General features: G+C 67.3%; 55 protein-coding genes, 4 tRNA genes and 1 riboswitch (1 of these 60 cut by a window edge). Of the genes, 15 read left to right on the top strand and 44 right to left on the bottom strand.

From position 1 onward, the window contains the following. The 19 genes from ACIQ1T_RS06960 to ACIQ1T_RS07050 form a co-directional block, all read right to left on the bottom strand. Window positions 1–978: Ig-like domain-containing protein (locus ACIQ1T_RS06960; RefSeq protein ID WP_395943810.1), on the bottom strand; the 978-nt coding region annotated here is incomplete at its 3' end. Between the two features lie 212 nt (window positions 979–1,190). Continuing rightward, window positions 1,191–2,207: an amidohydrolase family protein gene (locus ACIQ1T_RS06965; protein WP_395943811.1), complete on the bottom strand. Its 1,017-nt coding sequence runs from the start codon at window positions 2,205–2,207 to the stop codon at window positions 1,191–1,193. 59 nt (window positions 2,208–2,266) lie between these two features. Next, complete coding sequence (locus ACIQ1T_RS06970; protein ID WP_395943812.1) at window positions 2,267–4,219, bottom strand: prolyl oligopeptidase family serine peptidase; 1,953 nt, start codon at window positions 4,217–4,219, stop codon at window positions 2,267–2,269. A gap of 93 nt (window positions 4,220–4,312) precedes the next feature. Next, window positions 4,313–7,012, bottom strand: a complete 2,700-nt coding sequence (locus ACIQ1T_RS06975; protein WP_395943813.1) for a TonB-dependent receptor domain-containing protein — start codon at window positions 7,010–7,012, stop codon at window positions 4,313–4,315. Window positions 7,013–7,187: 175 nt separating this feature from the next. After that, a riboswitch (glycine riboswitch) is annotated at window positions 7,188–7,279 on the bottom strand. 207 nt (window positions 7,280–7,486) lie between these two features. Beyond that, window positions 7,487–8,575, bottom strand: a complete 1,089-nt coding sequence (locus ACIQ1T_RS06980) for an ABC transporter substrate-binding protein (protein ID WP_395943814.1) — start codon at window positions 8,573–8,575, stop codon at window positions 7,487–7,489. A 199-nt stretch (window positions 8,576–8,774) separates the two neighbouring features. Then, window positions 8,775–9,269: a type II secretion system protein GspM gene (gene gspM / locus ACIQ1T_RS06985; RefSeq protein ID WP_395943815.1), complete on the bottom strand. Its 495-nt coding sequence runs from the start codon at window positions 9,267–9,269 to the stop codon at window positions 8,775–8,777. After that, window positions 9,266–10,366, bottom strand: coding sequence for a type II secretion system protein GspL (gene gspL, locus ACIQ1T_RS06990; RefSeq protein ID WP_395943816.1), 1,101 nt, complete (start codon window positions 10,364–10,366; stop codon window positions 9,266–9,268). The genes gspM and gspL overlap by 4 nt, the downstream gene beginning before the upstream one ends. Then, window positions 10,363–11,346: a type II secretion system minor pseudopilin GspK gene (gspK, locus tag ACIQ1T_RS06995; protein WP_395943817.1), complete on the bottom strand. Its 984-nt coding sequence runs from the start codon at window positions 11,344–11,346 to the stop codon at window positions 10,363–10,365. The genes gspL and gspK overlap by 4 nt, the downstream gene beginning before the upstream one ends. After that, on the bottom strand, window positions 11,343–11,957 hold the full coding sequence (gene gspJ, locus ACIQ1T_RS07000; protein ID WP_395943818.1) for a type II secretion system minor pseudopilin GspJ: 615 nt from the start codon (window positions 11,955–11,957) through the stop codon (window positions 11,343–11,345). The genes gspK and gspJ overlap by 4 nt, the downstream gene beginning before the upstream one ends. Further along, window positions 11,954–12,358 (bottom strand): type II secretion system minor pseudopilin GspI, encoded by a 405-nt coding sequence (gene gspI / locus ACIQ1T_RS07005; protein WP_395943819.1) that lies wholly within the window; start codon window positions 12,356–12,358, stop codon window positions 11,954–11,956. The genes gspJ and gspI overlap by 4 nt, the downstream gene beginning before the upstream one ends. Next, entirely contained in the window at window positions 12,351–12,851 is a 501-nt protein-coding gene (locus ACIQ1T_RS07010; RefSeq protein ID WP_395943820.1) for a GspH/FimT family pseudopilin, read from the bottom strand. The genes gspI and ACIQ1T_RS07010 overlap by 8 nt, the downstream gene beginning before the upstream one ends. Continuing rightward, entirely contained in the window at window positions 12,820–13,272 is a 453-nt protein-coding gene (gspG, locus tag ACIQ1T_RS07015) for a type II secretion system major pseudopilin GspG (RefSeq protein WP_395943821.1), read from the bottom strand. Before gspG ends, ACIQ1T_RS07010 begins: the two co-directional genes overlap by 32 nt. Window positions 13,273–13,283: 11 nt before the next feature. Further along, complete coding sequence (gene gspF / locus ACIQ1T_RS07020) at window positions 13,284–14,495, bottom strand: type II secretion system inner membrane protein GspF (protein ID WP_395943822.1); 1,212 nt, start codon at window positions 14,493–14,495, stop codon at window positions 13,284–13,286. Then, entirely contained in the window at window positions 14,495–15,991 is a 1,497-nt protein-coding gene (gene gspE / locus ACIQ1T_RS07025) for a type II secretion system ATPase GspE (RefSeq protein WP_395943823.1), read from the bottom strand. Before gspE ends, gspF begins: the two co-directional genes overlap by 1 nt. Before the next feature lie 4 nt (window positions 15,992–15,995). Then, window positions 15,996–18,146 carry a type II secretion system secretin GspD gene (gspD, locus tag ACIQ1T_RS07030; RefSeq protein WP_395943824.1) on the bottom strand — a complete coding sequence of 717 codons (2,151 nt, stop codon included), beginning with the start codon at window positions 18,144–18,146 and terminating at the stop codon, window positions 15,996–15,998. Continuing rightward, window positions 18,143–19,018: a type II secretion system protein N gene (locus tag ACIQ1T_RS07035; RefSeq protein ID WP_395943825.1), complete on the bottom strand. Its 876-nt coding sequence runs from the start codon at window positions 19,016–19,018 to the stop codon at window positions 18,143–18,145. Before ACIQ1T_RS07035 ends, gspD begins: the two co-directional genes overlap by 4 nt. A 192-nt stretch (window positions 19,019–19,210) precedes the next feature. Next, complete coding sequence (locus ACIQ1T_RS07040; RefSeq protein ID WP_395943826.1) at window positions 19,211–21,859, bottom strand: TonB-dependent receptor domain-containing protein; 2,649 nt, start codon at window positions 21,857–21,859, stop codon at window positions 19,211–19,213. A gap of 75 nt (window positions 21,860–21,934) precedes the next feature. After that, window positions 21,935–23,455, bottom strand: a complete 1,521-nt coding sequence (locus ACIQ1T_RS07045; RefSeq protein WP_395943827.1) for a hypothetical protein — start codon at window positions 23,453–23,455, stop codon at window positions 21,935–21,937. A 222-nt stretch (window positions 23,456–23,677) separates the two neighbouring features. Further along, entirely contained in the window at window positions 23,678–24,340 is a 663-nt protein-coding gene (locus tag ACIQ1T_RS07050; protein WP_395943828.1) for a sugar transferase, read from the bottom strand. A 129-nt stretch (window positions 24,341–24,469) separates the two neighbouring features. Between ACIQ1T_RS07050 and ACIQ1T_RS07055 the strand changes: the two genes are divergently transcribed. Continuing rightward, the gene (locus tag ACIQ1T_RS07055; RefSeq protein WP_395943829.1) at window positions 24,470–24,649 is read left to right on the top strand and encodes a hypothetical protein; all 180 of its coding nucleotides are present in this window, start codon (window positions 24,470–24,472) and stop codon (window positions 24,647–24,649) included. On the opposite strand, the gene ACIQ1T_RS07060 is transcribed toward ACIQ1T_RS07055, so the two are convergent. Both ACIQ1T_RS07060 and ACIQ1T_RS07065 read right to left on the bottom strand, forming a co-directional pair. Next, complete coding sequence (locus ACIQ1T_RS07060; RefSeq protein ID WP_395943830.1) at window positions 24,650–25,162, bottom strand: hypothetical protein; 513 nt, start codon at window positions 25,160–25,162, stop codon at window positions 24,650–24,652. Beyond that, window positions 25,162–26,133, bottom strand: coding sequence for a M28 family peptidase (locus ACIQ1T_RS07065; protein ID WP_395943831.1), 972 nt, complete (start codon window positions 26,131–26,133; stop codon window positions 25,162–25,164). The genes ACIQ1T_RS07060 and ACIQ1T_RS07065 overlap by 1 nt, the downstream gene beginning before the upstream one ends. Before the next feature lie 144 nt (window positions 26,134–26,277). Between ACIQ1T_RS07065 and ligA the strand changes: the two genes are divergently transcribed. Further along, the gene (gene ligA / locus ACIQ1T_RS07070; RefSeq protein WP_395943832.1) at window positions 26,278–28,608 is read left to right on the top strand and encodes an NAD-dependent DNA ligase LigA; all 2,331 of its coding nucleotides are present in this window, start codon (window positions 26,278–26,280) and stop codon (window positions 28,606–28,608) included. Between the two features lie 136 nt (window positions 28,609–28,744). On the opposite strand, the gene ACIQ1T_RS07075 is transcribed toward ligA, so the two are convergent. Both ACIQ1T_RS07075 and ACIQ1T_RS07080 read right to left on the bottom strand, forming a co-directional pair. Then, complete coding sequence (locus tag ACIQ1T_RS07075) at window positions 28,745–30,262, bottom strand: aldehyde dehydrogenase family protein (protein WP_395943833.1); 1,518 nt, start codon at window positions 30,260–30,262, stop codon at window positions 28,745–28,747. A gap of 135 nt (window positions 30,263–30,397) precedes the next feature. Further along, window positions 30,398–31,372 (bottom strand): GAF domain-containing protein, encoded by a 975-nt coding sequence (locus tag ACIQ1T_RS07080; protein WP_395943834.1) that lies wholly within the window; start codon window positions 31,370–31,372, stop codon window positions 30,398–30,400. Window positions 31,373–31,577: 205 nt separating this feature from the next. Between ACIQ1T_RS07080 and ACIQ1T_RS07085 the strand changes: the two genes are divergently transcribed. Next, a complete protein-coding gene (locus ACIQ1T_RS07085; RefSeq protein ID WP_395943835.1) occupies window positions 31,578–32,000 on the top strand; it encodes a DUF2147 domain-containing protein in 423 nt (140 codons plus the stop codon). Window positions 32,001–32,082: 82 nt separating this feature from the next. Here ACIQ1T_RS07085 and ACIQ1T_RS07090 read toward each other — a convergent pair whose 3' ends face one another. The 14 genes from ACIQ1T_RS07090 to ACIQ1T_RS07155 form a co-directional block, all read right to left on the bottom strand. Continuing rightward, a complete protein-coding gene (locus ACIQ1T_RS07090) occupies window positions 32,083–33,069 on the bottom strand; it encodes an aldo/keto reductase (protein ID WP_395943836.1) in 987 nt (328 codons plus the stop codon). 99 nt (window positions 33,070–33,168) lie between these two features. Further along, window positions 33,169–33,245: transfer RNA gene (locus tag ACIQ1T_RS07095), tRNA-His, on the bottom strand. A 126-nt stretch (window positions 33,246–33,371) separates the two neighbouring features. Beyond that, on the bottom strand, window positions 33,372–34,085 hold the full coding sequence (locus ACIQ1T_RS07100; RefSeq protein WP_395943837.1) for an energy transducer TonB: 714 nt from the start codon (window positions 34,083–34,085) through the stop codon (window positions 33,372–33,374). Between the two features lie 14 nt (window positions 34,086–34,099). Continuing rightward, complete coding sequence (locus ACIQ1T_RS07105) at window positions 34,100–34,534, bottom strand: biopolymer transporter ExbD (RefSeq protein ID WP_395943838.1); 435 nt, start codon at window positions 34,532–34,534, stop codon at window positions 34,100–34,102. 5 nt (window positions 34,535–34,539) lie between these two features. Beyond that, window positions 34,540–35,424, bottom strand: coding sequence for a MotA/TolQ/ExbB proton channel family protein (locus ACIQ1T_RS07110; protein WP_395943839.1), 885 nt, complete (start codon window positions 35,422–35,424; stop codon window positions 34,540–34,542). 548 nt (window positions 35,425–35,972) lie between these two features. After that, window positions 35,973–36,048, bottom strand: a tRNA-Phe gene (locus ACIQ1T_RS07115). Between the two features lie 63 nt (window positions 36,049–36,111). After that, on the bottom strand, window positions 36,112–36,276 hold the full coding sequence (locus ACIQ1T_RS07120) for a DNA gyrase inhibitor YacG (protein WP_395943840.1): 165 nt from the start codon (window positions 36,274–36,276) through the stop codon (window positions 36,112–36,114). A gap of 3 nt (window positions 36,277–36,279) precedes the next feature. Then, a complete protein-coding gene (locus tag ACIQ1T_RS07125) occupies window positions 36,280–37,314 on the bottom strand; it encodes a ribonuclease E/G (RefSeq protein WP_395943841.1) in 1,035 nt (344 codons plus the stop codon). Continuing rightward, window positions 37,311–37,892, bottom strand: a complete 582-nt coding sequence (locus ACIQ1T_RS07130) for a Maf family protein (protein ID WP_395943842.1) — start codon at window positions 37,890–37,892, stop codon at window positions 37,311–37,313. Before ACIQ1T_RS07130 ends, ACIQ1T_RS07125 begins: the two co-directional genes overlap by 4 nt. Then, window positions 37,893–38,111 carry a translation initiation factor IF-1 gene (gene infA / locus ACIQ1T_RS07135; RefSeq protein WP_008261544.1) on the bottom strand — a complete coding sequence of 73 codons (219 nt, stop codon included), beginning with the start codon at window positions 38,109–38,111 and terminating at the stop codon, window positions 37,893–37,895. A 103-nt stretch (window positions 38,112–38,214) separates the two neighbouring features. Beyond that, window positions 38,215–38,682 carry a UPF0262 family protein gene (locus ACIQ1T_RS07140; protein WP_395943843.1) on the bottom strand — a complete coding sequence of 156 codons (468 nt, stop codon included), beginning with the start codon at window positions 38,680–38,682 and terminating at the stop codon, window positions 38,215–38,217. Then, window positions 38,679–39,161: a DUF2948 family protein gene (locus ACIQ1T_RS07145; protein WP_395943844.1), complete on the bottom strand. Its 483-nt coding sequence runs from the start codon at window positions 39,159–39,161 to the stop codon at window positions 38,679–38,681. Before ACIQ1T_RS07145 ends, ACIQ1T_RS07140 begins: the two co-directional genes overlap by 4 nt. Further along, a complete protein-coding gene (gene murA, locus ACIQ1T_RS07150; protein WP_395943845.1) occupies window positions 39,151–40,440 on the bottom strand; it encodes a UDP-N-acetylglucosamine 1-carboxyvinyltransferase in 1,290 nt (429 codons plus the stop codon). Before murA ends, ACIQ1T_RS07145 begins: the two co-directional genes overlap by 11 nt. A 116-nt stretch (window positions 40,441–40,556) precedes the next feature. Next, window positions 40,557–40,754: a hypothetical protein gene (locus ACIQ1T_RS07155; RefSeq protein ID WP_395943846.1), complete on the bottom strand. Its 198-nt coding sequence runs from the start codon at window positions 40,752–40,754 to the stop codon at window positions 40,557–40,559. A gap of 110 nt (window positions 40,755–40,864) precedes the next feature. On the opposite strand from ACIQ1T_RS07155, the gene ACIQ1T_RS07160 reads away from it, so the two are divergent. Together ACIQ1T_RS07160 and ACIQ1T_RS07165 are read left to right on the top strand one after the other, a co-directional pair. Next, window positions 40,865–40,939: transfer RNA gene (locus ACIQ1T_RS07160), tRNA-Thr, on the top strand. Between the two features lie 66 nt (window positions 40,940–41,005). After that, the gene (locus tag ACIQ1T_RS07165; protein WP_395943847.1) at window positions 41,006–42,304 is read left to right on the top strand and encodes an amino acid permease; all 1,299 of its coding nucleotides are present in this window, start codon (window positions 41,006–41,008) and stop codon (window positions 42,302–42,304) included. A 534-nt stretch (window positions 42,305–42,838) separates the two neighbouring features. Here ACIQ1T_RS07165 and ACIQ1T_RS07170 read toward each other — a convergent pair. From ACIQ1T_RS07170 to lipB, 5 genes are all read right to left on the bottom strand, one after another. Further along, window positions 42,839–43,459 (bottom strand): DJ-1/PfpI family protein, encoded by a 621-nt coding sequence (locus tag ACIQ1T_RS07170; protein ID WP_395943848.1) that lies wholly within the window; start codon window positions 43,457–43,459, stop codon window positions 42,839–42,841. A 136-nt stretch (window positions 43,460–43,595) separates the two neighbouring features. Continuing rightward, complete coding sequence (locus ACIQ1T_RS07175; RefSeq protein ID WP_395943849.1) at window positions 43,596–44,195, bottom strand: hypothetical protein; 600 nt, start codon at window positions 44,193–44,195, stop codon at window positions 43,596–43,598. Between the two features lie 48 nt (window positions 44,196–44,243). Next, a complete protein-coding gene (msrB, locus tag ACIQ1T_RS07180) occupies window positions 44,244–44,738 on the bottom strand; it encodes a peptide-methionine (R)-S-oxide reductase MsrB (protein WP_395943850.1) in 495 nt (164 codons plus the stop codon). 74 nt (window positions 44,739–44,812) lie between these two features. Then, a complete protein-coding gene (locus ACIQ1T_RS07185; protein WP_395943851.1) occupies window positions 44,813–46,297 on the bottom strand; it encodes a hypothetical protein in 1,485 nt (494 codons plus the stop codon). Window positions 46,298–46,424: 127 nt separating this feature from the next. Further along, window positions 46,425–47,141 carry a lipoyl(octanoyl) transferase LipB gene (gene lipB / locus ACIQ1T_RS07190; protein ID WP_395943852.1) on the bottom strand — a complete coding sequence of 239 codons (717 nt, stop codon included), beginning with the start codon at window positions 47,139–47,141 and terminating at the stop codon, window positions 46,425–46,427. Between the two features lie 9 nt (window positions 47,142–47,150). Between lipB and ACIQ1T_RS07195 the strand changes: the two genes are divergently transcribed. The 7 genes from ACIQ1T_RS07195 (at window position 47,151) to ACIQ1T_RS07225 (ending at window position 52,981) form a co-directional block, all read left to right on the top strand. Next, entirely contained in the window at window positions 47,151–47,456 is a 306-nt protein-coding gene (locus ACIQ1T_RS07195) for a FliM/FliN family flagellar motor switch protein (RefSeq protein WP_395943853.1), read from the top strand. A gap of 97 nt (window positions 47,457–47,553) precedes the next feature. Next, window positions 47,554–47,638 (top strand) — tRNA-Leu (locus ACIQ1T_RS07200). A gap of 62 nt (window positions 47,639–47,700) precedes the next feature. Beyond that, entirely contained in the window at window positions 47,701–49,119 is a 1,419-nt protein-coding gene (gene mgtE, locus ACIQ1T_RS07205) for a magnesium transporter (protein ID WP_395943854.1), read from the top strand. Between the two features lie 90 nt (window positions 49,120–49,209). Further along, complete coding sequence (locus ACIQ1T_RS07210; protein WP_395943855.1) at window positions 49,210–50,817, top strand: glycoside hydrolase family protein; 1,608 nt, start codon at window positions 49,210–49,212, stop codon at window positions 50,815–50,817. Window positions 50,818–50,860: 43 nt separating this feature from the next. Next, window positions 50,861–52,024, top strand: a complete 1,164-nt coding sequence (locus ACIQ1T_RS07215; RefSeq protein WP_395943856.1) for an isovaleryl-CoA dehydrogenase — start codon at window positions 50,861–50,863, stop codon at window positions 52,022–52,024. 30 nt (window positions 52,025–52,054) lie between these two features. Continuing rightward, window positions 52,055–52,243 (top strand): DUF3008 family protein, encoded by a 189-nt coding sequence (locus tag ACIQ1T_RS07220; RefSeq protein WP_395943857.1) that lies wholly within the window; start codon window positions 52,055–52,057, stop codon window positions 52,241–52,243. Between the two features lie 102 nt (window positions 52,244–52,345). Beyond that, window positions 52,346–52,981: an exopolysaccharide biosynthesis protein gene (locus ACIQ1T_RS07225; protein WP_395944045.1), complete on the top strand. Its 636-nt coding sequence runs from the start codon at window positions 52,346–52,348 to the stop codon at window positions 52,979–52,981. A 266-nt stretch (window positions 52,982–53,247) separates the two neighbouring features. Here ACIQ1T_RS07225 and flaF read toward each other — a convergent pair whose 3' ends face one another. Together flaF and flbT are read right to left on the bottom strand one after the other, a co-directional pair. Next, entirely contained in the window at window positions 53,248–53,613 is a 366-nt protein-coding gene (gene flaF / locus ACIQ1T_RS07230; protein ID WP_395943858.1) for a flagellar biosynthesis regulator FlaF, read from the bottom strand. After that, entirely contained in the window at window positions 53,573–53,995 is a 423-nt protein-coding gene (gene flbT, locus ACIQ1T_RS07235; RefSeq protein WP_395943859.1) for a flagellar biosynthesis repressor FlbT, read from the bottom strand. The genes flaF and flbT overlap by 41 nt, the downstream gene beginning before the upstream one ends. A gap of 156 nt (window positions 53,996–54,151) precedes the next feature. Between flbT and ACIQ1T_RS07240 the strand changes: the two genes are divergently transcribed. From ACIQ1T_RS07240 to ACIQ1T_RS07250, 3 genes are all read left to right on the top strand, one after another. Then, window positions 54,152–54,592 carry a hypothetical protein gene (locus ACIQ1T_RS07240; RefSeq protein WP_395943860.1) on the top strand — a complete coding sequence of 147 codons (441 nt, stop codon included), beginning with the start codon at window positions 54,152–54,154 and terminating at the stop codon, window positions 54,590–54,592. A 9-nt stretch (window positions 54,593–54,601) separates the two neighbouring features. Further along, window positions 54,602–54,796, top strand: coding sequence for a hypothetical protein (locus ACIQ1T_RS07245; RefSeq protein WP_395943861.1), 195 nt, complete (start codon window positions 54,602–54,604; stop codon window positions 54,794–54,796). Window positions 54,797–54,860: 64 nt separating this feature from the next. Beyond that, window positions 54,861–54,883: the 5' portion of an AAA family ATPase gene (locus tag ACIQ1T_RS07250; protein WP_395943862.1), read on the top strand. Its footprint extends 838 nt past the window's final position; 23 of the gene's 861 nt are visible here — the first part of the coding sequence; the start codon lies at window positions 54,861–54,863; the stop codon falls past the right edge of the window.

Raw genomic sequence — 54,883 nt, forward strand, 5'->3', positions numbered from 1 at the left:
CAGGGTCTCGCCATTGGTGGGGGCGGGCGACAGAGGAATGGAGAAGGTGCCGTCCGGATTCACTGTTCCGGTCCCCAGGACCGCGCCGTCAGGCCCCTTGACCGTGACCGTGGCCCCCGGTTCGCCGCTGCCGCTCGCCGATCCGCCGTCCACGACGATATTGGTCGGCGCCGTCGGCGCGGTGCTGTCCGGCGCAGTCACGGTGGTGACCGGCGACGTGTTTCCGGCCGCGTCGGTCAGCGTGACATTGACCCCTTCGCCATTGGTCAGCGGCGTCTGCAGGGTGACGGTGAAGCTTCCGTCGGCCTGGACCGTTCCGGTTCCGACCACCGCGCCGGCGGCGTTGCGGATGGTCACTGTCGCCCCGGGTTCGCCGGTCCCGGACACGGTCGTGCCCGCCGCGTTGAATCTCAGGCCGGCCGCAGCGGCGGGCGGCGTCGTGTCTGCAGGCGGAGGGGGATTGTCGCCGCCTCCCCCGTTGCCGCCGCCACCGCCGCCGCCGCCCGCCGCAGCCGCAGCCGCCGCGCCGCCGCCGCCGAGCCCCAGCAATTGGCCCAGGCCCAGCGGCGCTGCTCCGACCACGCCGGAAGACCCGGCTTCCGTCAGGCTGATGAAGGGCGAAAGGCCGGCTTGAGGCACGGCGGCGACCGCCACCGGGCCGTCCGATAGGGCGCCGGCCGTTTCCAGTTGCATCAGGCTGTCATTGTCGCCTTCGAGAAACAGCTTGCGAGGCTCAGCTCCGTCGAAGAACCCTTCGAGGCGCAGCACTTGGCCATTGGCGTCGACCAGGACCAGATCGGCCCCCTGACGGGTCAGACTGGCGACTTCGGAAGATTGAAGGTTCAGATAGACGTCCTGCGCACCCCGAACATCCAAGGCGCCCTGCGCATCCACGGTCGGCGCATTTCTCGCGACCTCGTCGCGGGCAGTCAGTTTGGCCTCGGTCCTCAGCGGTTCGGTGGCGACGACGTCTTGCATTTTCGTTTCTCTCCCAAGCAGTCAGGGAGCTCCGCCCCGGGCCTTGGAATCGGCTCGGGGCAAAGTCCCAGCCTGCATCTGGGCTGGGGAAACGCGGGTCGTCTTCGGTAGAACTACTGAGGGTCGCTACGGGTATAGTTGTTAAGTTTTCAGTATCTTAACAGAAGGTTAACGCCAAGAATGCTTAACTCGCCAAAGTCACGGAACCAAGTCTAATCGTGATTGGTTGAACCACGAATCGGCTCTACAGTATTCAGCCGCAGACGAGCGAACTCGTCTTGCGTGAGAGGCAGGCGCAACATTGCGCCGTTCAGATAACCCTGCAGATCGCCGGAGAACGGCCAGTCCGATCCCGCAACGAAGCGATCGACGCCGATCCGCCGCATCACGGCCGCCAGTCGCGCAAGATCCTCGGCGGAGGTGTCGGCGTCAAAGACCTGCGCGAGATCGAAATGCAGATCGCCTCCCAGTTCCGGATTCGCCTCCAGCGCCTCGGCGAAGGCCGTCATCGCATCCCAGGTATTGGCGTCCAGGCCGCCCCAGCCGCCAGAGTGGGCGATGGTGACGGGAACGCCCCTCGCCTGAGGCAGGACCTTGTCGATGAAGACCCGGACGTCCTGCGCGCCATAGTCCTCGGCGCGGGTGCGCATGTGGATCATGATCGCCATGTGGTTTCGCGCGGCGGCGCGGAACACGGCCGCCAGATGCTCGACCTGATCCGGATCCCGCAGATCGACGCCCGAGTTGGTCAGATGCAGCTTCACCCCGGCGGCGAAGGGCTCATCCTTCCAGCTTTCTATTTCCGGCAGCGCCGTCGCGGTAATCGGATTGACCCCGATGAAGGCGACCAGCCGGTCCGGGTGCGCACGTGCCTGGGCCACGGTGAAGGCGTTGGCGGCGTGCAGCAGTTGCGCCGCGTCCGGGCGGGCGGGAACCATCATCGGACTTTCCGCCAGATAGCCGGTCGACATCATATAGGCGCGCCGCACCCCGGCCTCGTCCATATCCGCCAGCAGGTCCTCGACGGTGAGAGGTTTGATGAAAGCCTCGTCACAGGCGCCGATCCGCCCGGGGCTGGAACAATAGCCGGGCAGGAACGCCAGGATTTCCGGCGAATGGACGTGGACATGATGGTCCGTCGCCACGGGCGGCAGGATCTCGGCGACGGCCGAAATCGGCGCACACGACAGGGCGGCCGCGGCCATGAGGGCGGCTAGGGAGAAATGCATGCGGATACTGTCTTTCGGGAAGCGGCGGGGCCGGATCACCGGTCCCGCCCGTTCACGTCCTACCGGGCGTCCTGCGGGGGCGTTTCGCCGAGCAGGGTCTGTTTCCAGAACAGCAGGCTGGTCCAGAAATAATAGTCCTCGTTTTCCTTCTTGTGGAAGCCGTGTCCCTCGTTCTGCGCCAGCAGATGCCAGGCCGTGCCGCCGTTACCGCGCACGGCGCTGATGATCTGGTCGGCTTCTGACGCCGGCACGCGGGGATCGTTGCCGCCGGTGGCCACCAGCAACGGGATGGTGATCCTGTCGACGCTGGTCAGGGGCGAGATCGCCTGCAACTGGGCGCGTTGGGCCGGATCACGCTCGTCGCCATACTCGACGCGACGCAGGTCCCGGCGATAGGACTGGGTGTTCTCCAGGAAGGTGACGAAGTTGGAGATGGCGACGTAGCAGTTCGCCCCCTTCAGCCGCTCGCTGTAGTGAACGGCCGTGGCGTAGCACATGTAGCCGCCGTACGAGACGCCGGTGACGGCGAAGCGCGAGGCGTCCAGATCGGGATTGACCTCCAGGGCGTCCAGGAAGGCGCCGATGTCCTTGACCGAATTCTCGCGTTGGAACGGACCATTGTCGAGATTGACGAACCGCGCGCCATAACCTGAAGATCCGCGCACATTCGGGAAGAACAGCGCCACCCCCAGCTCGTTCAGCAGATAGTTCTGCGAACCCAGGAAGTCGGGACGGGTTTGGCCCTCGGGACCGCCGTGGATATCGACGATCAGGGGGCGCTTGCCCGGGAATTTGGCCGGATCGGGCTGGTACAGGAAGCCCGAGACCGTCTCGCCGTCGAAACTCTTCACCTCGACCAGCTTGGGTTCGACGTTGATCCCCGCATCCAGGCCGCCCGTCTCGCTGTGGGTCCACTGGGTGACCGCCAGACTGGTCGGATCGATCGAGAAGGCGTCGCCCGACACGCGCGCCGAGGACAGGCTCAGGCCGATCGCGCCCCAGGGGGCGATGTCGATGGCCGGGCCGATGCTGTAAGGGATCACCCCGCTCGGCAGGCCGGTCACCGCGCGCACGGCGCCGGTGGCCACGTCCATGACCTTGACCTTGGACACCCCGGCCTCATTGACCGCATAGGCGACGAACGAACCGTCCGGCGCCAGGGCGTAGTCGCTGACGTCCCACCTTTGTTCGGTGGTGACCGGGGTGAAGCCCCGCTGCCCCATCCGGCCCAGACGCAGGAAGTCGGAGTCCTTGTCCGACGTGACCCAGATGGTCCCGTCCGGGCCATATTTCGGATCGACGTAGGAGACTTGGGCCGCCGTGTCGTTCAGCGGCGACATCCGACCGCTGGCCAGATCCATCTCATAGACGTCGGCCTTGTTGATCGACATCCGGTTGACCACCAGGGCCTTGGCGCCGTCCTTCGAGAAGTCGGCGATGTTCCAGCCGCCGCCCGAGACCTGGGCCACAAGCCGGTCGGTCGAGGGATCGGACGGATCGATCACATACAGATCCATGTCGGCGCCGTTGCGACGCGAGGAGGCGTAGCCGACCCGTTTGCCGTCGGGGCTCCAGGCGCCGAACCAGTTGCGGCTCTTGCCGTCCGTGATCCGGGTCAGGCGGCCGTCGGCCAGGGTGTAGAGCTGATAGAATTCGTCCCCGCCATTGTCCTTCTGGACCAGCAGGGTCTCGCCCGAGGGCGAAAGGGCGCCGGCCAGTATGGGCTCGGCCTCGAAGCTGATCTGGGTCCGGTCGCCGTTCGCCGCAGCGACGGTGTGCAACTGATCCGTGGCGCCGAACCGGGTCTTGATCAGCATCGAATGATCGGCGGCGTTCCAGCCCAGGAAGGCGGCGCGTCTGGCCTGCAGATAGGGCTGGGTCGCGGCGACCAGATCGTCCGGCACGGCCGGCAGGCCGTCGGCGACGATGGCGGCGGGTTTGGGCGCCTCCGCGAAAGCGGCTGGCACAGTCGACAGGGCGAGCGCCAAGGTCAAGGCAAGGCGAGAAATCATCGTACAGACCCTTCGAAAGGGAGAAAGAAGGGGTCGCCGGCCCCTATAGGAGGGAGAGGGGCGGAGCCGGCGACCAGGAACGCGTTACCTGAACTAGAAGCGGTAACGGGCTCCAACCGTGACGTACCGACCGATCACGTCGTAGTACGGGGAGTAGAGCGAACCGTTGGGCGGATCCTTGTCGAACAGGTTGGTCGCGTTCGCGTACAGTTCCACACCGTCTGCGCCGTAGTGCGCCAGATCGGCCGTCAGCCCGAGATCGACATAGGTGTAGGCGTCGATGTCGTTGTTCACGATATTGACGGAGGTGTTGTAGACGCCGGCCGAAATATACCGAGCGCGCAAGTTCGCGCCGAACACTTCGCCCTTCCAGCCGAGGCTAGCGTTCAGGCGCAGCTCCGGCACACCGACACCGAAGGAATACCCCTGAGACTTGACGTACTGGGTTCCGTCGCCGGTCGACAGATTGTTTACCCAGGTCGCGGCCAGATGCATGTTCAGACGGCCTGTCGCCCCTGGGATCCACAGATCCGCAGGCGAGGTGTACGAGGCCTCCGCGTCGACGCCATCCGTCTGGTACTCGCTCAGGTTCAGATAGGTGGACCGTGTGCGGATGAGATTGCCATCGGCGTCACGATCAATCTGGGCGCACAAAGCGGTGTTGCCGTTGAAGCAGGAGGTCACAAGGATCTGCGGCGCGATCGTCGTAATGATGTCGGTGATGTCGATGTTGTAATAGTCAAGCGACAGATTAAGCCCGCGAACGGACGGCGGCGCATAGGTAAAGCCAACTGTAAGCGTATCAGCCGTTTCCGGCGACAGGTTCGGATTTCCGCCGCCATTGTTCAGCGTGTATACGGTCTGCCCCTTAACCGGGTCGTTGATGTTGTTGTAACCCGTCGTCGTCGTCGTATAGAGCTCGCTCAGATTGGGCGAACGGATATCGCGCGACTGGGTGATGCGCCCCCGGAAGCCCGGGAAGAACTCGTTCGTTGCGCCGACCTTCCAGGACCAGATCGAACCGGTCGTGTCGTAGTCGGAGATGCGGGCCGCAGCGTTGAACTCCAGATTGTTCAGAACCGGCAGGTCCTTCACGATCGGGATCAGCACCTCAGCGAAGGCTTCCTTGACCGAAAACTCGCCCGACATGGCCGAGAAGCTGAAGGTCTGGAACGCTTGGGCGGCGTCCAGTTCGCCGACACGTTGGTCGGTCTGCTCCTTGCGCGCTTCAAAGCCCACAGCGATGGAGACATCACCCGCCGGCAGACTAAAGGGCTCGCCGCGGAGGCTGACGCCGGCGACATCCAGCTTGGTGTTGGTGCGTTGCTGCGGCGTACCCGTGACGTAGTCGATCGCTTCCTGCGAAGGCGCGCCCAGGCCGAACAGGTTGATCGGGACACAGCCCGAGTTCGCATTGGTCAGGGTCACGCGGCAGACGGCCTGCCCGGTAGCGGGATTAATCACCGAATCCACAGCTTGCGCATATTCGGTACGCAACAGGAAGCCCGGCGTGTCGGTGTTGGTGTCGGCTTCGCCGTGGCTGTAGTAGGCGCTCCAACGCCAGTTATCGCCGAACTCACCATCCAGCGCGATGGTCGCCTGGGTGTTGATGCGTTCGAAATCGATGGTCGAATAGGACAGATCTGAGTTGAACCGCCCCATGGTGAAGGAGGTCTGGCCTGCCGCCGCCATCTGTTGCTTTATCGTGTCGGACAGGAAGGCGTTGTCGTTCCTGATCGTCAGGTTTCCGCGGTTGTGATCACCGAACCAGATGTAGTTGTTCCACATCCGCGAATGGCGGACGTCGGCAGTCAGTCGCAACTTGTCGGTGATGTCATAGGTGGCGCTGGCCAAGGCGGCGTAACGTCTCTGCGGCGTGACCAGCGGGCTCAGATTGTCGTTCGAGGGACCTTCACCGCCTACCGTATTGGCGCCGATCACCGTCCCGTAGTTGAACGGACGCAGGGTGCCGTCGGGATTGAACACCATGCCCGCATTGACGCCGGACATGATCAGGCCGCCGTAGGCCGCATTGGAGAAGCCGACATTCGGCACGGTCACGAAACGTCCGGTGCCGTCGTTGGTGGACACCTGCCCCCAACTGCCGACATTCGGGCGAGAATCCTTAGGGGTGACACCTTCGTTATCGAGATATTCGCCACCGATCACGAAATGACCGCGACCGCCGGCGAACGCCGTGCCCCAGGCGCCTTCGAAGCGTTCCTGCTCGGCGTCGTCATAGGACGAGATGCCGTATTCGGCGCCCAGCTTGCCGCCGGTGAAATTCCGGTCGATGGCGATATTCACGACACCGGCGACGGCGCCCGACCCCCAGGCAGCCGAGGCGCCGCCGGTGACGACGTCCACGCTCTTCACCAAGACGGTCGGAATGCTGTTGAGGTCATTGTCGCTGGAGGCCCGACGAGTGTCGATCAGCACCAGGGTATGGCTGGCGCCCAGGCCGCGCAGATCGACTGGCGCAGAACCGGCGGCGGTGTTCGTGCCGCTGGTCTGGGGCGAACTGGAGGCCTTGAATTGCGGTATGTCGTTCAGGGCGGCGGCGATGTTTTGGCGCGCGCCGACCGACAGATCCTCGGCGGTCAGGCGGACGGTCGGGGTCGGCGCCTGGAAGCCGGCGCGGTCGATCCGCGACGCGGTGACGACGATCTCGCCCAGAGAGTCGGACTCGTCTGCGGCGGTGGAGGTTTGAGCCTGGGCCATGGCGGCCCCGGCGGTGGCGAGCAGCGCGACGGCGCTGCAGCAACTGGTCAGGCGGTACGAGAACTTGGACAAGACGAAATCCTTATGGACGACGACGTCCCCCCCCGGGGAAATCGGATGCAGACGGCGCTCTGACGGCGCCCTTTACCTTCGCCCCCGCTGTCATCGGGCCTGAGAGTTTCGGGCCGCAGCCCTTTCTCCTTCGGCGAGGACGCCCCTTTCGGGCCGCCCTTCTCTCCAGCGTTCCTCGTGCGACACGGTCCGTTTGCCTGAGCGTTTCCGGGGCGGTTGCGCCTTCGGCGTCGATCCAATGAGATCGAACTCTCCCGCGTTGCAACACCAGTAAGATTGCGCCGCGATACCGTGTCAAATCCCGCTTTAACGCGTCTTTCCACCTCATTTTCGTGACATTGGGGTATAATTTTCCCACGCTGCGCTCGATAAGCGGCTTAATGCCAATATGGGCGGCAACCCGGCCCCTTGGTGACGGCTTGGTGACAGAAACAACAGATCCGGACAGTCGAAACTTATCCACAGGATACGGTCTCAGGGGGCGTTCGGATCCAGCGGCGCGCGTGGCGAGCCCGCCATCGCCTGGTTCCAGCGTGTCAACAGATGGTCGCGACGCATCCGGTCGAGATTGGCCAGCAGGGCGGGGCCGACGCGGACTACATGAACCCCGGCGACGACGGGACGTTCCGTCGCCTCCACGTCGTCGCGCACCGGGCGTACGCCGATACGGGCGATCGCGCGCTGCCCTTCCCTCGACAGCAGGAAGTCGAGGAACAGCCGGGCGGCGTTCGGATGGGCCGCGTTTCGAGGAATGAAGGCCACCCGCGACACCGACAGATGATAGTCGGTCGGCGTGACCAGACCGATGTCGGGATCCCGGGCGGCCCAGGTCTCTCCATAGGATTGGTTCATATTGTAGGCGAACAGCACCCGACCGTCCGCGAGTTGCCCCATCATCCTCTGGCCCGAGGTGTCCAGCCGTGGGCGCGTCCGGCCCAGCGCCTCCACCAGCCGCCAGGCGTCAGGATAGATCTGCACATCCGATGAGAGTTGCATCAGGGCGACGCCGCTGCGCTCCGCGTCATAAATGGTGGTGCGCCCCCGGAAGACCTCGCCGTGCTTTTCGAACAGGTCGATCAGTTCAGCGTGGCTGCGAGGCGTCAGTTCGGGCGGCAACAGGCGGCGGTTGTAGGCGAAGACCACGGGCTCCGCCGTCAGACCGAAACCCTGGTCGCGCCAGATCGAACCATCCGGCAGCGCCGCCCGGTGGGGCGAACGGTAGGTCTGGGCGTAGCCGTCGTTGATCAGCTTGATCTGGACGTCCATCGCCGAACTCCAGACCAGATCCGCGCCCGGCCCGCCGGCCTCGGCCACCACCCGGTCGGCCATCCGGGTGGAGTTCATGTCCTCAAGCCGGATGTGGATTTCCGGATAGCGGCGATTGAAGGCCTCGAGCACCGGCCCCATCAGACTGGTGTTCGTATAGATGGTCAGGGCCCCTTCGCGACCCGCAGCCCAGCGGGTGCGCGGCGCCGTTGCAGGCCCGTCGGGCTCTTCGCCACAGCCCGCCAGAACGAGGCTCGTCACCACGCCCAGAAGGGCGAGCCAAAACGCGCCCGACATCGAACGAATCCACCGACCGCACCCGAAGAAATCGCCCGCTGCGGCGCCCGTCGCTCTCATGCCGGCACATGAGGGCGCCCCCGCCCCGAAAACAAGGCCTCTGCGGGTGCTCGGCCTGCTCGCAAGGCCCCTTTCGGGGGCGACGCCCGCAGGATGACGCCCCTCCGCTCGGCCATGGATCTGTGACCGATCGAGGCTATCAGGTCGCGGGCGCCGCGGACGCTGAACCCGAAGCCCGGAGCGCGCCTTCGACGCTGATGGTCGCATCCGCGTTCTCGATCACGTTCAGCGTCGTCGTCTCGACCTTGCGCTCATGCAGCGCGCCCAGCCAGCCGAAGGCCGCCGTGCTGGAGACATTGGTCAGGCTGAAGCCCAGGCCGCCGTCAGCCGACATGCCCATGACCGGCGTCAAGGCCGAGGCGGCGGACACTTCGGCCACCACAGCCGACACATCGACCTCCGCGTCTGTCTCACCGCCGGACAGACGCCCCGTCGCCGTCCGGACCAGGGCCAGATCGGCCTCGGCGACGGCGCGCGCCTCTGCGGCGTCTGCGCGCCAGGCCCAGGCCGGGCGCACGACCAGCAGCCAGACCAGGACGGCGGCGACGGCCAGCCCCATCACCATCAGCATCCGACGCTCACGCAGGGTGCGGCCGTCCCACCAGGCAGCGGCTTGCGATATCAGGCCGTTCATGCGGCAGCTCCCACGATGACTTCGCTGACCACCCGGCCGCCGTCCTCGACGGTGGAGGCGTCGGACAGGCTCAGACCCGAGGCGGCCAGGGCGTTGCGGATGGTGTCCAGGTCCGAGAAGGCCGGATAGCTGAGGGTGGCGCGGACACCCTTCGCCGGGTCGGCGCCGAGACTGTCCAGTTCGGCGCCCTCGACCTGTTCCACGGCGGCGAACAGGGCGGCCGAGGCCGTCGCCAGTCCGCCCGGAGGCGGGGCGACGGCCAGCAGGCGGCGCGCCTCCTCAACCGGATCGGCCGTGCGGGCGGCGTCCGGCAGGGCCTGTTCGATCAGGGCCAGGGTCTGGCGTTCGGCCCGGTCGGCGGCGATCTGGTCGCGCGCGCCGGCCGCCAGCGTCAGGATCAGGGGCGAGACGACCAGGGCCGCCGCCAGGGCCGCGACCCGTCGCCAGCCGCCGGTCCTGAGCTCGCGTCGACGTTCCAGGCCGGACAGCAGGTCGACAGCGGGAGCGACGGCGGCGGACGCCAGCAGTCGCTCAAGGGTCTCGGCGTCGTCCAGTCGGATCAGGGGGCGACCGGCGGCGATGGGCTCGACCAGATCCGGCTGGAGGGTCGCGGCGAAGGTCGCGCCGCGCAGGGCCATGTCCGCGCCGAAGACGGCCGCATTCAACCCATCCCCGTCCGGCGTCGGCAGGACCAGGCAGTCCGGAACCACGGCTGAGGGCGTGACGCCCAGGGCGGCGAGATAGTCGATCCAGGCTTCCAGCAGGCTGGCGCTGACGGCGACCGCCAGGCGGGGCGCGTCGCCCATCACAGGTCCCAGCGCGACGACGGTGCGTTCGGGATCGCCAGCCAAATCGTCCTTCAGCGCCCAACGGGCGGCCGCGCGCACCTGGGCCACGCCGCCGACCGGCAGGGTCAGCCAGCGCGCAAGCACATCGGCGCCCGGGGCTACGGCGACCGTGCGGACATCGGGCGTCGTCGCCGGATCATTGAGCAGCAAGGAACCGCGCTGCAGCACCCGTCCCCCGGCGTCGAACGTCAGGAAGGGCGCCGGCATCGAGGCCGCCGGGGGGATGATGACGATACGGGTCTGGCTCATTCTTCGGGGGTCCAGCGGCGGATGACGGTGCGCACGCCGCCGTCCGGCGCGGCGTGGATCAGGACGGAGCGGACGGCATGGGCGCCGCCGTAATCGATATCGACCCGAAGATCGAAATAGCGCGTCAGCAGGGAGACCTGCCCGCGCATCTCGTCATCGGGGGTGAAGTCCTTCAGTACGGGCTGCGCCCAGAAGGCGTCGACCGTGGCCCACCCCAGGGCCGGGCGGGCGGCGATGGCGGCGCGCGCGCGCTGCAGACCTACCGCTCCGCGCGTCAGCATGACCAGCAACGGCGCCTCGGCGGGCGACAGGGTGTTGACGTTCAAGGCCGCCGGCGCGGTGGACGGCAGGACGCACAGATAGGGACGCAGGCGGCGATACAGGTCAGCATCGACATTGGCCACGGCGCGCATCTCGCTGACGTCGGCCAGCATGACCCCGCCGGTGCGATAGGGCGTCGACAGCCCGGCGTAGCGCGCGTCCTCGGCGCCGTTGGGCTGTGTCTCGGCGTCGGCGTCCATCCAGTCTGTCAGGGCGGCGGCGGCGGCCGCCATCCGGGCGCGCGACAGGCCGAGGGCCGCCCCCAGGGCGACGAACTGGGCCGTCCCTTCGGCCCGGGCGAACAGATCCTCGCCCTGGCCGTAGACCAACGAGTTCAGATTGAAACAGGCCTGGCCATCGGTCACCACGGCGCGGATCGATCCGTCCTCGACCGGAAACTCCAGCACCCGCCCGTTCCAGCGCGGCTCCAGCGGGGTGCGAACGGGATCGGCCTTCGTCAGGTCGGCGATCTGGCGTCGCGCCAGGCTCTCGGCCCCGGCGGCGTACCACTGGGCCTGGGCCTGAGTCTCGGCATTGGTGGTGCGGCGCACCGAGAAGCGGACGTCGTCCAGGATGGCGACCGCCACGACCGACATCACCGCCACCAGCAGCAGGACGGTCAGCAGGGCCATGCCCTCACGCGACGTCGGGCGCCTCATGCCGACGCCACCAGGAACAGTTGATCCACCGGCCCGATCCCCTCCAGCGTCATGACGATCCGCACGGCATCCGGCAGAGGGCGGTCGCTGGAGGCGATAAAGGCCGGGGCTTCTGCTCCGTCCTGTATGAAGGTGACGGCGACGTCCGCGACCCCGCGATACAGGATCTGAGGCGGACCGGAGCGGGCGCCGTCCAGATAGGGGGAGACACGCCGCTCCAGCCGTCCCTCGACGACGCGGTATTCGACCCGCTGCAACGACGGGCGAGGCGCCCCCTCGGGATTGGACCAGCCGTTGCGAGCCAGGACTAGGATCGGATCCCCCGGCGTCTGCTGCCCCATCAGGGCCCGCGGCAGGGGGCGGCCCGTCGGCGCGCGGGTCCGGCGCGGCGCAGCCTGGGCCAGATCGGCCTTCAGCAGGGCGCGCATCCGCTGCAGGTCGCCGGTGCGGTCGGTCTCGGCGCGAACGGCGAAACGCGTGTCGATAGTCTGGCTCAGCACCAGGCCGCCGGCGGCGGCCAGCAGGGCGAAGATGCCCAGGGACACCATCACCTCGACCAGGGTGAAGCCGCGCCTGGCCCCACGGCCTGACCTGTCGCGCCGACCGCTCATGCCCCGGCCGCCCGGAACAGGACCCGATCCGCCACCTGGCCCTCGTCGGTGAAGACCCGCACGTCGATCCGGCCCACGCCCGGCGCCTCGGCGCCGCTGACGACGCGACGCCAGCGCCAGACACGATTGGCCATACGGGTTTCGCCTTCGACCTGGCCCACGGGCAGGCTGGGGGCGATCATGGCTTCGGCGGCGATATTCTCGGCGACGACCCCGCCCAGGGTGCGCGCCTCGACCCGCACGGCGGACCGGGTGCTCTCCCCAGACAAATTCAGAAGGGCCATGGCCGCCAAAGAGAAGACAGCCAGAGCCACCAGCATTTCGATCAGCGTGAAGCCTGGGCGCTCGTGTGCGCTACTTCTCGCCCTGCAGGGACGTGCCGCCTGGGTGCGATCAACCATGGATCGACACCTCGCCCGCGCCGTCGATCACCACCGTGCGGGACTGGTTGTCGCGATTCAGCCGCACCTCGGCGGGATCGGCCACGCCGGTCGGGTCGAAGACGATGCGGACCGGACCGCGCGGGGTGACGACGCCCTCGCTCCACGCGCGGGCGACGAAGACGCCACCCAGGGGCGCCCACTCCACGCCGTCGAAGCTGGAAAACCCGTAGCCGGCCGCGTCCGCCTGCACCGCCACCGGACGGTTGGTCATTATGGCCTCTTCACGCGCTCGCGACAGGCGGGCGGCGAACTGTTCCGCCTCAAGCCCCACAGCCGGGCGCGGATCGGGCATCGACAGCACCACAGCCCCCGCCGCCAGTCCGATGACGGCGACGGTGACCATCAGTTCGACGAGGGTGAACCCCGCCCTTTTCCTTGCGCCGGCCCTCGTCGGGCGGCGGCCCGCCGCTTGAGCGCGATCAGCCCTGCCAGTTGCCGAGGTCCGCGTCATTGTCCTCGCCCCCTTCCTTGCCGTCCGCCCCGAGGGAGTAGACGTCGAACTGCTGGCCGTGCGCGCTCTGGCGACGATAGCGGTAGGGATTGCCCCAGGGATCCTCCGGCAGGCGGCGCACATAGCCGCCCTGGCGATAGCGTTCGGGCTGGGCCAGGCCAGCGGGCGCCGTGACCAGAGCCTGCAGACCCTGCTGGTCGGTCGGGAAGTTCAGATTGTCCAGCCGATAGGTCTCGACCGCCTGCTCCAGAACGGAGATGTCTGCCTTGGCCTTACCGACCATGGCGCGATCCTGGCTGGGCAGGACATTGATGGCGACCACGGTGGCCAGAAGCCCGATGATGACGATCACCACCATCAGCTCTACAAGCGTAAACCCTTGACGTTTCAGACGTTTGTCGCGGTTTTCTACGGTTTTCATCACACTACTCCTCACCCCATCGCCAGGGTGTTGATCTGAAGGATGGGCAGCAGGATCGACAGGACGATCAGGGCCACGACCCCGCCCATGACGACGATGATGGCCGGCTCCAGCAGGCTCAGCATCACGGCGGTGAAGGTCGAGAATTCGCGCTCCAGATAGTCGGCGGCGCGTTCCAGCATCGGCTCCAGCCGGCCGCTGCTCTCGCCCGAGGCGGTCATATAGACCAGCAGCGGCGGGAAGACGTCGGCGCGCCGCATGGCGGCCGACAGCCCTCCGCCCTCGCGAACGGCCTCGCCCATGGATTCGGTGGCGCGGCGCAGGGCCATGTTGGACACGGTGCGGGCAGTGATGGTCAGGCCTTCCAGCACCGGCAGGCCCGCCGCGATCATGGTCGACAGGGTGCGGGCCATCCTGGCGCCGTGCAGGTCACGCGTCAGCCGGCCGACCACCGGCAGTTTCAGCATCGTCTGGTCGAGCCGCAGCCGGACCGTCGGATAACGCCGCGCCACAACGCCGCCGATCGCCGCCCCCGCCAGCAGGATCAGCCCCAGCCAGCCCCAGTTCCGCATCAGGTCCGACAGGCCGATCACCAGCCGGGTCAACAGAGGCAGGGTCTGGTTCATGCTCTCGAACTGGTCGACCACCTTGGGCACGACGAAGGTCATCAGGGCCCCGATGACGCCCAGGGCCACGACAGCGAGGACGCAGGGATAGACCACGGCGGTGATCACCTTGCCCCGCACCTGCTGATCCCGCTCCAGCCCGTCGGCCAGGCGTTCCAGGATCGGCTGCAGCGCGCCCGACTGCTCCCCCGCCGAGACCATGGCCCGATACAGCGGCGGAAAAGCCTGGCCCTGCAGCCCCATGGCGTCGGACAGACGCCGCCCCTCCATCACGCCCGAATGGACGCCTTCCAGCACCCGCCGCACGTTCGGCCGGTCGGCCTGAAGCGCCAGGGTTCGCAACGCCTCCTCGACCGGGGCGACCGAGATCAGCGTGGCCAACTGGCGCGTGGTCAGGGCCAGGGTCTTGGCGTTCAGCTTGCCGCCCTTGACCATCCCACGTTCGGCGCGCGGCGCGATCCGGGCGGGCGTCAGTTCCAGCGGCATCAGGCGGCGGCGGCTCAGTTGCCCGCGCGCACCGGTTTCGTCGGGGGCCGTGATCGCGCCCGTGACGGTGCGGCCGGCCGCGTCGACGGCGACATAGTCGAAGGCCGCCATCAGGCCGCCTCCGCCGGATCGGACGCCGTCTCCTGGCGGGCGACGCGGACCGCCTCCTCCACCGAGGTGACGCCATCCAGCACCAGGGCGCGGGCCCGGTCGGACAGGGTTCCGCCCTCGGCGAAGGCGGCGGCGACGATGGCGTCCTCGTCCGCCTCGGCCGCGATCAGACGACGCACCCGTTCGTCGATCCTCAGCACCTCGTACAGGCCGACGCGACCGACATAGCCGGTCGAACCGCAATGGGCGCAGCCGTGCGGCCGCCAGACGCGGACGCCCGCCTTGGCGCCGATCAGCTTGGCCGTCGCCTTGTCCGCGACCTCGGCCGTGCGGCAGTGTTCGCACAGCCGCCGCACCAGCCGCTGGGCCACGATCAGCCGCAGGGTCGAGGCCAGCAGGAAGGGTTCGATCCCCATGTCCCGCAGACGCGTCACGGCGCCCGCCGCGTCGTTGGTGTGGACGGTCGACAGGACCAGATGCCCCGTCAGCGCGGCCTGGACGGCGACGCCCGCCGTCTCGACATCGCGGATTTCGCCCACCATGACCACATCCGGGTCCTGACGCAGTATGGCCCGCAGCCCGGCGGCGAAGGTCATGCCGACCTTGGTGTTGACCTGGGTCTGGCCGACCCCGTCGATGGCGTATTCGACCGGGTCCTCGACCGTCAGGATATTGCGGGTCTGGTCATTCAGCAGCGACAGGCCTGCGTAGAGGCTGGTGGTCTTGCCTGAGCCGGTCGGGCCGGTGACCAGGATGATGCCGTTGGGCTCGGCCAGGGCCGTGCGGAAAGCCGTCAGGGCGTCGGGCGCCATGCCCAGACGGTCAAGGGTCAGGCCCGCCTGGTCCTTGTCCAGGATCCGCAGCACCACACGTTCCCCGCCGCGCGACGGCAGGGTCGAAACCCGCACGTCCAGCGTCTTGCCGCCCAGGGCAAGCGGGATGCGCCCGTCCTGGGGCGTGCGCTTTTCGGCGATGTCGAGCCGGGCCATGACCTTGATCCGCGACACCAGCAGCGGGGCGATGCGCGGATTCAGACTCAGCGCCTCGCGCAGCACCCCGTCGATCCGCATCCGCACCAGAAGCGCGCTCTCGTAGGTCTCCAGATGGATATCGGACGCGCCGGTCCGCACCGCCTCGGCGATGATTCCGTTGATCAGGCGGATCACCGGGGCGTCGTCGGCCGTGTCCAGCAGGTCAGCCGCCGCAGGAATGTCGTCGATCAGACTGTCCAGCCCGGCCGGCATATCCAGATCGTCCCCGTCCGTGGCCGCCAGATGGTCGCCTGCGTAGATTTCGGACAGTTGCCGGTCGAAGGCGGCCTGACCCAGAGGTTCGATCGCGAGGGGGCGGCCCAGCACGCGACGCGCCTCGATCAGGCCCTTGGGATCGGCGCCCTCGCGCAACCCGACGCGCGCCACGTCGCCGGCGTCCAGCAGCAGGACGCCGTGTCGCTTGGCGAAGCCGTAAGGCAGGCTGGGGCTGACCAGGGTGATCACGGGATCAGTATCCGGCCGACGGCAGGGGCGCGGTCTCGACCGGGGCGATCGGAGCCGTGGGCGCGATGACCATCGGTTCGCCCGTGGTCGGGGCGGCCGGCGCCTGGGTGCGCATGTAATCCCGCACCAGGGCGTCCAGGCTCGGCTCGCGATCCGGCTGCACCGCCTGCTGCTGGGCGCGCATATAGCCCCAACGATCAGCCGCCAGGCCTTGCGCCTCGGCCGGGGTGCGGATGATGGTCGGGCGCAGGAAGACCATCAGATTGGTCCGTCCCCGCTGGCGGCTGTTCGAACGGAACAGCACCCCGACGCCGGGGATGTCGCCCAGCCCAGGCACCTTGTCGACAGCAATCCGGTCGTTCTGGTCCAGCAGGCCGCCGGCGACGGCGATGTCGCCGTCGTCGACCACCAGGGTCGTCTCCAGCTCGCGCTTGTCCAGCACCAGGTCCGACGCGCCGTTGGTCAGGACGCCGTTGATGGCCGAGACCTCCTGGCGCAGGGTCAGGGTGATCGAGCCCCCGGCGTTGATCTGCGGCTTGACCGTCAGGCGCACGCCGATGTCCTTGCGGTCGGTCGTGGTGAAGGGATTGGACTGGCCGTCCAGCAGGGTCGATCCGGTCGTGATGGGCACCTCCTGCCCGACCAGGAAGGTGGCTTCCTCGTTGTCCAGCGTCATGATCGACGGCGTCTGCAGCAAGTTGGAGCCCTCGTCGGTCTTGGCGGCGTTGATGATGAAGCCGAACAGGCCGTCGCCGACCTTGCCGCCGCCCCCGCCCACGAAGCCGTTGGCGCCCAGCAGACTGTTCAGCGCCAGGCTCTGCAACTGCTCGCGCAGCGGATCATCCTGATCCAGCTGGCCCGAGGCCAGGCCCCCGGCGATGGGCAGGATGGGCGCGGAGCTGTTTGAGTAGTTGGTCACGCCCAGACCGTTCTCGCCGCCGTACAGCCATTGCACGCCCAGTTCGCGCACGGCGTTGTCGCTCAGTTCGACGACGATGGCCTCGATCAGCACCTGCTGGCGGCGCACGTCCAGACGACGGATCACATCGGCCAGGGTCCGCTGCATGTCGGCCGGGCCGGAGATGACCAGGGCGTTGGCGCCGGGGAAGCGGGCGATGGTGGCGCGTTGGCCGGTGGCGGTGACGGTGGTCGAGCCGATGGCGCCATTTTCCGAACCGCTTTCGCCGCCAAGGCTGGAGGTGGTGCGCGACAGGCCGCTGGACGCGCCTGTCGTGGATCCGGTCGGCGCGGTCCGCAGCCGGCCGCTGTCGCCCGTCGAGGCGGTCACCGGCTGGCCCACCACCTGCTGCAGCACCGGCAGCAGTTGTTCGGCGTTGGCGTGCTCCAGGAAGACGACATTGACGTCCTGACTGGCGCGCGAGCGGCCGTCCAGATCGTGGATCAGGCCCCGCACCCGCGTCAGAGCCTGGCTGTCGCCGCGCAGGACGATGGAGTTGGAGCTTTCGACCGGGGTGACGGTGACCATCCCCTGCCCCGACCCGCCGGGCGCCGACATGACCTGTTGCAGCACGCCGGCGATCTCACGCGCCGAGGCGTTCTCCAGCGACACGACCTCGTAGCTGGAGCGGTCGACGTCGATGCGGGCGATCAGCGAGCGGACGCGAGCCAGGTTGTCCGAGAAGTCGGCCACCACCACGCTGTTGGCGCCGGGATTGGCCAGGACCTGGCCCTGGGCGCCGACCAGGGGCCGGATGGTCTCGGCAGCCGAGGCGGCGTCGATGTTGCGAAGCTGGAAGACCTCGGTCGAGAACCGTTCCGCGCCAACCGTCGAAGGCCCCTGGGCCGCGCCCTGGGCCGGGCTGATGCGATAAGCGCCTGACTGGGTCGGGGTGACCACCAGGCCGTTGGCGCGCAGGGTCGACAGGAAGACCTCGAACAGCTGGGCGCGCCCCAGGGGCCTGTCGCTGGTCACGGTCACCGTACCGGTCACGGCCGGGTCCACGATGAAGGTGCGTCCCGTCGTGCGGGCCACATCCTGGATGAAGGCGCGAATGTCGGCGCCCTGGACGTTCAGGGTCTGGCGCGCCTCCTGGGCCAGGACGGGGGCGGCCGCCAGCGGCCCCTGCAGAGCCAGGACGGCGGCGAGCGCGCCGACGCCGGAACGCAGCAGGCGGTGGCGCAGAGAGGCGGTCATGGACGCGTCCTTATGGTGGTGGTGCGCGTCTCGCCGGCGCGCTCGTACTGGATTTCGGCCGACGGGGCGCTGGCCAGCTGGCCACGAAGGGCTCCGATGGCCTGGGGGCTGTTCAGGGCTACGCCGTTGACCGACAGGATGACGTCGCCGGCCCGTAGCCCCGCGCTGCGCAGCTCCGACGCATTGCCGGCCGAGGAGACCGTGAAGCCGTTGACGCCCAGCCCCTGGATCCGGGGCCGCAGCGAAGCTTGGGCCATCAGCCGCTGAGGATCGACCACCGCGCCCTGGGAAGAGGCCGGCGCGGCGGCGGGGGGAGCGACGACCTGAGGCGTGGCGGGCGGCGGCGGCGGCGCGGCGGCGCCGACCGGCGCCTCGGCGAATTCGAGGCGGCTCAGCGACTGGCCGCGCGCCAGGGTGACGAAGTCGGGACCGACCGCCTTCAGCGTCAGGCCGGGCTCGACCTCCTCGCCGACGCCGACCGAGACCTGGCGGCCGTCAGGCAGGCCGATGATGGCGGACCCGCCGCCGACGCCATCGGAGCGGACCCCGAACAGCCGCATCTGGCTGGCCTCGGCGCCAGAGGCTCCGGCCAGGGCGCCCTGCCCGCCCGTGCGGAAGAAGGCGTCGAACCTCGACAGGATGCTCAGGTCCACCGGTCGGGCCGGGATCGATACGCCGGCGTGCTCGGAACGGGGCTGGGGTCCGGCGAACAGCCAGATCAGCCGCCCCGCCTGGACAAGAAGCAGCAGGATCAGCAGCCCCTCGGCAAGGCGACGCAGCGGCAGGCGAGTCAGCGACAGACGAGTCAGCGACAGGCGACGGCCGGACTCGACTGCGGCGGACAGGCTTAATTTGCGGAAAGCAGCGATCACGACGCCATGCCCGGCCGGGCCCCCGACGGCCACGCACGGCGTTTAGAACAATCGTCCGTATGCGGGCCTCACCGGAGTGTGAAGACACTGAGAAGATGTCGTGACGATTGGGACGATATCGGACGAAATAAACGCAAACGACCGGGAGGTCGAAAACCTCCCGGTCGCGATGCGGTCAGCCGTCTTAAGGGATCAGAAGCGCGCGGTCAGACTGATCGAGGCGCTCTGGCCCAGGTCGTAGTTGTTGACCCGGATCGTGTTGCCCAGTTCCTGGTGTTCGTCGAAGTCCGTGCCGAGCAGGTTACGCAGTTCGATGCCCAGACCCATTTCGCGGCCGCCCAGGACAGTGAAATCCTTGCGGTAGACGAAGTCGAGGAAGACGCCCGGCTCCTGGACATAGTCAGGTTCCCGACCCGCGCCGAGGCCCGCGCCGCGCGCGGTGACCCGCTCGCTGACGTAGTTGACGATCAGCGTCGCCTGCGAGCGAGCGGCGTCGTCTTCCCAACCCAACTGGGCGTTGGCGACATGGTCCGACTGACCCTGCAGACGAGAGCCGTCGATCAGATAGGGGGTGGCCGCCTCATCCACGCCGCCGCCGTTGATGGTGCGCACGCGGTCGTCGCCGCCGACCTTAATTTCCGAGTTGGAATAGGTGTAGTTGGCCTGAACCAGCCAGCGCTTATTGGCCAGGAACGGCGTGGTCAGATCCGGGAACTCGAAATATTTCTTCACCTCGAACTCGGCGCCCATGATCGTGGCCGACGGTGCGTTCAGATACGACTGCTGCTTCTGATCGCCGACCTGGATGATGATGGATTCAACAGGCTTGGTCAGATCCTTGTAGAAGACGCCGGCCGTAACGAACTGCTGATTGGCGAAATACCACTCGTAGCGCGCGTCGATGTTCGTGATCTCGGTATCGACCAGATACGGGTTGCCGATGAAGGTCCGGTCGGTCTCGGTATCCGTATAGGCCTGCGGCGCCAGCTCGCGGAACTGAGGACGGCCGATCGTCATCGAGGCGCCGAGACGGACCTGCTGGTCTTCCGCGAAATTCCAGGTCGCCGTCGCCGACGGCAGGACGTACTCCTCGTTGATCTCGGTCGACGTAAAGGTCGTCCCGTCCCCGAACAGGTCCCGCGGCGTGACGCTCTGTTTGCCGTCCTCGAAGCGGACGCCCACCGCCGTGCGGATCAGCGGTATGATTTCCGCATCGACCATGGCGTAGACCGCATTGACCTTCAGGTCGGCGTCATAGGCGCCGGCGCCGTTGCGGCCGCCGATTTCCTGAAGCACCAACGTGTTCGGATTGATGTTGTAGTCCGAGAACAGATAGTCGACGCGAGAGTGAATCTGGCTGTCGGTCAGGCCGTTCGGCGCGAAGAACAGCAGGTCATGGCGCTCGGCCGAACGGTTGTTCTCCATCGAGGCCACGCCGGCGCTGAAGATGGCCTCGCGCGCGTCCGACAGCGGCAGGTGGTATTTCACGTCGGCGCCGCCGGAAACGACATCGTCGTCCAGCTCGCTGAAGGAGATCTGGTCGTCCTGGATCTCGTGGCGATACTCGCCCACCGCGTCCTTGCTGTACGAGAAGCGCGACTCGTACGGCGCATCGCGCGACGTTTTCGCATAGGCGGCGCGCCAGTCGAACTCCAGCGCCCCGTCCAGGAAGTCATGCTCGCCAGCCAACTGGGTGGTGAACAGCTGGCGCACGAACCACTCGGTGTAGTCGGTGCGGTAGTCCTGGGTCGTGATGAAGTCCTGACCTTCCTTGATCCGCGCCTCTTTTGTGGTGCTGCGGACGTAGAAGTTGGTCCATTTCACCTCGTGATCGACGTTGGACCAGGAGAGACCGCCCATCAGGCTGAGTTGCACGTCGTTCTGGTTGGAGACGACATTGTAGTCGTTGCGCAGGACCAGGTCGTCGCCCGAGAACTGCGCTTCCTGCTGCACGCCGTCACGGCCGCTCCAGCTATTGTCATAGCTGGCGGTGGCGAAGACGCCGAATTCGCCGATCTCGGTATCGACCGTCGTACCGCCGGCGGCGGACAGGCCGAAGTTGGCCGGCGTGGTTTGACGCTGGATCAGGCGCAGGGGCGCATTGACCAACGACTGCCCCATATCCTGAAGGGTCTCGTCGTCGAAGTTGGCGCCGTTGATCTGCTGGCCTTGGTCGAAGGCGAGCTGGATCAGGCCGGGAACCTCGCGCGTGTCATCGTCGAAGCCGAGGAAGTCGGTGCGCGAGCCGAAATAGATCAGATTGTCTTTGCCGCTGGTCTCGGTGTTCCCGCCGACCGAAGCTTGGAAATTGAAGAAGGGCTCGCGGGGGGCGTCGATGGTGCGCAGATCGATGACGCCGCCGCCGAACTCGCCCGGGAAGTCGGCGGAATAGGATTTCTGGACCGTCACGCTCTCAAGGATGCTTGAGGGGAACAGATCCAGCGGCACGACCCGTTGAAGAGGCTCGGGGCTCGGCAGGGGCGAGCCGTTCAGCAGGGCGGACGAGTAGCGCTCGCCCAGGCCGCGAACATAAATGAAGCGACCCTCGACGATCGACAGGCCGGTGACGCGCGTAAGAGCGGCGGCGGCGTTGCTGTCCCCTGTCCGCTCCAGATCCTCGCTGGTCAGGAAGGAGGCGACTTCGGCCGTCTCGCGATTGGGTTCGGGAATGTAACGGCCCAGAACGACGATCTCGCCGACGTCCTGCGGTTCCGACGGGGCGTCCTGCGCACCGGATACGGGCGCGGCGGCCGGGTCGGTCTGGGCGATGGCGTGGGCCGGCGCGATCAGCGCGCTGCTGGCCAGGAGGACCCCGGTCAGGGTCAGGGAGAGCTTCTTCATATTCTGCGCCTTGAAGGGGTCAACGAGAGGTCGGAAAGGTCGGCGGCGGCCCGAAGACCGCCGCCGTTTCTCTCGTCAGTATTGGCAGCTGGAGCCGGCCTGCAGGCCGCAGGTCCAGCCCGCCCACCAGGTGTCCTGCGCGTTGCGCACGGCGCCGATGTAGGTGGTGGTCTCGAACCAGTTGTAGACCGTCCTCGCATCCACAGCCGTCACGCCGGTTTCGTTCGCGCCGTTGATGAAGGTCAGCAGCTGATTGGCGATGGTCGCGCCGGCCGGAGCCGTCAGGGTCGACGTGCCGTTGGCGGTGTTGCCCGTGCCGCTCGTGAAGATCGGCTGGGTGCGGGCCGTGTTCGCCGGGCGATACGGCGAGGCGCACGACATGAACACCGAGGTGAAGACCGGGGTGCTGGTCGCGGTGTCGGGGTCGGCGATGTCCAGGCAGCTGGAGGCGGCGCCCGGACCATTGGTGAAGACCGAGTTGATCACGGTCGAGTCCGTCCCCTGGTCGAAGTGAGCGACGGTGTGCGCGTCCAGCGACGGCGCACGACGGCCGACCAGGGTGAAGTTGGAGATCTTGGGCTGCGAGACGTAACGCGAAGCCAGCGGAACGGTCGTCGGCGCCGACGAGAACTCGAAGCCTGCGCTGCGGCTCGAGGAGGTGGCGATGTCACGCTGGGTCACGATGCCGAACTGGGCGCCGCCGCGCCAGCCGGTGTCGGTGTCCAGACCATCATCGTCCGCGCCATTGATGACGATGTGCTTGAGGTTGACGTTGCCGCCGAAGATTTCGATGCCGTCGTCAGAGCTGTTGTACGACTGGAAATATTCGACCGTCGTGCCCGAGCCGACGCCGGCCAGCGTCAGGGCCTGCAGTTCGTTGTTGTTACCGACGACGAAGCCGGAATAGCGGACCTGAACATAACGCAAGATGCCCGAGTTATCGGCCGGCACATTGCCGCCGAAACCGGCATTGGTGCCCTCAACCGTGCCCGTGCAGACCGGCTCGGCTTGGGTGAGATCGCAGTTGGCTTGCGGCGCGCGGCCGGCCAGGACGATGCCGCCCCATTGCTGCTGAGAAACGTCGCTGGTCGAACCGTCGATGTCCTGGCGGCTGGTGAAGATGATGGGGTTGGTCGCGGTGCCTTGAGCGAAAATCTGCGAACCGCGATTGATCAGCAGATAGTCGCCGTTGCCGGCGGCCATGAGCACGACGCCCGGCTCGATGTTCAGCTGACCGCGCACGCCCGTGGGCAGGTTGCCGCTGACGCCCAGGTCGCGACCGACCTGGGTCCCACCCGCGATCACATAAACCGTGCCGGCCACGTCGGCCAGGGTCAGGTTGCCTTCGATGGTGGCGGGCAGCTGGCAAGCGCGCAGGGTCGCGCCGCCCACCAGACCCACATCGATCAGACCGGTCGGGCAGCTGGCGGCAGGGGTGCCGGGGGCGCCGGGATTGCCGGGATTGGTGGGGGGCGTACCGCCGCCGTTGCCGAAATCGCCTTCGCCGGGCGAGGCCACTTCCGCCGAGCCGCAGGCGGCGAGCGCGAGGGCGCTGGCCGCCGTCACAAGCAGGGTTTTGATCTGAAGGCCGGTCATATCAGTCCACCGTGTCTGGTCAAAGAGCTACGGCAGGGGACGCCCGAGCCTCATGCCCGACCGCAATGACGTCATCCGCCCCTCCTGCCCGGCTGCAGTCATTAGGGATGTGGCGTGACGTCGCTTGCGCCTTCCGGTGAAGGTTCAACGGAGCTTTTGCGGAAGATTGGAATCTCTTTTACGAAAAGCGATCTGTTTGCCGATCAAACGTCACACTTACCGTCAGTAGACGCCTTCCCGTCTCAGGATCGCGGGAACCGTACGGGCGATGAGGACCAGATAGGTCTGCGGCGTCAGATTGCGGACCAGCCAGACGTCCATGGCGACCCGCCGGGGATAGGCGACGTCGTTGCGGCCCGACACCTGCCACAGGCCGGTCAGGCCCGGACGCACGGTGCAATAGGCTGCGAACCGGCGGCCATACAGTATCGCCTCGTCCGGCACGATCGGACGCGGCCCGACCAGGGACATGTCGCCTTTCAGCACATTGAGCAGCTGCGGCAGCTCGTCGAGACTGGAAAGCCGGAGGACTCGTCCGACGGGCGTCACACGCGGATCCTGGCGAAGCTTGCGCCGCGCGGCCCAGTCCGGGTCGGTCGGATCGGGCGTCCGGGTCTCGGCGTCGACGACCATCGACCGGAATTTGAAACAGTCGAACTGTGCGCCGGAGCGTCCGATCCGCTTCTGGCGGAACAGCGCCGGCCCGCCGTCCTGCATCCGGACCACGAGGGCGATCAGGAGGAGTGTCGGCAGAAAGAAGACCAGAGACGCGAGCGAAATCACCACATCCATGGCGCGGATCAGCCCCGCGCCCGTGGGTCTGTCCACCGCCTGGACAGGCCGTCCTCCCTTCATGCGGCGCAGCGCGGCTTCCACCGTCGTCATGTCCCGCCCTCCCCCGTCCGGACTATTTCTCAAGGTTGCATTATTATCAACCCTAGGAACGTTTACCGCGCGACCAACCTAGATAGGCTCTTCCTTGACCTCAACCATACAACTACCATAGGTTGCATTGTGCAGCCCGATGATGATCTGAAATCCCGCCCCCGGCCCCAGTTGCGACTGGTCGAGCCGTCAACGCCCGAACCCCGCTGGTCCGGACGCAGATCGATCGTGGTCATGATCGGCCTTGGGGTCCTGCTTTGGGCCCTGGTCGCAGCCGCTGGATGGCTGCTGGCGCGCGCCTTCGCCTGATCAGTCGCCGTTCCACCAGCCCAGGCTGAACGACAGCCGCTGCTCGCCCACCGTCGCCGCGCCGACCACGACGGGCGTGCGGTCGCCCAGATTGCGGCGCGCCGTGGCCAGGGCGCCCTGGTCGATGCGGGCGTCGAGCGTGACGTTCGTCCCATCGGGCATGGCCCCCACCATATGCAGGGTCTGGTCGGTCAGATCATAGGCGCGCGGCAGGACCTGGACCTTCCCGCTCGGTCCCGACAGGGTCAGGATCAGGGGCGAGGCGTCACGACGCCCGGCCGCCCAGGCGTCGAACGCCGAGACCTGGCCGATGAACAGGCCGTCGACCCGCCAGGCCCCGGACGGATCCCCCGTCGGGCGGTAGTCGCCCGAGATGTCGCCGCCCAGCCGATGTCGGAACCGCGCCTCGGCTGCGGGTGCAGCAGGCGACTCCGGAGACGACGTCGCCTCAGGTCGCTCGCAGCCGGCCAGGGCGGCCAGGCAGACCATGGCCGGGACGAGAAGCCGACGCATCAGCGGTCCAGAGACCGGTCCAGGGCGTGGAATCCGGCGATGGCCAGTTCGGTCGCCCCCTGGAACGCGGTCGGGGTGATCCGCTCGAAGTCGTCACTGGGGCGGTGATAGTCGGGGTGATAGTCGACGCCCATATAGATGAAGGGCAGGCCCATGGCGTGGAAGACGCCGTGGTCGGAGGAGTCGACCCAGTTGTCCTCGCCCTTGTCCTCGGGCGTGTCCTTGCCGAAGGCGAAGGAGATTGCGCCCGAGGCAGGCACCGTCTCCAGGATCGGGCGCAGGTTCGGATGCTGATAGGTGCCGGTGACCCACAGATGGCCGTCGGTCTCGGCGCGCGAGGTCATGTCGAAGTTGAGATTCAGGGCGATGGAGCTCAGGGGCACGGGCGGCGCCTTGACGAACTCCCGCGCGCCCAGCAGCCCCCGTTCCTCGCCGTCGAAGGCGACGAACAGCACGCTGTGCTCCGGCGCCTGGACCTTCAGCCGCCTGGCCAGTTCCAGCAAGGTCGCCACGCCCGAGGCGTTGTCGTCGGCGCCGTTGTAGATCTGCCCCTCGCGCGAACCGACATGATCATAATGGGCGGTGACGACAATATAGCGGTCGCCGACACGCGTGCCGGGGATCAGGCCCAGCACATTCGCGCCGCGGAAGGAAACGGGACCGTCCGGCGATCGCCCGGTCATCTCGAACGGCTGCAGCCTGCCGAACGAGGCGGGCGCCACGCCCAGGGCCTCGAGCCGCGACACCACATAGGCCCGCGCCTTCTCGCCGCCCGGCGTGCCCGTGCCGCGCCCCTCCATGTCGTCGGCCGACAGGATGCGGACGTCGTCCAGCAGTTGGGCGTAGTCGACCGAGGGCGGCGTCGCGCCCGTGTCGGCCTCGACATCCGGGGCCGTCGTCGGCGTGGCGCAGGCCGCCAGGGCCAGGGCGGCGCAGCCGCTGAGGGCGAGGGATCGGAGGGTGGTCGGCATGGAAGACTCCTGCAGGCGATCCCGCAACCTAGCGTGCCGTTTGGTTAGCGTCAGCCCGTATCCGGACGATTGGCCGCAGCATCCCGAACCGCCCCCCGCCTCGCCGACGACAGGTCATGGCGACAGGTGATAATGAGGGGCGACATGTCCAGCGCGATTCCCCCCTTCCCGCCCCTCGAAGACCTGAACGCCGAGACGGCGGCCGAGGCCCTGGCCTGGCTGGCCGCCGAGATGGCCCGGCACGACGCCCTCTACAACGAGGCGGCGCCCGAAATCTCCGACGCCGACTACGACGCCCTGCGCGCCCGCAACCTGGCGATCGAGACCGCCTTCCCCGACCTGATCCGCGCCGACTCCCCGTCGAACAAGGTCGGCGCCGCCGCCTCCAGCCAGTTCGCCGAGGTCCGTCACGGCGTGCCTATGCTGTCGCTGGACAACGCCTTCGACGAAGGCGAGGTGCGCGACTTCGTGGCCCGGATCGCCCGTTTTCTGAAACTGCCGGCCGACGAGCCCATCGCCTTCGTCGCCGAACCCAAGATCGACGGCCTGTCCGCCAACCTCCTCTATGTCGACGGCAGGCTCAGCGTCGGCGCCACGCGCGGCGACGGCCGCACCGGCGAGGACGTCACCGCCAATCTCAAGACCATCCCCGCCGTGCGTCAGACCCTGGACGGCGACGGCTGGCCCGACCGGATCGAGGTCCGGGGCGAGGTCTACGCCCCCAACGACGCCTTCGCCGCCTTCAACGCCGCCGCCGAGGCCGAGGGCCGCCGCACCTACGCCAATCCCCGCAACTTCGCCGCCGGGTCGCTGCGCCAGAAGAATGCGGCGATCACGGCCAAACGCCCCCTGACCTTCTTCGCCTACGCCTGGGGCGAACACTCCAGCGACTTCGCCGAGACCCAGTGGGAGGCGCTGGAAAAGCTCAAGGCCTGGGGCTTCCCGGTCAACGACCGCTCGCGCCGGGTCGAGGGCGCCGAGGGGCTGATCGCCGTCTATCGCGAACTGGAACGGGACCGCGCGGCGCTGGGCTATGATATCGACGGCGTGGTCTACAAGGTCGACCGCATCGACTGGCAGCGCCGCCTGGGCTTCGTCGCCCGCAGCCCGCGCTGGGCCGTCGCCCACAAATTCCCGGCGCAGCAGGCGACCACGGTGCTGGAGGGGATCGACATCCAGGTCGGCCGCACCGGCTCCCTGACCCCGGTGGCCCGCCTGCATCCGGTCACGGTCGGCGGGGTCGTGGTCCGCAACGCCACCCTGCACAACGAGGACGAGATCGAACGCCTCGACGTGCGGATCGGCGACACGGTGCGGCTGCAGCGCGCCGGCGACGTCATCCCCCAGATCCTGGGCGTCCTGCCCGAGCTGCGTCCCGCCGAGGCCGTCCCCTATGCCTTCCCCGACCACTGTCCCGTCTGCGGCTCCGAGGCCGTGCGCGAGGGGGACGAGGTCAAGCGCCGCTGCACCGGGGGCCTGATCTGCGACGCCCAGATCGTCGAACGGCTGAAGCATTTCGTCGGCCGCCGCGCCTTCGACATCGAAGGCCTGGGCGAGAAACAGCTGGTCGCCTTCAACGCCCGCGGCTGGATCAGGGAGCCCGCCGACATCTTCCGCCTGGCCCGCGACACGGCGCGACTGGCCGAACTGGAGCGCGAGGACGGCTACGGCGAGACCAGCATCCGCAATCTGGTCGCCGGCATCGACGCCCGGCGCGTCATATCGCTGGACCGGTTCCTGTTCGGCCTAGGCATCCGCGACATCGGCGAACAGACCTCCATCGTCCTGGCCCGCGCCTTCGAGAGCTGGGCCGCGCTGAAGGCCGCCTGTCTCCAGGCCGCCTCGGGCATACCCACCAGCGCCTGGGTCGCCCTGGCCGGCGCTCATGCCATTTCCCAGCGTGTCCTGAGCCTGATGGCCGAGGCGGCGCCGCCCGCCGCCGATCCCTGGCCCGACGCGACCCTCGACATGAAGATCAGCCAGGCCTTTCCCGGCATGGCCGCGCCCGCCCGCCGGTCATTGGCCACAATGACCGACGACTGGTCCGGCCTGGTCGAACTGGCCCGCATCGCGCGCGAGGAAGGCCCGTCCGAGATGCTGAACCAAATCGCCGGGGTCACCGGCGTCGGCCCGGTCGCGGCCGAGGCCCTGGCCCATTTCTTCCACGAGCCGCACAATCTGCAGGTCGTCGAGGCGCTGGAGGCCGAACTGACGGAGATCGTCGACGCCGAACGCCCCAAGTCCGACACCCCGGTCGCCGGCAAGACTGTGGTCTTCACCGGCGCGCTGGAGCGTTTCACCCGCGACGAGGCCAAGGCCCGCGCCGAAAGCCTGGGCGCCAAGGTCTCGGGCTCGGTGTCGAAGAAGACCGACTATCTGGTCGCCGGCCCCGGCGCGGGATCGAAGCTGAAAGACGCCGAGAAGCACGGGGTCCAGGTGCTGACCGAGGACGAGTGGCTGACGCTGATCGGCTGATCGCGCTGTAGACAGGCGAGCGAACCGGAAGCAGGAGACCGGCCCGCCCGCCTTGGGGGGAGGTACGCGCTGGAAAAGGTCGATCAGCGCGTCATCAGAGGATGGCCGGTCGGGAACCGGCCGTCCTTGATCCAGGTCAGAAGAAGCCCAGCTTGTCCGGGCTGTAGCTGACCAGCAGATTCTTGGTCTGCTGATAGTGGTCCAGCATCATCCGGTGGTTCTCGCGCCCGATGCCCGACTTCTTGTAGCCGCCGAAGGCCGCATGGGCCGGATACTGGTGATAGCAGTTGGTCCAGACCCGCCCGGCCTGGATGGCCCGGCCGGCGCGATAGGCGGTGTTCATGTCGCGCGACCACACTCCGGCGCCCAGGCCGTATTCGGTGTCGTTAGCGATGGCGATCGCCTCCTCCAGGGTCTTGAAGGTGGTCACGGCCAGGACAGGGCCGAAGATCTCCTCCTGGAAGATCCGCATAGTGTTGTCGCCCTTGAACACGGTCGGCTCGATATAGAAGCCGCCGGACAGGTCGTCCTTCAGCACCGCCTGTTCGCCGCCGGTCAGGACCTCGGCGCCCTCGTCCTTGCCGATCTGCAGATAGCCCAGAATCTTCTTCAGCTGCTGGTCCGAGGCCTGGGCGCCGACCTGGGTGTTCGGGTCCAGCGGGTCGCCCTGTTTGATCGACTTCACCCGCGCGATCGCCTTCTCGATGAAGGCCTCATAGATGTCCTCGTGCACCAGGGCCCGGCTGGGGCAGGTGCAGACCTCGCCTTGGTTCAGGGCGAACATGGCGAAGCCTTCCAGCGCCTTGTCCAGGAAGGCGTCGTCGGCGTCCATCACGTCCTTGAAGAAGATGTTGGGCGACTTGCCGCCCAGCTCAAGGGTCACCGGAATGATGTTCCGGGTCGCGTATTCCATGATCTTCTGACCGACGGCGGTCGAGCCGGTGAAGGCGATCTTGGCGATGCGCGGATTGGTCGCCAGCGGCTCGCCGACCTCGATCCCCGTGCCCGAGACTATGTTCAGCACCCCGGCGGGCAGCAGGTCCTGGATCAGTTCGATCACCACCAGGATCGAGGCCGGGGTCTGTTCCGCCGGTTTCAGCACGATGCAGTTGCCCGCCGCCAGAGCCGGGGCGATCTTCCAGGCGGCCATCAGGATCGGGAAGTTCCACGGAATGATCTGGCCGACCACGCCCAGCGGCTCGTGGAAGTGATAGGCGACCGTGTCATTGTCCAGTTCGGAGATGCCGCCTTCCTGGGCCCGGATGCAGCCGGCGAAATAGCGGAAATGGTCGATGGCCAGGGGAATATCGGCGGCCAGGGTTTCACGCACCGGCTTGCCGTTGTCCCAGGTCTCGGCCTCGGCCACGGCCTGCAGATTGGCCTCCAGCACGTCGGCGATCCGATTCAGGATCAGGGCGCGGGCTGCCACGCTGGTCTTGCCCCAGGCGTCCCTGGCGGCGTGGGCGGCGTCCAGCGCCAGCTCGACGTCGGCCGCGTCCGAGCGCGCCACCTCGCACAGGACGCGGCCGTTCACCGGGGAGGTGTTCTCGAAATAGCGGCCGTTGACCGGCGGGACCCACTGTCCGCCGATGAAGTTGTCATAGCGCGGCTTGAACTTGGGGGTCGCGGCGCGGACGAATTCGGGCTTGGTCATTATACGCTCCTATCGGTTCCTCGGGCGTCGATTGTCGACGTCGTTGGGACCGGAAGCTCGGCCCGGATCGGCCGATGCGCCAGACGGGCGTCTCATGCTGCAGCGCAAACCTGTCGCAGGACTGCGACAGGTCGGTCAGTTCGGTTCGTTCGCCAGGCCCAGACGATGCAGCTTGCGATGCAGGGTCGCGCGGCTGACGCCCAGGGCGCGCGCGGCGGCCGAGACGTTTCCGCCGTTCAGGGCCAGGGCCCGGCGCACGGCCCCGCGTTCGGCCTCCAGCAGGTCCGCCTCGACCGCACCGGCGCCCAGCACCTCGGACGCCGCCAACTGGCCTGCGATACGCTCGTCGGTGATGGCTAAAGCCAGGCGCGCCGCCCGCGTGGCGCCGATCACCAGATCGTCCCGGTCGACCGCCAGCAGGGCCGCCGTGTTGCGCTCGACCGGATCCCCGGCCAGGACGATCCGCGCCTGGCTGAAGGCCTGGCGGAAAGTCTGGGCCTCGATAGCGCGGGCGGCGTCGGCCACCGCCGCCGCAATCAGGCCCAGCACGCCCTCGGTCGCGTCGGCCCGGCAGGACGAGACGTCCAGCAGGCCCGCCAGCCGTCCCATCGGGTCGTGGATCGGATGGCTGGTGCAACTCAGGGCCGTGTTGCGGGTGTGGAAATGCTGGTCGCGGTGGATGGTCAGGGGGCGGTGTTCGGCCAGGGCCGTGCCGATGCCGTTGGTGCCCTCGACCGCCTCGGACCAGACGGCGCCAGGCCACAGGCCCCAACGGTGGAAGGTCTCGTCGTCCGCCGCCGCCCCGCGACGCTCGACCGGCACCCCGTCGGCATTGGTCAGCAGGACGCAGCAGCCTGTGTCCCCGACCGCCAGGAACAGCCGGTCCAGCACCGCCTGGGCCGCGCGCGTCATCGGCTCCATCGCCTGACGCGCCTCCCGCAGCTGCTGTTCGGTCAGGGTGTCGGGTCGGCCCCCATCCTCGGGATCCAGCCCGTACAGGGACATCGACCGACGCCACGACGCCGCCAGCGCCGATCGCGCCGCGCCCGCTCCGTCGTCAAGCGCCTGTTTGATCAGGCTTCCGTGGCCGTTTCCCGTTCGCTCGCCCATGGTGTCTCCCAGGCGTTTGTCTGAATGGATCAGACGCCCGGCGAAACCGCCCGTCAATGCGACCTTTGTCACCTCGCGGAAAAGCTTACCTAAGGTCCAGTTTTCATTGACGATAAGTTGTGCATTCAGCCTTGTTTTGAACCGAAACCCGGATCACCCTGTCGCTTAACGGGCCGCCAGACCGGCTCGAACATAGGGAACGACCATGAAGACCAAGATCATGCTGGCCGCAGCCACCCTGGCGGCCGCCCTCGCCTCCCCGGCCCTGGCCGGCGACCCGACGGGCCTGTGGCAGACCCCCACCAATGGCGGCCAGGTGCGCATCGCCCGCTGCGGCCAGGCCCTGTGCGGGACTCTGGTGACCTCGAACCATATCCGGGCTGACGCCAACGCCCGCGATGAGCACAATCGCGACGCCGCACAGCGGAACCGCACCCTGCGCAACCTGCCCATGCTGACCGGTTTCACGGGCGGCCCGACGGAATGGGGCAACGGCTCGGTCTACAACCCCGCCGACGGCCGCACCTATCGCGGCACCATCACCATGACCAACGACAACAGCCTGCGTCTGCGCGGCTGCGTCGTCGCTCCCCTGTGCAAGACCCAGACCTGGACCCGCATCCAGTAGGCCTCGGTTCCAGACGGAAAAAAGGCCCGGCCGGAGAGATCCGACCGGGCCTTTTTCATACTTGCGCGGCGATCCGCGAGTCTCAGCGGTTCAGGGCCGACCGCGCCGCCTCTGCGTAGCGATGACCGACCGCCGCCCCCTTGGGGAAGACCGCCTCGATCCGCGCCAGATCCTCGGGCGTCAGCACCAAATCCACAGCCGCAGCGTTCTGCTCCAGGGTCGCGACACGGCGGGTGCCGGGGATGGGAACCAGATCCTCCCCCTGAGCCAAGACCCAGGCCAGGGCCAGTTGGGCGGCCGTAACCCCCTTGTCGGCGGCGATGGTCTTCACCGCCTCGACCAGGTCCAGGTTCTTCTGGAAATTCTCGCCCATGAAGCGGGGGTTCGTGCGACGGAAGTCGTCGGCGTCCAGATCGTCGATGGACGTGATGTCGCCCGACAGGAAGCCTCGGCCCAATGGGCTGTAGGGCACAAAGCCAACCCCCAGTTCGCGCACGACCGAGAACAACTCGTCCTCCGGATCACGCGTCCACAGCGAATATTCCGTCTGCAGCGCGGTGATCGGATGGGTCGCATGGGCCTTGCGCAGGGTCTCCGGCGCGGCCTCGGACAGACCCAGGAAGCGCACCTTCCCCTCCTTGACCAGTTCGGCCATGGCCCCGACCGTTTCCTCGATCGGCGTATCCGGGTCGACGCGGTGCAGATAATAGAGGTCGACGTGATCGACCCCGAGCCGCTTCAGGCTGCCCTCGATCGCGCGGCGCACATTGGCCGGGCTGCCGTCGACCATCAGCCTGGAACGGTCGGCGTTGTAGTTGATGCCGAACTTGGTGGCGATGAAGGCCTCATTGCGCCGGTCCTTGAGCGCCTTGCCGACCAGGGCCTCGTTGGTGTGGGGGCCATACATCTCGGCGGTGTCGAACAGGGTGACGCCCAGGTCGAGCGCGCGGTGGATGACGGAGATCGATCGGGATTCATCCGAACCGCCATAGAAGGCGCTCATACCCATGCAGCCCAGGCCTATGGCCGAAACTGCGGGACCGCTCGGGCCCAGCTTGCGCGTCTTCATTGGGCGCTCTCCTGTCAATGTGGGGGATCGACCAAGCCGGCCGACGATCAGGAGATGGTCGCTGCGGCGGCGGGCTTCAAGCCCGGCCGCGCTTTGCGATGGTACCGCCTCTCAGGCTTGAACTGAGGACCTCCGGTTCCACAAACCGGCGCTCTAACCAACTGAGCTAAGGCGGCCCGCGCATCGCGAGGCGCGTTCTCTACCGGGCCTGCGGCAGGGGATCAAGCGGTCGTTACGCTCCGGACAAAGAAAAACGCCCCGGTCGAAACCGGGGCGTTCTGTCTCGTCGGAATGCGCTTCGCCTACTGGAGACGGAAGCGAACCGTGAAGCGGGCCTGGCCGCCTTGGGCCACACCATCGACCGTACCCGGAGAGAACCGCGCCGACCGCATGGAGCGGAGAGCAGCCTGACCAAAGCCTGCGCCGGCTGGCGTTTCCGATACCACGCTGCAGTTCGTCGGCGTGCCGTTGGCAGCCACGGTGCAGAGCAGGGTCACCGTACCGCTTTCGACACCGCGTTCCTGAGCGCGCTCAGGGAACTCGGGCTGCGGCTGACGCGACCACGAAACGCTCGTGATCGTCGCCGGACGGGCCGGAGCCGGAGGAGCCGGAGGCGGCGGCGGTCCGGGGACCACCACGGGCGGACCCGTGTACTCGACCCGGTCTTCCTTCTTCGTCGGCGTGATGTTCACCGGCGGAGGAGGCACGACGTTCGGGATCGGCGCGGGCACGCGCACCTGAAGCTTCGGCGGCGGAGGCGTGTCCGTCGGTGGAGGCGGCGGGGGCGGAGGCGGCGGAGGCGGCGGAACCGGCTCGACCAACTCGACCTCGACGGACTCGTCGACGTAGTTGAACTCCTTCAGCTTGAACTTCGACTGTTGCAAGAAGAAGATCAGCAGAGCGAACAGGATGGTGACGACCAGCAGGCACACGATCAGCACGGGGTACGAAACCCCCATGAAGCCCTTGGCCTTGGGTACGTCGTAACGACTGCGATGATATTCGACGTCTGTCATACTATCTCCGCGCTCTAGCTCGTCGCCTGGTCTTCGCCGACCAGTGCAACGCTGTAGAAGCCGTTATCCTGCAAGGCGTTCATGACCTGCATGAAGTCGCCGTAGCGGGTGTTTTGGTCGCCCCGAATGAAGATCCGCTCATCGGCCGGGTTCCGGGAACCGATCTGCTCCAGCAGATCGGCGCCCAGGGAGCCGACGTCGGTCTGGAAGTCGCCCACAAAGACGTCGCCGTCGTTCTGGATCGAGATATAGACCGGCTTGGGCGGGTTCGGAGCCGCCTTGGCGACGGCGATTGGCAACTCGACCGGCACCGACACGGACGCGAGCGGAGCCGCAACCATGAAGATGATGAGCAGGACCAGCATGATGTCAACGAAAGGCGTGACGTTGATGTCGCTGTTGGCCTCGACCTGGTTGCCGCCGCCGCCCGATTTAATCTTGGCGGCCATCCGTCTTACGCCCCCTTGTCGAGCTGACGCGAGATGCCGTTCAGCAGCTCAGCGGCGAAGCCGTCGGCGCGGGTGCCGTAACCGGCGATGCGGGTGTTGAAGTAGTTGTAGAACACAACGGCCGGGATAGCGGCGAACAGGCCGATACCGGTGGCCAGCAGGGCTTCAGCGATACCCGGAGCAACGACGGCCAGGTTGGTCGTGTTGGATTCCGCGATGCCGATGAAGGAGTTCATGATGCCGTAAACCGTACCGAACAGACCGACGAACGGACCGATCGAGCCGACCGAGGCAAGGAACTGCTGGCCGCCCGACAGGCGCTTGGCCAGACCGGATTGAACGGCCGAGACGGCGGCGGTGGCGCGGCCCAGGGCCGAGTCCAGGTGATCGCCGGTGACCGACAGACCGGCCTGACGCGACATTTCGATTTCTTCGGTCGCCGCGGCGGCCATGTCGGCCAGAGGGTTGCCGTCGAACTCTTCCTGCGTCGCGATGGCGCGCATGTCGGCGATGGTGCGGGCGCCGCGGAAGTTCTCGAGGAAGGTGTCGGTCTTGCGGTTCAGCGAGCCGAACTCGAAGATCTTAATGAGCAGCAGGGTCCAGGACAGGACCGAAGCGAGCAGCAGGCCGGCCATGACGACCTTAACGACCACGGTCGCTTCCATGAACATGGAGATCGGGGTGATGCCGCCACCGTGACCGCCGCCGGCGGCTTCACCGACGGTTTCGGGGTTCGCCGCGTCAGCGGCCGGGGCCATCGCCGTCGGAGCGGCGGGCGCGGCGGCCGGGGTCGGCTCGGCCGGGGCCTGGGCCAGGACCGGCGAGCTCGCCATCAGCACGGCGGCGCCGGCCATGGCGAGAAGGATGTTCGTCTTTTTGCTGTTCAGCATAATTCGCCAGTTCCTGCTTGGTCTGACTCGTGGAACCAAAGGTGCGGCCGTGTCAAAGAGCCGCCCCCCAACCTGAAATGTTTCCTTCAACGCCCCATGTCCCATCGGGATCACCGGGACCGCTGAATTCTTCGATGGAGACGCGTCCGGTCGCCCGTACCGCCTCCGATGTTCGAACCGCCGGAGAACACGCCTCCTAGAATCCGTCTGACGCCTTTTTGGGAGAGCGTCTCAACCCCTTTGGCGAACCCTTACCGGAGCGTCAAGGGATTACCGCCCGATTTCATCCCAGGCGCGAAGTTGGAGCAAGTCTTGCTCCTTTCTACCGCGCGGCCGCCCAAATGCGACACTTTCATGATGTTTTCCCGCCGTTTAGCGCAAGCTTGTTCGAAAACCGCATTCCTGTGCAGTTTTTTACTCCGCTGAGAGTGTTTCGCAGATCATCCACCCCCGACGGATTGCAGGCGATACGACAAAACATCGCGCTTCGCAGGAAGGACGACTTGATCGATTAGGATTTGGGAGTGGTCGCACGCAATCACGAAAGATGGTGCCTGGAGGCGGGTTCGAACCACCGACACGCGGATTTTCAATCCGCTGCTCTACCAGCTGAGCTATCCAGGCGCCGACGCGGCGTCGCGAGAGGCGGGTCTATAGGCGAGGCTTTTCCGCCTGTCCAGCGTCGTTTCAGTCGTTTTCGCCATCATCTTCCGCGCCCTCGTCCAAGGCGGCCGGAATGGCGTAGGCGCCGGTGAACCAGCGTTGAAGATCGACCTCGGAACAGCGGCGCGAGCAGAAGGGCTTGTATTTGGGATCGGGTTCGGACTTGCGGCAGATGGGGCAGGACGCCATGGCTCAGTTCTCTTCTATTTGGCCGCGCCCGGCGAGCACGGCGGCGTCGGCCTGGATCACGGCGCGCGGTCCCAGTCGAGCCGTCAGAGGCCCCACGACGACCGCCTCCTCCGGCGCGCAACGCACCATCACACGGGGCGACAGGGTGTCGGACAATAGTCGGCGCCGCACCCGCCGCACCAGCGACAGGCTCCGCGTCTGAAGCGACGCCCGCCCGTCCGCGTCCAGAAGGCGGTCCTCGATCGGCGCGCGCCTCCATGGCAGAGACAGCTGCAACAGGCCGAACCGACTGACCGGACCGAACACCGCCTGGGGCTCGTCCGCAAAGACAGCCCGTGCGATCTTGGCCTGGGCCTCGGCGTCCTGACCGTCGCCCACCAGATCGATCACGATCAGTCCGGCCCAGTTCTTCAGACCGATCAGTCGCGCCGTCTGTCTCAGACCTTCGCGATTCGCCGCCGCCCGCGCCTGTTTCGGATCCCGCCCCGCCGCAGGCTTATGATCGATGTCGACCGCCACCAGGGCGCGGGTGCGCTCGACGGACAGGTCGATTCCCTGGGCGGGAAAGAGATGACGACGCCCCATCGCCTCCTCCTCGGCTTCCATCACGGCGTCGATGGCCGCGAGGCCAGTCACTGATTCCTCGCCTGGCGCGATTTCACGCAACCGGGCGGAGACATCCGGCGCCGCGAGCAGCAGGCGGGGCGCCCCCTCCCCGGCCCCGAGCCGACGCACGACTGCGCCCTTGCCGGCGCGCGGCTCGGCCGTGACCACGACCTCCAGCCGTTCGCCCTGGGTCAGACGATCGTTGCGGGGAAAGGGCAGAAAGGCCGGAACGTCCGCGCCGATGTCGACGAATGCGCCGCGCAGACCCGGACTGACCTCCATCACCCGCCCCACGGATCGGGCGCCCAGCCGGGTCTGCGGAATATCCGTCTCGCGCTGGATCAGAAGATGGGTGTAGCGGCCGTCACGAAAGACGGCGCCGCGCGTCTCGCCCGGCGTCTCGTCGAGGAAGACCTCGACCGCGCCGGTCATGCGCGCCAGCCGACGCCGTTCAACAGCTGGACGGCCTCATAAACCGGCAAGCCCATCACCGACGGATGGCTGCCGACGATTCGCTGCACGAAGGCCCCGGCCGGGCCCTGGATGCCGTAGCCCCCCGCCTTGCCGCGCCAGTCGCCGCCGGCGACATAGGTGGCGATCTCGTGGTCCGACAGGGTCTTGAAGGTGACGCGGGTCTCGTTGACGCGCGACGACAGCTTGCCGTCGCGGATGACCGCGACACCGGTGAAGACGCGGTGATTGCGGCCGGACAGCAGCTTCAGGAAGCGCGTCGCCTCGGCCTCGTCGGCCGCCTTCTCCAGAAAGCGACGGCCCACGGCGACGACGGTGTCTGCGGCTATGACCACCGCCTCGGGCCGCCGGTCGGCGACCACCCGGGCCTTGGACGTGGCCAGACGTTCGGCGAGGCGCGGCGGGGTCTCCCCCCTCAGCGGCGTCTCGTCGATGTCGGCGGGGTCGATATGGTCGGGCGTGATCCCGACCTGCGCCAGCAGTTCGATGCGGCGCGGGCTGGCCGAGGCCAGCACCAGTTCGGGTCTACCCGCAGCCACTTACTTGAAGCGATAGGTGATGCGACCCTTGGTCAGGTCGTAGGGGGTCATTTCAACCAGGACCTTGTCGCCGGCCAGCACGCGGATGCGGTTCTTGCGCATCTTGCCGGCGGTGTGGGCGATGATCTCGTGGTCGTTCTCGAGCGTCACGCGGAAGGTGGCGTTCGGCAGCAGTTCGCTGACGGTGCCGGGAAACTCGAGCAGTTCTTCCTTAGCCATGCGGCCTCTCACGCCCGTTGAATATGCGTTCGACCCCACGCCGGGCGGGCGCGAGGGGCGGAATGGAGGGGCCTAATGCCCCAAAACGCAGAGATAGTCGAGGTCAGCCGCGACGGTAGAGGGCGCAGAGCAGCGTAAACAGGCGCCGCGCCGTCTCGTGATCGACCACGATCTTGCCTTCCAGCCGCGACTTCAGCTGTTCGGCCCCCTCGTTGTGCAGGCCGCGCCGGCCCATGTCGACCGATTCGATCTGGCTGGGCGACGAGCCGCGCAGGGCCTCGTAGTAGCTGTCGCAGATCAGCAGATAGTCCTTCAGCACCCCCTTCAGGGGCGTCAGGCTGATGGCGTAGGTGCGGGTGAAGTCGTCGCCGTCGATGTCGAACACCAGGCGATTGTCCTGCAGCGACAGCTTCAGTTTGTAGGGACCGCCTTCGGCGCCGACCGGCTCGAAACTGTTCTTCTCGACCAGGTCGAAGATGGCGACGCGGCGCTCGTGCTCGATCTCGGCCGTCGCCGCCGGCAGGGTCGCCGCATCCAGTTCGACCGAGACCAGCTTGTGGGGACCGCTCATGCCGCATTCCCTTCGTCTATGGGGGCGTCGAGATGGGTCGGCGCGATCCGGGCGGGCCACCGCTCGGAGATGTCGGTGACCACCGCATCCAGGCATTCGACGTCGATCCGCAGATCCCCGCCCCCGGCGAACATCAGGATGACCCGGCCGCTCGGCGCCTCGGTCGGCATGAAGTCCAGGGCCAGGAGCTCCAGCGAGGCGTCGGGGCTGCGCGACAGGCGCCGGCTCTTGACCGCCAGCACGTCGCCGAACTGCATGGCCGACATGACCCGCGTCTCACCGCATTCCCAGCAGAAGCGGCTGAAGGCGATGGTCAGGGTGCGGGCCTGCTTTTCCCAGACGATGTCGACGGGCCGCAGGATGGCGTCCTGCAGGGCGGCGGAGATGATCTGCAGATCGTCGGCGTCCTCGGCCAGCAGGCGCAGCGGCTCGACCGGCGCCTTGGCTTCGGGGATGACGCCGTCGATCTCAGTGCTCATCACCCGTTCCCTTAATCCGCCGGATATCCGCTCCGCATGCGCCGAGCTTTTCTTCCAAACGCTCGAAACCGCGATCCAGATGATAGACGCGGCCGACAGTGGTTTCACCCTCGGCGACCAGGCCGGCGATGACCAGGCACATGGAGGCCCGCAGATCGGTGGCCATCACCTGGGCGCCGCGCAGGCTCTCGACCCCGTGCACTTGGGCCTCGCCGGCGTGGACCGAGATCTCGGCCCCCAGCCGCGCCAGTTCCGGCACATGCATGAAACGGTTCTCGAAGATGGTCTCGCGCACGGTGCTGACGCCGTCGGCCGTGGTCATCAGGGCCATGAACTGGGCCTGCAGGTCGGTGGCGAAGCCGGGATAGATGGCGGTCTCGACATCCACGGCCTTCAGCCGCTGCTTCGGATCGCGCTTGATCACCACGCCGTCGGCGGTGGGCGACACCTCGACGCCGGCCTCGATCATCTTGTCGGTCAGGGAGCCGATCAGTTCGGCCCTCGCCTTGGTCAGGCGCACCTCGCCCCCGGCCATGGCGGCGGCGACGGCGTAGGAGCCCATCTCGATCCGATCGGGAATCACCGACCAGGTCGCCCCGTTCAGCGACGAGACCCCGGTGATGGTCAGGACATCAGTGTCGATGCCTTCGATCCTGGCGCCCATCGCCGTCAGACAGTGGGCCAGATCGCCGATCTCGGGCTCGCGCGCGGCGCGGCGCAGCACGGTCGTCCCCTGGGCCAGCACGGCGGCCAGCAGGGCGTGTTCGGTCGCACCGACCGAGACGAACGGAAACTCGATCTCCGCCCCCTGCAGCCCCTTGGGCGCACGGGCGGTGACATAGCCCTCCTCCAGCTCGATCTCGGCGCCCAGGGCCGTCAGGGCCTGCAGGTGCAGATCGACCGGGCGGGCGCCGATGGTGCAGCCGCCGGGCAGAGACACCTTGGCCTCGCCGGTGCGGGCCAGCAGCGGGCCCAGGACGTTGAACGAGGCCCGCATCTGGCGCACCAGATCATAAGGGGCGAAGGTCGAGGTCAGTTCCTTTGCATGGAACAGGCTCTCCTGCCCGTCCGCGCCGTCGCGTTCGGTCACCTCGATGCCGAACTGGCGCAGCAACTGGCCCAGGAACCGGGTGTCCGCCAGGCGCGGCATATTGGTCAGCAGCAGAGGCTGATCCGTCAGGATCGAGGCGGCCATCAGCTTGATGGCGGAGTTCTTGGCGCCGCTGACGGGGATGTCCCCGAAAAGCTGGGCGCCGCCCTGAATGGCGATGCTGTCCATGTCGTCCTTGAGCGCGCCCGAAGGAAACGCTTCGGGGGGATTGGGTATCTAGCAAGCCGCCGGGCGCTTGCCAAAGGGTCAGGCCTTTACGGCCCGATGACTTTGCGTTGCGGGGATCAGTTGCTGTCGCGAGGCGCGGCCGGCGTCCGCGCCGGGGCCTTGCGTCGCCGCAGATTGGCCCGCAGCGCCGAGGCCAGGCGGATCGCCTTCTCGGCCTTGGCCCGCGCCATCTCGAACTCCGGTCCCGATTCGGCGGGCGGCGTCGCCTGGGCAGTTGCGGAGGGGGTGTCGGCGTCGTGCGGGGGGCGAGTCATGGCCGAATGATGCCGCGATCCCGGGCCATGTCCAAACTTTCTTTCGCAGGATCAAAAAGGCGCTTCCCACGCCGGAAACCTTTGGCTATACGGCCGCTTCCTCAGTCGGGGCCGCCGTAGCTCAGTGGTAGAGCGCATCCTTGGTAAGGCTGAGGTCGTGGGTTCGATTCCCCCCGGCGGCACCATCTGAGACTGAAAAGGCCCGGCGAAAGCCGGGCCTTTTTGCTATGGCCGATCAGGAGCCGAACGCCATGACCGACACGCCGTCGACCGAACCGCGCAAGCTGGGCTGGGTTCTGGCCGCCCTGCTGGTCACCGGCAACATGATCGGATCGGGCGTCTATCTGCTGCCCGCCTCTCTCGCCTCGGTCGGCAGTTCCAGCATGGTCGGCTGGGTGGTCGCCACCCTGGGGGCCCTGCTGCTGGCGGGGGTCTTCGCCGGACTGGGGCGACGCCTGCCCGCCGCAGACGGCCTGTCGGGCTATGCCGAACAGGGGCTGGGGCGATTCTTCGGCTATCAGGCCTCGATCGGCTACTGGGTCGGCAACTGGCTGGGCAATGTGGCCATAGCCGTGGCCGCCACCGGCTATCTGGCCCACTTCTTCCCGATGCTGGCCGAGCGCTGGCCCAGCGTGGCCTGCAACATCGCCCTGCTGTGGCTGACCACCTTCCTCTATATGGCCGGGCCGCGCGCCGTGGCCCGGTTCGGCGGCCTGTCGCTGGGGATCGGCCTGATTCCCCTGGCCATCGCCGTGATCGCCGGCGCCCTGGCCTTCGATCCCCAGGTCTTCGCCGCCTCCTGGTCGCCGGACGGCGCCGGTCTGGCGTCCAGCGTCCCCGCCTCCATGGCCCTGATCTTCTGGGCCTTTCTGGGCTTCGAGAGCGCCGGGGTCGTCGCCCAGCGCCTGAAGCATCCGGAGCGCGACGTGGGGCGCGCCACCTTCGTCGGCGTCGGTCTGGCGGCGGTCATCTATATCGCGGTCAGCGCGGCCATCTTCGGGGTGATCCCGGCGACGGAGCTGGCCAGATCCAGCAGCCCCTTCGCCGATGTCGCCGCCCGGGTGATCGGCGGCGGGGCGGCGGGCTTCGTCGCCGTCTGCGCCATCGCCAAGACCCTGGGCACCCTGGGCGGCTGGATGATGCTGACCGGCGAGACCGCCCGCGCCGGCGCCCGCCAGGGCTTCCTGCCCCGCGTCTTCGGCCGGGGCGCCCTGACGCCGCCGGCCAATCCCCTGATCCACGGCGGGCTGATGACCCTGATGGTGCTGATCAGCGCCCAGCCGCGTCTGGCCGGACAGTTCAGCCTGCTGATCGGGGCGACCACGGTGCTGTTCCTGGTGGTCTACGGCCTGTGCTGCGTCACCATGCTGCGCTTCAGCGACCGCTGGCCTGTCCGCCTCGCCGCCCTGGGCGGCTTGGGCTTCTGCGGCTGGGCCGTGGTCATGTCGGGCTGGACCTTCCTGGGGATCGCCCTGGCCTTCTTCGCCGCGACGACCGTGGGATGGGTGTTCGTGCGGAAGACAGGCGGTTCGGACACGCCCGCGCGTTGAGGATGTAGCGGCGGGGGGTTGGGGCTTTCGTCGGAGGGCGAGCCGGAAAAAAGTGTCCGAACTGTCCGAAATGTCCGAAATCGGCGGCGAGACAGTGCGCGCAATCCTTCTTTCCGCCATCCCAGGGCTCGTCCCCGGGATCCATGCGCCCGGTGTTCGGCCTGACATCCTCTGGAGCCACCGGGGGTCTGGATCCTCGCCACGAGGGCGAAGATGACGGAATCGGGATGGGTTGGAAAAAGTGTCCGAAACGTCCGAAATGTCCGAAATCGAGCGCCGGGAAATTGCACTTGCACCGTCAGAACCAGTGCAATGCGCAAAGGAGCGCAGTTGACGGAGGAATTTCACGCTTTCGCAAACCATGCGTTCATCATCGCACGGCCCTGGAAGGCGCCAGGTCGATTACCGTTCCCGCACTCCAGGTGACTGAAAATGCGGGCTTTCGCTTTCGGAATTGGGAGCGCAAGCGGCTCTCCTCCGCCGTTTCAAGCGGGCGCCCGGAAGTTCAGCCAGGGGTGAGAAGCGGAGCTTGGCTCAAGCGGCGTGCACAGCGCAATCCAGCAGATGCGGGCGGACCGCATCGATAGCCTGAGTGACGTATCGATCTTTCTCTCCAACGGGAGCGACGTAATGGATCGCTTCCATCGCATCTTCCACCGTAGCCATTCGTGCGATCATCCAAGTCGCGAGGTATTGGGATGCGAGGCAACCCCCGGCAGTCGCGACGTTCCCATGGGCGACGAATGGCGCGTCAATTACATCGACACCCGCTTCCAGAACCCACGGCTTCGTCGTGAGGTCGGTGCAGGCTGGCAGTCCGCCCAAAAGTCCCAGCTTCGCCAGCAGCAGCGTTCCGGAGCATTGCGCCCCTATCAGTTGCCTCGCCGGATTGAGATTGAGTTGGCCGAGGATGACCGGGTCTTTCGCGACGTCTCTGGTCTTGACGCCGCTTCCGATCAGGACGGCGTCAGCAGTGGCGGCGAACTCCAACGGTTGCTGTCGACGGACGGTTACACCATTCATGGAGGTGACTTCCGGCGTGGGTGAAGTGATGTACGCACCCCAACCCTTCGCTCGCATACGGTTTAAAATCCCGGCGGCGATGAACGAATCCAACTCGTTGAAGCCGTCAAAGGTGAGCACAGCGATCTGCACGGCAAGGCTCCGATGGGCCACAGTCGGCCATGACCGACCATAGACGTCGAAACCCAGCGATTGCTACCGAATGTCCGCTACAGGTCGACCTTCGCCCTAGGCTTCCAGCCTGAAACCGGCCCCGAAGCCGCCTGCCTCAGTCGTAGGCCGACAGCCCCTGGCGGTACGGATCGCGGTCCCTGTCCGCATCATCCTTGCTCCAGCTAAAGCCCATCGACAGGGTCTTGCTGGTCGAATCGCCGCCGTAGCCCCGGCCGCGCCAGCCGCCGTAGGGCGAATAGAGGCCTGGCCCGCGCAGGCCGTAGCCATAGGGTCCGCCATAGCCGTAGCCATAGCCCCAGGGCTCGTTGCGGCCCTCGCGATAGGCCAGATCCAGACGGCCGTTCTCGCCGACCGGCAGGGAGACGGCGGCGCCATAGCTGCGATAGCCGCCGGTGCCGACGCCGGCCTCGACCATGCCGTGCATCTGGCGATCGTCGCGCGGGCCGGCGTCGGCCGGTTCCTGGAAGCTGGCGCCGGGCGTGCGGTTGTCCATCCAGCGCTGGATCTGTTGTTCGGTAGTCAGGCCGTGGGGCTGGGCGTCCTGGGCCGTGGGGGCGGCGACGGCGGCCTCGGGCGCGGCGGCCAGGGCCTGGGCCAGGGTCGGGGCGTTGGACGGGGCGGTCGTGACCACGCCGTCCGGATCCCCGTCCGAAGCCATCAGCGCCATACCGGCCAAGAGTCCTGCGATCAGCATCCCACGTCTCCGTTCCCCATCATCCTAGCACGGCGATTAAGGCCAAGGTCAGGCGTTTCCGTCGCCCCGATGCAAAGGGTCCGGCAGGGGCTCGCCCTCGGCCACGAACGACAGGGCGACCGAGTTGATGCAGTAGCGGTTTCCGGTCGGCGGCGGACCGTCGGGGAAGACGTGGCCCTGGTGGCTGCCGCAGCGGGCGCACTGGGTCTCGATGCGGATCATGCCGTAGCTGAGGTCGCGGATCTCGTGGACATGGCTCTCGTCCACCGGCTTGGTGAAGCTGGGCCAGCCGGTGCCGCTCTCGAACTTGGTCCCGCTCTTGAACAGGGGCAGGCCGCATTCGCGGCAGCAGAAGACTCCGGCGCGCTTCTCGCCCAGCAGGGTGCCGCAGAAGGGCGCCTCGGTGCCGTGCGACAGCAGGACTCGCTTTTCCTCGGGGTTCAGGTCGGCTTCCAGCCGGGCGCGCTCCTCGGGGTTGGGCGGCGTCAGGTCATAGCCCGAGGGCGAGCGCAGGTCGTCGTGTGTGGGGGCGAGTTCGGTCATGGTCTGCAAATGGGAAGGGGCGGGCCGAGGTTCCACCCCTGCCCGCCCCCTCGCCTCTTCTCAAGTGAACAGTCTTACTGGAACAGCGTGCCGACCCAGGCGCGTACGGCGGCTTCATCCGTCGCATCGCCGGTGTAGGCCAGGCCCTGGGCCGGGGTGAAGGGCGCGTCATTGCCGCGCTGGCGGGTGGTCCAGGCCTTGTGACCATAGGTCAGGTCGGCATAGTTCGACGGCAGGCGCAGGACGGTCGGCTCGATGAAGATCGAGTCCTCGGCCGTGACCGATCCGGCCAGGCGCACGTTCGGCAGGCGGGTCAGCAGGTCCAGAGTGTCCAGGCAGCCGCTGGTGCAGCCCCCGTCGACCAGAACCACCACCGGACCGGCGACCGGATTGGCCGCGCCGGTGTCCGGCACGGACGCGCGCCCGGCCATGGTGAAGGTCGGCTGGCCGGCGGCGATGGCCGAATCGAAGGCGGCGACGATGGCCTGGGTCTGTTCGATCACGGGACCAGATTCGGCGACGAAGCGCGGATCGGCCTGCATCCGGCCCAGGGTGTCGGCGAACCAGCGACGGTTCTCGGGCGTGGCGCGATAGGTGATCGAACCCGCCTCCGGCTGGCGGCTGACGGTGAACTCGGGCGTCCAGATGCGGTTGGCCAGGCCATAGCCCCGGCTGGTGGCGTTCAGGGATGCGCCATTGGCGCCGCGCAGGTCGATGACCAGGCCCTGGGCGCCGCGAATGGCGGGCAGTTGGCCCTCGACGGCGGCGAAGAAGGCGTCCCAGGCTGCGTCGTCGGCCAGGGTGTGGACGTTGATCCAGGGACGGCCATCGACGGTCTCGACCGCCAGAGGCGTGGCGCCGGGCACATAGACGGTGGCGCGATAGGCGGCTTCCAGGCTGGCGGCGTCGACGGGCTGGGGCTGCAGCTGGAATTCGCGGTCGCGACGGCCGACCTTGAACTTGCACAGCGACGGCACGCCGGTCACGAACGGGTTGTTGCGGTTCCACAGCAGGTAAGGCGCGGTGCGGACGCGGCCTGCCTCGGTCGTCAGATCCCCTTCCCAGCGATCCAGTTTTTCACCGGCCAGATCGGCGGCGCTCTTGCCGGCGCAGTCGACCAGCACGGCGCCGACCGGCGGGACATTGCGCACGCCCGGCTTCACATAGGAGACGACATATTCGCCGTTGCGCCAGGCGGTGGCCACGCCGGGCCAGCTGGTGGCGAAATACGGGCCCAGGCCTTCATAGGTCGGGCGGATGGCGATGTTCGAGTCGCGGAAGCCGTTGGCGTAGTAGCGCATCAGATAGGCATGGCTGTCGCCGCTGTTGACGCGGCCGACCTTGCTGGTCGCGTCCGCCAGGCCGGTGTCGATCCAACTGCGGAAGGCCTCGCCCGGCGCACCGGGAATGACCGCCGCCGGATGGTTCTGGGCCAGGGCGTCGTGCGCGGCCTGCAGATCCTGCTGCGCCAGGGCGCGGAAGTCCTGGGCCACGGCGCCGCCGGCGGCCAGGGTCAGGGTCATGACGGCGGCCGAGGCGGCGGCGATCAGGCGGTTCATGGAGGGCTCCTGGGCTCGGTCTGTAAGCTTGGGTGCGGTGGTTAAACCTTAAGCCTCCCACGCTTGCCAAGCCCTGCGACCGTGCTTTCGCCCGATTGTCGCCCCTCATGCGGCGAAGAGGCGCGGCTCAGGAAGACGGGATTATTTCCGTCGTCGGACCGAATATCCGATGGAAGCTGGTCTTCAGCGCGGCATCCGCCTCGTCCATCGTCGCCAGCACCCCCAGGTCGACCAGGCTGGTCACGCCGTGTTCCTGGATGCCGCAGGGCACGATGCCGCCGAAATGGTCCAGGTCCGGCTCCACGTTCAGGCTGACGCCGTGGAAGCTGACCCATTTGCGGAGCTTGACCCCGATGGCGGCGATCTTGTCCTCACGCGACCAGCCCGGCCCCTTGCGTTCGACCCAGACCCCGACCCGGCCGTCGCGCACGTCCGCCTTGACGCCGAACTCGCCCAGACCGCCGATCAGCCATTGCTCCAGCCCGCGCACGAAGGCCCGCACGTCCTTGCCGCGCCGGTTCAGGTCCAGCATCACATAGGCCACCCGCTGGCCCGGGCCATGATAGGTGAACTGCCCGCCCCGTCCCGTCCGGTGGACCGGGAAGCGGCCCGCATCCAGCAGGTCCTCGTCCCTGGCCGAGACCCCCGCCGTGTAGAGGGGCGGATGCTCCAGCAGCCAGATCATCTCGCCCGCCTCGCCCGCCGCAATGGCGGCCACCCGCGCCTCCATGAAGGCTTCGGCGGCGGCGTAGTCGACATGGCCCGGCGCCACGACCCAGTCGACGGGTCGATCGTCCTCGCGGCGCAGTTTCAGCAGGTCGGTATTTAACGGGTCGGAAAGCATGAGGCTTCAATGTGCAGCCCGAGGGGTTTCCGCAAGGGACCGCCTCGAAGTGAAAGAGCGCCCGTGTCCCAGATCAACGCCGTCGACGTCGAAATCTCAGTGGTGCTGGGCCGGATGGTGCTGCCGATGTCGCAACTGCTGCGCATGGGTCGCGGCGCGGTGATTCCGCTCGACGCCGCCGAGGGCGACGAAGTCTGGATCCTGGCCAATAATCATCCGGTCGCGCGCGGCGAGATCGAGATCCGGGACGACCGGATCGCCATCACCGTGACCCGGCCCGCCGACGTCTACGACTTCATGGCCGGCTCGGCCTGAGCCATCCACAGGCCGAAACGCGCAAACCGCGACGGGTCTGAAAAGAGAGGCTTTCCTTTTCCGGCGGCTTCGTCTATTCGCCGCCGCTCCGATGCGAGCGGTCGTGGCGGAATTGGTAGACGCGCAGCGTTGAGGTCGCTGTGGGGCAACCCGTGGAAGTTCGAGTCTTCTCGACCGCACCATCTGGCTAAACAGGGCGATTCATCGGCTAACTACGGCTGGACATACCAAGGGAGGCGACAACGTGAGCACCACGGATTCCGCCTTCGCTCCAGCCGAAGCGCCTGAGAACGAAGACCACGCCGCCCTGGACGAGGACTATGTCCTCACCCCTCAATTCGTCGAGAAAGTCGTGGACGCCGCCGACGACGGCGACGGGATGCGGCTGCGCTCGCTGCTGGAGGATCTCCACCCCGCCGACGTCGCGGACCTGATGGGCTTTCTGACGGCCGAACACCGGGCCGTCGTGGTGTTGTGGCTGCCGCCGGAACTGCTGGCCGAGACCCTGCCCGAACTGGACGACGGGATCCGGGAAGAGGTGCTGGAGCGGGTGCCCCACGGCACCCTGGCCGAGGCGCTGCAGGAACTGGATTCCGACGACGCCGCCGCGGTGGTCGAGGATCTGGAGGACGACCAGCGCGAACGCGTCCTGGCCGCCATGCCCGAGGTCGACCGCGCCGCCATCGAGAGCAGCCTGGGTTACGACGAGGAGTCCGCCGGCCGCCTGATGCAGCGCGAGGTCATGGCCGCGCCCCAGTTCTGGAGCGTGGGCGACACCATCGACCACATCCGCAAACAGGGCGACGACCTGCCCGAACTCTTCTTCGACATCTATGTGGTCGACCCCCTGAACCGCCCCGTCGGCGGCGTGCCCATCAGCGGCCTGCTGCGCGCCGCCCGAAGCACCGCCCTGACCGACCTGATGGAGCCGATCAACGAGATCGCCGTCTACCAGGACCAGGAAGAGGTCGCCTATATCTTCGAGAAATATCACCTGATCTCCGCGCCGGTCGTGGACGCGGCGGGTCGTCTGGTGGGCCAGATCACCGTCGATGACATCGTCAACATCATCCAGGAAGAGAACCGCGAGGACATCCTGCGTCTGGCCGGCGTCGCCGACGAGGATCGCGGCTCGTCCGTGTCCGAGATCGTGCGCGGTCGCGTGCCCTGGCTGGCGATCAATCTGGCCACCGCCGCCCTGGGCGCCAGCGTCATCGGTCTGTTCGAGGCCACCATCCAGCAGATCGTGGCCCTGGCCGTGCTGATGCCCATCGTCTCGGCCATCGGCGGCAACGCCGGCACCCAGGCCCTGACCGTCACCGTGCGGGCGCTGGCGACGCGCGAGCTGAACTCGGCCAACGCCATGCGGACCTTCCTGCGCGAACTGTTCGTCGGCGCCGCCAACGGACTGATCCTGGCCCCGCTCATCGGCCTGGCCGCCGGCGTCTGGTTCCGCGACGAGGACTGGAAGATCGGCCTGGTCATCGCCGCCGCCATGGTGCTGAACCTGCTGGTCGCCGCCTGTATCGGGGTGCTGACGCCCCTCACCCTGTCGAAGCTGAAGTTCGACCCCGCCGTGTCGTCAGCGGTGTTCGTCACCGCCACCACGGACTTCTTCGGCTTCCTGATCTTCCTGGGTCTGGCGACGATCGTCCTGCTGTAAAGCTTGATCCGTTTACCATAAAAGACTGGCCTCATGCTTGCGGCGGCCTGGCCCAGGGCCGCGCCGTCGTCTCGTTTTGGGGCAACAATTTTGTCTGACACGTTGAAACCGACCAAGATTTCCCGAGAGGGAGTCATTCTGATCAAGAGCTTCGAGGGTTTCCGCCCCCGGGCCATCCAGCGCGCCGACGGTCGCTGGACGATCGGCTACGGCCATACCGCCTCCGCACGGGACGGGCTGACGGTTTCGGAAAGCGACGCGGAACTGCTGCTGCAGTACGACCTGATCCCGGTCGTGAAGGCGGTCGACGAGGTCCAGACCTCGCTCAATCAGCACCAGTATGACGCCCTGGCCAGTTTCGCCTTCTCGGTCGGCGTGGATCGTTTCAGGACATCGGACGTCCTGGCGCGCCTGAACGCCGGCGCGCCGAGCGAGGCCGCGGAAGCCCTGGCGTCCTGGGCGGACGACAGCGAGATCGCCACGCCGCCGCGCCGCCGCGCCGCCGAACGCGCCCTTTTCATCGCCAATCCCGACGCACCGGTATCCCTGGCCGATCTGCTGGCCGCCCCCCTGCCGCCTCCGACCGCCACCCTGGTGCAGGCCACGCAGGACACGACCGAGGCCGTTGCGTTCGAGGCCGTCGACGTGGCGCCTTTCCCGGCCGTCCAGGACACGGCGCCGATGACGCGCGAAGCCGCCGTCGCCACCCTGCTGGGCGAGACCGCGGAACCGGTCGACGCCGAGGCTGCGGAGTTGAGCCCCGCGCCCGTCCCTGCCCCCGCCCCTATCCCCGCCCCCGAACCGGAGGCGGACACCGCGACGGATGACGCGCCGGCGAGCGAGGCGCCGGCCGAGGTCGAGGACGCCAGGGTCGAGGATGCGGCGCCGACGTCCGAGCCCGGCGACGCTCTTCCGAAGCTGCAACTCGCGGCGACGAACAGCGTGGCCGCCTTCTATTCGCCCTACGCCATGCGCGCGATCGGTCCCCTTTCCGGCTTCACCCCCGCCATCGCCGCGAGCGACGACGAGACGAGCGAGCCGGCCGGCGAATCCGTCATCGAGATCGTCGCCGCCAATGACCTGAACCATCCGACGCTCGCCGAAGAGGCCGAACCCGCCCCGATGGACGCCCAGGCGCAAGAACCGGATGCGGTTCCCGAGGACGCGGCCCCGGCGACCACGGTCGCCGCGCCCGCCGAGCCGGAGCCCTCGCAGCCCCAGGCGACGCCGGCCTTCGTCGAACTGCCGAACCAGCCCGTCCAGGTGCCGGTCTTCATCCCGGCCGCCATGACCGAAACCGACACGCCCAGCCTGGTGCTGACCGAAGCCCCCGGCCTGCTGCAGGCCGCGCCGCCCCATCGCCTCGTCTGGCCCGAGACCAACGGCTTCGCCCATCTGGATCAGGCGCCCCTGTTCGACGCCGATGCGGCGCAGGGCGAGAGCCTTCAGACACAGACGGAAGCCGAGGCCGAGGCGCCGCGCCGTTTCGACTGGAGCGAGACCCTGACCTTCCTCGTGATGGGCGCCATCGGCATGCTGTCCTTCGGCGCGGCCATGGCCGCCTTCCGTCAGGCCTCTCAGTCGAACGCCGGCGACACGGTGCTGATCGGCTGGGTGCTGGCTCTGATCGCCCTGGCCTGCGTCGGGGTGTCGGGCTACAACCTGTATCAGCGCTGGGGCCGGGCCGACCAGCCTTAAGCCCTCTTTGCGAAAGGGAATGCGCGATGCTACGCCATCGGGCATGAGCATTCCCTTCGCGCCCCAATCCATGGAATTCGGCCTCGGCGAGAACGCCGACGTGATCCGCGACACGACCGCCCGCTGGGCCGCCGACCGCCTGGCGCCGCGCGCGGCCGAGATCGACGAAACCAACAGCTTCGCCCGCGACCTGTGGCCCGAGATGGGCGAACTGGGCCTGCACGGCATCACCGTCGAGGAAGAGTTCGGCGGCCTGGGCCTGGGCTATCTGGAGCACGTCGTGGCGATGGAGGAGGTGTCGCGCGCCTCGGCCTCGATCGGGCTCAGCTACGGCGCCCACTCCAATCTGTGCGTCAACCAGATCCGCCGCTGGGGCACGGCCGAACAGAAGCAGAAATACCTGCCCAAGCTGATCAGCGGCGAACACGTCGGCTCCCTGGCCATGTCCGAGGCCGGGTCGGGGTCGGACGTCATGTCGATGCGGACCCGCGCCGAGAAGGTCGGCGACCGCTACGTCCTGAACGGCACCAAGTTCTGGATCACCAATGCGCCCCACGCCGAGACCCTGATCGTCTATGCCCGCACCGGCGAAGGCAACGGCGGCGTCACCGCCTTCCTGGTCGAGAAGGGCATGAAGGGGTTCAGCGTCTCCAAGAAGCTGGACAAGATGGGGATGCGCGGCTCGGACACGGCCGAGCTGGTGTTCGAGGACTGCGAGATCCCGGAAGAGAACATCATGGGCGGCGAAGGGCGCGGCGCGGCCGTGCTGATGAGCGGTCTGGATTATGAGCGGGCGGTGCTGTCGGCCGGGCCGCTGGGCATCATGCAGGCGGCGCTGGACGTGGTCCTGCCCTATGTCCGCGACCGCAAACAGTTCGGCAAGCCCATCGGTTCGTTCCAGCTGATGCAGGGCAAGGTGGCCGACATGTATGTCGCCCTGAACAGCGCGCGGGCCTATGTCTATTCGGTCGCCCGCGCCTGCGACGCCGGCCTGACCACCCGCTACGACGCCGCCGGCGCCATACTGCTGGCGTCGGAAAATGCGGTGAAGGTCACGCTGGAGGCCGTCCAGGCCCTGGGCGGCGCCGGCTACACCAAGGAATGGCCTGTCGAGCGGCTGGTCCGCGACGCCAAACTCTACGACATCGGCGCCGGCACCAACGAGATCCGTCGCTTCCTGATCGGACGGGAACTGCTGGGGAGTTGAGGCCTTCCTTCCAGTGGAAGGAGACCTGCCATGCCCGCCAAGTCCGCCGCCCAGCAGAAGGCCGCCGGGGCCGCCCTGTCCGCCAAGCGCGGCGACACGCCCAGGTCGAAGCTGAAGGGCGCATCCAGGTCGATGGTCGAATCCATGACCGAAAAACAGCTCGAGGACTTCGCCCATACGAAGCGGAAGGGCAAACCTGAACACGTCGACCAAAAATAGTCGCGTCCGGCGCGATTATTCGGGTTTCTGGCCAATCTGTAAGTGGCGGGGAAACCCTGGCTCGCCTACATGGCTCGAACCCCTAGCCGAGCGCCGTTCGTGATGCCCGCCTCCGACAGTCAGAACGACCTCAGACGCTTCTCGGACGTCATCGAGGAATTGGGGCGGAGCGACGACCCCAAGTTGAAGCTAGAGGAGCTGGTCGCCGCTTTCGGCGAGCGCGGTTTCGGGGCGATGATCCTGATCCTGTCGCTTCTGGCCCTGCTGCCCTGGCCGCCCGGCGGCAAGGCGGTCTTCGCCGTGCCCATCATCCTGATGTCGCTGGAGCTGGCCTTTCAGCGCGACGCCATCTGGCTTCCGAAATGGGCGCTCAACGCCTCGATCAGCCGCCCGGCCTATCGCGCCGGGGTGTCGCGGATCATGAAGGCCGTGCGTTACGTCGAGAACCTGACCCGGCCGCGCATTCCGTTCCTGACAGGCGACATAGCCGACACCGTGACCGGACTGATCTGCGTCATCCTGGCCCTGATCATGGCCCTGCCGATCCCGTTCGGCGACGCCCTGCCCGGCATCGCCCTGGTCTTCTTCGCCCTGGGCATGATGCAGAGGGACGGGATCGCCATCCTGCTGGGCGCGCTCGCCACCAGCGCCTGCGGCCTCTACCTGTTCCTGATCTGGCGCACGGTGTTCGAGATCACCCAGCACATCGGCGGCTGGTTGGCCCGCATCTTCCACTGAGCCCATTCCACTGGCCCCAGACAAAAGGGCCGCCGCGTCGCCGCGACGGCCCTTCATTGTCTGACCGCGAACGGCCGGACCACAACACTCAGCCTGAAAGGATCAGGCCCGGACCTCTCCGAGGACCAGGGTCGCGGCCACCGCACGCGATTGATGACAATGAGACACTGGATCACCTCCTTTCGACTGTTAAACAGGGACTCGAAAGGTAAGACGCCTCAAGGCCTTGCGCCAAGAGGCTTCGCGATTTCGTGAACAGAGGCGGGTCAGGCCGCCTGCTGGGCCCCGCCGGACAGGCCCTGCATGATCATGCGGTTGATGTCGATCAGATCCTGGAAGCTCTCTTCCCCCCGCATCACGGCCGAGGAATGACGGCTGACGAACAGGTTCAGCGAAATGATCTGCGCGCGAAGCGGATTGGTCAGGGCGTTCGCCGGATCGCTGCAGTCGTTGGCCAGCGTCGACCACAGGCGCCGGTTCCAATCCAGCGCGTCGATGCGCGTCGCGAGATCACGCTCGTCGACCGTAGAGGCATGAACCAGAGCGCGCGTGACCTGACCGAAGAGCCGGTATTCCAGGTCGCGAGGCGACTCAGTCCGCGTCGCCGCCGCTGTGTACGCCTGAAGCGACATTGAGCACCTTCTCTTCGTAATCGACAATCTTACGGGCCGACATCAGGGCCTTGTAGTATTCCCGCGCCAGCACATGGCGCGAAGCCGAAACACATTCGGCCAGGATATCGGGATTGCGGGTCGCCCCCATGAACTCGGTGATGCGCAAGGCCAGTTCGTCATAGAATTTCGACGCCGAAGCCTCGTCCAGATACATCATCATGATCGGGAAATAGATGCGTTTGGCGGGAGTGGTGACCTCCTCCGCCTGCATGATGTCCTTCTCGCGCAGCACGCTGGCGCGATTTTGAAGAATCAGCACGCCCCGACGGTCGCCGTTCTGGACCACTGCGCCGTTCAGAACGAACTTTTCGCCGGGCTTCAGCGACAGTTTCAAGGCCATGGACGACCGTACTCCCCAACAGGCGACGCCGATCGATCATGGACCGCCCTGATGAGTCGGATCTTAACGCCGGAGGGGTTAACCATCCCTTGTCCTTTGGGCTCGCTGGAACACCTAACCAGGCGCGACGTTTCCTCTGCGACAGAGGAGGCGACCATGCCGGACAATGATTACCAGGACGACCAGGAACAGTCGGAAACCTTCGACGAGACCCACCTGGACGACGAAGGCGAAGGCGACTTTCTGCTGGACGAGGCCGATCAGGTTCTGGACGTGACCCAGGCCGACGGCGACGCCGACGAGGACGCGTTCGACGAGGATGATCTCGACATCGACGACCAGTTGGCTCTCGACGGGATCGAACGCGAAGCCGACGCCCTGCTGGGCGTGGACGGGGAACGCCAGAACCAGACCGATGCCGACGGCAACGACCAGCGCGCCGAAGACGAGGTCGAACTCGTCTATTCCGGCCTGATGGAAAACGAGCGCGGGGCCCAGGCCAGCGCCGCCCATTGGGAAGCCAAACGCCTTGATGACGACGACATCGAGGATCTGGGGTATGCGCCCGAACCGGGCGTCGACACCCCCTCCCGCTAAGGAGACGACATGGACAATTCCCACGCCAAGACTGACGCCTCGACCGACACCCCGCACGCAAAGCGGATCGCAGCGGAAGACGGCAAGCCGGATCAACTGGACAAGGCCAAGGCCGGTGAGAGCCGGGAGGAAGCCCTGGTCGACGAGGGAATCGAGGAAACCTTCCCCGCCAGCGACCCGGTCTCGGCCAAGCACATCACCTGATTGCTGTTCAGGCCCCGCCTGATCCGCTAACCCGCTTCATGACATTCATGGAGCGGGTTTTTTCATGAGCCGGTTCGAAGGCACAGA

This window comes from Brevundimonas sp., from assembly GCF_044336875.1.
Taxonomy (GTDB): Bacteria; Pseudomonadota; Alphaproteobacteria; order Caulobacterales; family Caulobacteraceae; genus Brevundimonas.

What these genes read in the sequence shown, in the direction of transcription:
- ACIQ1T_RS07075 (WP_395943833.1), bottom strand. Translation starts at nt 30,262, where the DNA reads ATGACCAAGCCCGAATTCGTCCGCGCCGCGACCCCCAAGTTCAAGCCG.
- lipB (WP_395943852.1), bottom strand. Translation starts at nt 47,141, where the DNA reads ATGCTTTCCGACCCGTTAAATACCGACCTGCTGAAACTGCGCCGCGAG.
- ACIQ1T_RS07085 (WP_395943835.1), top strand. Translation starts at nt 31,578, where the DNA reads ATGAAGACCAAGATCATGCTGGCCGCAGCCACCCTGGCGGCCGCCCTC.
- ACIQ1T_RS07195 (WP_395943853.1), top strand. Translation starts at nt 47,151, where the DNA reads ATGTGCAGCCCGAGGGGTTTCCGCAAGGGACCGCCTCGAAGTGAAAGA.
- ACIQ1T_RS07215 (WP_395943856.1), top strand. Translation starts at nt 50,861, where the DNA reads ATGAGCATTCCCTTCGCGCCCCAATCCATGGAATTCGGCCTCGGCGAG.
- ACIQ1T_RS07175 (WP_395943849.1), bottom strand. Translation starts at nt 44,195, where the DNA reads ATGCTGATCGCAGGACTCTTGGCCGGTATGGCGCTGATGGCTTCGGAC.
- ACIQ1T_RS07010 (WP_395943820.1), bottom strand. Translation starts at nt 12,851, where the DNA reads ATGACGCGGACCTCGGCAACTGGCAGGGCTGATCGCGCTCAAGCGGCG.
- ACIQ1T_RS07120 (WP_395943840.1), bottom strand. Translation starts at nt 36,276, where the DNA reads ATGGCGTCCTGCCCCATCTGCCGCAAGTCCGAACCCGATCCCAAATAC.
- ACIQ1T_RS06965 (WP_395943811.1), bottom strand. Translation starts at nt 2,207, where the DNA reads ATGCATTTCTCCCTAGCCGCCCTCATGGCCGCGGCCGCCCTGTCGTGT.
- ACIQ1T_RS07110 (WP_395943839.1), bottom strand. Translation starts at nt 35,424, where the DNA reads ATGCTGAACAGCAAAAAGACGAACATCCTTCTCGCCATGGCCGGCGCC.
- ACIQ1T_RS07145 (WP_395943844.1), bottom strand. Translation starts at nt 39,161, where the DNA reads ATGAGCACTGAGATCGACGGCGTCATCCCCGAAGCCAAGGCGCCGGTC.
- gspJ (WP_395943818.1), bottom strand. Translation starts at nt 11,957, where the DNA reads ATGAGCGGTCGGCGCGACAGGTCAGGCCGTGGGGCCAGGCGCGGCTTC.
- ACIQ1T_RS07050 (WP_395943828.1), bottom strand. Translation starts at nt 24,340, where the DNA reads ATGACGACGGTGGAAGCCGCGCTGCGCCGCATGAAGGGAGGACGGCCT.
- ACIQ1T_RS07125 (WP_395943841.1), bottom strand. Translation starts at nt 37,314, where the DNA reads ATGACCGGCGCGGTCGAGGTCTTCCTCGACGAGACGCCGGGCGAGACG.
- gspL (WP_395943816.1), bottom strand. Translation starts at nt 10,366, where the DNA reads ATGAGCCAGACCCGTATCGTCATCATCCCCCCGGCGGCCTCGATGCCG.
- infA (WP_008261544.1), bottom strand. Translation starts at nt 38,111, where the DNA reads ATGGCTAAGGAAGAACTGCTCGAGTTTCCCGGCACCGTCAGCGAACTG.
- ACIQ1T_RS07065 (WP_395943831.1), bottom strand. Translation starts at nt 26,133, where the DNA reads ATGCCGACCACCCTCCGATCCCTCGCCCTCAGCGGCTGCGCCGCCCTG.
- ACIQ1T_RS07165 (WP_395943847.1), top strand. Translation starts at nt 41,006, where the DNA reads ATGACCGACACGCCGTCGACCGAACCGCGCAAGCTGGGCTGGGTTCTG.
- ACIQ1T_RS07040 (WP_395943826.1), bottom strand. Translation starts at nt 21,859, where the DNA reads ATGAAGAAGCTCTCCCTGACCCTGACCGGGGTCCTCCTGGCCAGCAGC.
- ACIQ1T_RS07100 (WP_395943837.1), bottom strand. Translation starts at nt 34,085, where the DNA reads ATGACAGACGTCGAATATCATCGCAGTCGTTACGACGTACCCAAGGCC.
- gspD (WP_395943824.1), bottom strand. Translation starts at nt 18,146, where the DNA reads ATGACCGCCTCTCTGCGCCACCGCCTGCTGCGTTCCGGCGTCGGCGCG.
- murA (WP_395943845.1), bottom strand. Translation starts at nt 40,440, where the DNA reads ATGGACAGCATCGCCATTCAGGGCGGCGCCCAGCTTTTCGGGGACATC.
- gspM (WP_395943815.1), bottom strand. Translation starts at nt 9,269, where the DNA reads ATGAACGGCCTGATATCGCAAGCCGCTGCCTGGTGGGACGGCCGCACC.
- gspI (WP_395943819.1), bottom strand. Translation starts at nt 12,358, where the DNA reads ATGGTTGATCGCACCCAGGCGGCACGTCCCTGCAGGGCGAGAAGTAGC.
- ACIQ1T_RS07045 (WP_395943827.1), bottom strand. Translation starts at nt 23,455, where the DNA reads ATGACCGGCCTTCAGATCAAAACCCTGCTTGTGACGGCGGCCAGCGCC.
- ACIQ1T_RS06980 (WP_395943814.1), bottom strand. Translation starts at nt 8,575, where the DNA reads ATGTCGGGCGCGTTTTGGCTCGCCCTTCTGGGCGTGGTGACGAGCCTC.
- ACIQ1T_RS06970 (WP_395943812.1), bottom strand. Translation starts at nt 4,219, where the DNA reads ATGATTTCTCGCCTTGCCTTGACCTTGGCGCTCGCCCTGTCGACTGTG.
- ACIQ1T_RS07140 (WP_395943843.1), bottom strand. Translation starts at nt 38,682, where the DNA reads ATGAGCGGTCCCCACAAGCTGGTCTCGGTCGAACTGGATGCGGCGACC.
- ACIQ1T_RS07090 (WP_395943836.1), bottom strand. Translation starts at nt 33,069, where the DNA reads ATGAAGACGCGCAAGCTGGGCCCGAGCGGTCCCGCAGTTTCGGCCATA.
- ACIQ1T_RS07060 (WP_395943830.1), bottom strand. Translation starts at nt 25,162, where the DNA reads ATGCGTCGGCTTCTCGTCCCGGCCATGGTCTGCCTGGCCGCCCTGGCC.
- gspF (WP_395943822.1), bottom strand. Translation starts at nt 14,495, where the DNA reads ATGGCGGCCTTCGACTATGTCGCCGTCGACGCGGCCGGCCGCACCGTC.
- ACIQ1T_RS07105 (WP_395943838.1), bottom strand. Translation starts at nt 34,534, where the DNA reads ATGGCCGCCAAGATTAAATCGGGCGGCGGCGGCAACCAGGTCGAGGCC.
- msrB (WP_395943850.1), bottom strand. Translation starts at nt 44,738, where the DNA reads ATGACCGAACTCGCCCCCACACACGACGACCTGCGCTCGCCCTCGGGC.
- gspG (WP_395943821.1), bottom strand. Translation starts at nt 13,272, where the DNA reads ATGAAAACCGTAGAAAACCGCGACAAACGTCTGAAACGTCAAGGGTTT.
- flbT (WP_395943859.1), bottom strand. Translation starts at nt 53,995, where the DNA reads ATGGCCTTGAAACTGTCGCTGAAGCCCGGCGAAAAGTTCGTTCTGAAC.
- ACIQ1T_RS07245 (WP_395943861.1), top strand. Translation starts at nt 54,602, where the DNA reads ATGGACAATTCCCACGCCAAGACTGACGCCTCGACCGACACCCCGCAC.
- ACIQ1T_RS07080 (WP_395943834.1), bottom strand. Translation starts at nt 31,372, where the DNA reads ATGGGCGAGCGAACGGGAAACGGCCACGGAAGCCTGATCAAACAGGCG.
- gspK (WP_395943817.1), bottom strand. Translation starts at nt 11,346, where the DNA reads ATGAGGCGCCCGACGTCGCGTGAGGGCATGGCCCTGCTGACCGTCCTG.
- ligA (WP_395943832.1), top strand. Translation starts at nt 26,278, where the DNA reads ATGTCCAGCGCGATTCCCCCCTTCCCGCCCCTCGAAGACCTGAACGCC.
- ACIQ1T_RS07225 (WP_395944045.1), top strand. Translation starts at nt 52,346, where the DNA reads ATGCCCGCCTCCGACAGTCAGAACGACCTCAGACGCTTCTCGGACGTC.
- ACIQ1T_RS07220 (WP_395943857.1), top strand. Translation starts at nt 52,055, where the DNA reads ATGCCCGCCAAGTCCGCCGCCCAGCAGAAGGCCGCCGGGGCCGCCCTG.
- ACIQ1T_RS07240 (WP_395943860.1), top strand. Translation starts at nt 54,152, where the DNA reads ATGCCGGACAATGATTACCAGGACGACCAGGAACAGTCGGAAACCTTC.
- ACIQ1T_RS07155 (WP_395943846.1), bottom strand. Translation starts at nt 40,754, where the DNA reads ATGACTCGCCCCCCGCACGACGCCGACACCCCCTCCGCAACTGCCCAG.
- flaF (WP_395943858.1), bottom strand. Translation starts at nt 53,613, where the DNA reads ATGTCGCTTCAGGCGTACACAGCGGCGGCGACGCGGACTGAGTCGCCT.
- ACIQ1T_RS07185 (WP_395943851.1), bottom strand. Translation starts at nt 46,297, where the DNA reads ATGAACCGCCTGATCGCCGCCGCCTCGGCCGCCGTCATGACCCTGACC.